Origin of the sequence: Pseudomonas sp. P97.38, assembly GCF_001269745.1 — a bacterium.
Classification (GTDB): domain Bacteria; phylum Pseudomonadota; class Gammaproteobacteria; order Pseudomonadales; family Pseudomonadaceae; genus Aquipseudomonas; species Aquipseudomonas chlororaphis_E.
In genome coordinates this window covers 1-54024 of the sequence record NZ_LHVJ01000009.1, presented here as the reverse complement: position 1 = coordinate 54024, position 54024 = coordinate 1, and the positions used below count along the sequence as shown (strand labels likewise).

Annotated in this window: 65 protein-coding genes and 3 tRNA genes (1 of these 68 only partly in view); 15 read left to right on the top strand and 53 right to left on the bottom strand. The window is 61.1% G+C overall.

Annotated features, from left to right (window positions below; translation table 11 throughout):
* From thiL to nrdR, 7 genes are all read right to left on the bottom strand, one after another.
* Positions 1-28, bottom strand: the beginning of a protein-coding gene (gene thiL / locus AD664_RS02240) for a thiamine-phosphate kinase (protein WP_053144093.1). The gene continues 938 nt to the left of window position 1, outside the view; 28 of the gene's 966 nt are visible here — the first part of the coding sequence; its start codon is at positions 26-28; its stop codon lies off the left edge, out of view.
* Positions 29-46: 18 nt separating this feature from the next.
* Positions 47-547 carry a transcription antitermination factor NusB gene (nusB, locus tag AD664_RS02235; protein WP_042729444.1) on the bottom strand — a complete coding sequence of 167 codons (501 nt, stop codon included), beginning with the start codon at positions 545-547 and terminating at the stop codon, positions 47-49.
* Positions 544-1020, bottom strand: coding sequence for a 6,7-dimethyl-8-ribityllumazine synthase (ribE, locus tag AD664_RS02230; RefSeq protein WP_003206025.1), 477 nt, complete (start codon positions 1018-1020; stop codon positions 544-546). The genes nusB and ribE overlap by 4 nt, the downstream gene beginning before the upstream one ends.
* A 216-nt stretch (positions 1021-1236) precedes the next feature.
* A complete protein-coding gene (gene ribBA, locus AD664_RS02225; RefSeq protein WP_053144092.1) occupies positions 1237-2328 on the bottom strand; it encodes a bifunctional 3,4-dihydroxy-2-butanone-4-phosphate synthase/GTP cyclohydrolase II in 1092 nt (363 codons plus the stop codon).
* A gap of 16 nt (positions 2329-2344) precedes the next feature.
* Complete coding sequence (locus AD664_RS02220; protein ID WP_053144091.1) at positions 2345-3010, bottom strand: riboflavin synthase; 666 nt, start codon at positions 3008-3010, stop codon at positions 2345-2347.
* 46 nt (positions 3011-3056) lie between these two features.
* Positions 3057-4190 carry a bifunctional diaminohydroxyphosphoribosylaminopyrimidine deaminase/5-amino-6-(5-phosphoribosylamino)uracil reductase RibD gene (gene ribD, locus AD664_RS02215; protein ID WP_053144089.1) on the bottom strand — a complete coding sequence of 378 codons (1134 nt, stop codon included), beginning with the start codon at positions 4188-4190 and terminating at the stop codon, positions 3057-3059.
* Positions 4187-4651: a transcriptional regulator NrdR gene (nrdR, locus tag AD664_RS02210; RefSeq protein WP_013694316.1), complete on the bottom strand. Its 465-nt coding sequence runs from the start codon at positions 4649-4651 to the stop codon at positions 4187-4189. The genes ribD and nrdR overlap by 4 nt, the downstream gene beginning before the upstream one ends.
* Before the next feature lie 127 nt (positions 4652-4778).
* Between nrdR and AD664_RS02205 the strand changes: the two genes are divergently transcribed.
* The 3 genes from AD664_RS02205 to trxA all read left to right on the top strand — a co-directional run bounded on the left by AD664_RS02205 (position 4779) and on the right by trxA (position 6950).
* Positions 4779-5243 carry a YbaY family lipoprotein gene (locus AD664_RS02205; RefSeq protein ID WP_042729448.1) on the top strand — a complete coding sequence of 155 codons (465 nt, stop codon included), beginning with the start codon at positions 4779-4781 and terminating at the stop codon, positions 5241-5243.
* Entirely contained in the window at positions 5240-5899 is a 660-nt protein-coding gene (locus tag AD664_RS02200) for a methyltransferase (RefSeq protein WP_053144087.1), read from the top strand. Before AD664_RS02205 ends, AD664_RS02200 begins: the two co-directional genes overlap by 4 nt.
* A gap of 178 nt (positions 5900-6077) precedes the next feature.
* Entirely contained in the window at positions 6078-6950 is an 873-nt protein-coding gene (trxA, locus tag AD664_RS02195) for a thioredoxin (RefSeq protein WP_053144085.1), read from the top strand.
* A 41-nt stretch (positions 6951-6991) separates the two neighbouring features.
* Here the strand turns inward: trxA and AD664_RS02190 are convergent, their stop codons facing one another.
* Positions 6992-7351 (bottom strand): hypothetical protein, encoded by a 360-nt coding sequence (locus AD664_RS02190; RefSeq protein WP_053144083.1) that lies wholly within the window; start codon positions 7349-7351, stop codon positions 6992-6994.
* A gap of 126 nt (positions 7352-7477) precedes the next feature.
* Here AD664_RS02190 and AD664_RS02185 point away from each other — a divergent pair, with 126 nt between their 5' ends.
* The 5 genes from AD664_RS02185 to AD664_RS02165 all read left to right on the top strand — a co-directional run bounded on the left by AD664_RS02185 (position 7478) and on the right by AD664_RS02165 (position 11633).
* Entirely contained in the window at positions 7478-8065 is a 588-nt protein-coding gene (locus tag AD664_RS02185) for a DUF2796 domain-containing protein (protein WP_042729452.1), read from the top strand.
* Between the two features lie 139 nt (positions 8066-8204).
* Positions 8205-8915, top strand: a complete 711-nt coding sequence (locus AD664_RS02180; RefSeq protein WP_053144081.1) for an ABC transporter ATP-binding protein — start codon at positions 8205-8207, stop codon at positions 8913-8915.
* A gap of 1 nt (position 8916) precedes the next feature.
* On the top strand, positions 8917-10182 hold the full coding sequence (locus AD664_RS02175; protein ID WP_053144079.1) for an ABC transporter permease: 1266 nt from the start codon (positions 8917-8919) through the stop codon (positions 10180-10182).
* Positions 10183-10193: 11 nt separating this feature from the next.
* The gene (locus AD664_RS02170; protein WP_042729455.1) at positions 10194-10712 is read left to right on the top strand and encodes a DUF3299 domain-containing protein; all 519 of its coding nucleotides are present in this window, start codon (positions 10194-10196) and stop codon (positions 10710-10712) included.
* 222 nt (positions 10713-10934) lie between these two features.
* Positions 10935-11633: an OmpW family protein gene (locus tag AD664_RS02165; protein WP_042729456.1), complete on the top strand. Its 699-nt coding sequence runs from the start codon at positions 10935-10937 to the stop codon at positions 11631-11633.
* A gap of 135 nt (positions 11634-11768) precedes the next feature.
* On the opposite strand, the gene AD664_RS02160 is transcribed toward AD664_RS02165, so the two are convergent.
* Complete coding sequence (locus AD664_RS02160) at positions 11769-12698, bottom strand: NAD-dependent epimerase/dehydratase family protein (protein ID WP_053144077.1); 930 nt, start codon at positions 12696-12698, stop codon at positions 11769-11771.
* Positions 12691-13575: a sugar nucleotide-binding protein gene (locus AD664_RS02155; RefSeq protein ID WP_042729460.1), complete on the bottom strand. Its 885-nt coding sequence runs from the start codon at positions 13573-13575 to the stop codon at positions 12691-12693. The genes AD664_RS02160 and AD664_RS02155 overlap by 8 nt, the downstream gene beginning before the upstream one ends.
* Positions 13576-13889: 314 nt before the next feature.
* On the opposite strand from AD664_RS02155, the gene AD664_RS02150 reads away from it, so the two are divergent.
* Positions 13890-18203: a DEAD/DEAH box helicase gene (locus tag AD664_RS02150; protein WP_053144075.1), complete on the top strand. Its 4314-nt coding sequence runs from the start codon at positions 13890-13892 to the stop codon at positions 18201-18203.
* A gap of 209 nt (positions 18204-18412) precedes the next feature.
* Here the strand turns inward: AD664_RS02150 and AD664_RS02145 are convergent, their stop codons facing one another.
* Positions 18413-20500 (bottom strand): mechanosensitive ion channel family protein, encoded by a 2088-nt coding sequence (locus tag AD664_RS02145; RefSeq protein WP_053144700.1) that lies wholly within the window; start codon positions 20498-20500, stop codon positions 18413-18415.
* A gap of 200 nt (positions 20501-20700) precedes the next feature.
* On the opposite strand from AD664_RS02145, the gene AD664_RS02140 reads away from it, so the two are divergent.
* The 4 genes from AD664_RS02140 to AD664_RS02125 are packed head-to-tail and all read left to right on the top strand — an operon-like array spanning position 20701 to position 24722.
* Positions 20701-21627 carry a DUF72 domain-containing protein gene (locus tag AD664_RS02140; RefSeq protein ID WP_053144073.1) on the top strand — a complete coding sequence of 309 codons (927 nt, stop codon included), beginning with the start codon at positions 20701-20703 and terminating at the stop codon, positions 21625-21627.
* A complete protein-coding gene (locus AD664_RS02135; protein ID WP_053144071.1) occupies positions 21624-22436 on the top strand; it encodes an endonuclease/exonuclease/phosphatase family protein in 813 nt (270 codons plus the stop codon). Before AD664_RS02140 ends, AD664_RS02135 begins: the two co-directional genes overlap by 4 nt.
* Positions 22433-23731 (top strand): cardiolipin synthase ClsB, encoded by a 1299-nt coding sequence (clsB, locus tag AD664_RS02130; RefSeq protein ID WP_053144069.1) that lies wholly within the window; start codon positions 22433-22435, stop codon positions 23729-23731. Before AD664_RS02135 ends, clsB begins: the two co-directional genes overlap by 4 nt.
* Positions 23718-24722, top strand: a complete 1005-nt coding sequence (locus tag AD664_RS02125; RefSeq protein WP_053144067.1) for a lysylphosphatidylglycerol synthase domain-containing protein — start codon at positions 23718-23720, stop codon at positions 24720-24722. Before clsB ends, AD664_RS02125 begins: the two co-directional genes overlap by 14 nt.
* A gap of 129 nt (positions 24723-24851) precedes the next feature.
* On the opposite strand, the gene AD664_RS02120 is transcribed toward AD664_RS02125, so the two are convergent.
* The 3 genes from AD664_RS02120 to AD664_RS02110 all read right to left on the bottom strand — a co-directional run bounded on the left by AD664_RS02120 (position 24852) and on the right by AD664_RS02110 (position 28013).
* Positions 24852-25610: a S9 family peptidase gene (locus AD664_RS02120; protein ID WP_053144065.1), complete on the bottom strand. Its 759-nt coding sequence runs from the start codon at positions 25608-25610 to the stop codon at positions 24852-24854.
* Positions 25600-26709 carry a DUF3182 family protein gene (locus tag AD664_RS02115; protein ID WP_053144063.1) on the bottom strand — a complete coding sequence of 370 codons (1110 nt, stop codon included), beginning with the start codon at positions 26707-26709 and terminating at the stop codon, positions 25600-25602. The genes AD664_RS02120 and AD664_RS02115 overlap by 11 nt, the downstream gene beginning before the upstream one ends.
* Positions 26710-27023: 314 nt before the next feature.
* Positions 27024-28013 (bottom strand): GlxA family transcriptional regulator, encoded by a 990-nt coding sequence (locus AD664_RS02110; RefSeq protein ID WP_053144061.1) that lies wholly within the window; start codon positions 28011-28013, stop codon positions 27024-27026.
* Between the two features lie 97 nt (positions 28014-28110).
* Here AD664_RS02110 and AD664_RS02105 point away from each other — a divergent pair, with 97 nt between their 5' ends.
* Positions 28111-28668, top strand: coding sequence for a cysteine hydrolase family protein (locus tag AD664_RS02105; protein WP_053144059.1), 558 nt, complete (start codon positions 28111-28113; stop codon positions 28666-28668).
* A 71-nt stretch (positions 28669-28739) separates the two neighbouring features.
* Here AD664_RS02105 and AD664_RS02100 read toward each other — a convergent pair whose 3' ends face one another.
* On the bottom strand, positions 28740-29252 hold the full coding sequence (locus AD664_RS02100) for a single-stranded DNA-binding protein (protein ID WP_042729629.1): 513 nt from the start codon (positions 29250-29252) through the stop codon (positions 28740-28742).
* 9 nt (positions 29253-29261) lie between these two features.
* Complete coding sequence (locus tag AD664_RS02095) at positions 29262-30659, bottom strand: MFS transporter (RefSeq protein ID WP_053144057.1); 1398 nt, start codon at positions 30657-30659, stop codon at positions 29262-29264.
* A 179-nt stretch (positions 30660-30838) separates the two neighbouring features.
* Here AD664_RS02095 and uvrA point away from each other — a divergent pair, with 179 nt between their 5' ends.
* Positions 30839-33673: an excinuclease ABC subunit UvrA gene (gene uvrA / locus AD664_RS02090; protein WP_042729627.1), complete on the top strand. Its 2835-nt coding sequence runs from the start codon at positions 30839-30841 to the stop codon at positions 33671-33673.
* A gap of 108 nt (positions 33674-33781) precedes the next feature.
* Here the strand turns inward: uvrA and bfr are convergent, their stop codons facing one another.
* From bfr to birA, 37 genes are all read right to left on the bottom strand, one after another.
* On the bottom strand, positions 33782-34246 hold the full coding sequence (gene bfr / locus AD664_RS02085; protein WP_003176400.1) for a bacterioferritin: 465 nt from the start codon (positions 34244-34246) through the stop codon (positions 33782-33784).
* A gap of 152 nt (positions 34247-34398) precedes the next feature.
* Positions 34399-35853 (bottom strand): catalase, encoded by a 1455-nt coding sequence (locus tag AD664_RS02080; protein ID WP_053144055.1) that lies wholly within the window; start codon positions 35851-35853, stop codon positions 34399-34401.
* A gap of 223 nt (positions 35854-36076) precedes the next feature.
* Entirely contained in the window at positions 36077-36463 is a 387-nt protein-coding gene (rplQ, locus tag AD664_RS02075) for a 50S ribosomal protein L17 (protein WP_003186009.1), read from the bottom strand.
* A 42-nt stretch (positions 36464-36505) separates the two neighbouring features.
* Positions 36506-37507, bottom strand: coding sequence for a DNA-directed RNA polymerase subunit alpha (gene rpoA, locus AD664_RS02070; protein ID WP_003186012.1), 1002 nt, complete (start codon positions 37505-37507; stop codon positions 36506-36508).
* Positions 37508-37529: 22 nt separating this feature from the next.
* Positions 37530-38150 carry a 30S ribosomal protein S4 gene (rpsD, locus tag AD664_RS02065; protein WP_042729625.1) on the bottom strand — a complete coding sequence of 207 codons (621 nt, stop codon included), beginning with the start codon at positions 38148-38150 and terminating at the stop codon, positions 37530-37532.
* 18 nt (positions 38151-38168) lie between these two features.
* Positions 38169-38558 (bottom strand): 30S ribosomal protein S11, encoded by a 390-nt coding sequence (rpsK, locus tag AD664_RS02060; RefSeq protein ID WP_002555466.1) that lies wholly within the window; start codon positions 38556-38558, stop codon positions 38169-38171.
* Positions 38559-38588: 30 nt separating this feature from the next.
* Positions 38589-38945 carry a 30S ribosomal protein S13 gene (gene rpsM, locus AD664_RS02055; protein WP_042729624.1) on the bottom strand — a complete coding sequence of 119 codons (357 nt, stop codon included), beginning with the start codon at positions 38943-38945 and terminating at the stop codon, positions 38589-38591.
* 130 nt (positions 38946-39075) lie between these two features.
* Positions 39076-39192 (bottom strand): 50S ribosomal protein L36, encoded by a 117-nt coding sequence (gene rpmJ, locus AD664_RS26755; protein WP_002555468.1) that lies wholly within the window; start codon positions 39190-39192, stop codon positions 39076-39078.
* Positions 39193-39222: 30 nt separating this feature from the next.
* On the bottom strand, positions 39223-40551 hold the full coding sequence (gene secY, locus AD664_RS02050) for a preprotein translocase subunit SecY (RefSeq protein WP_003186029.1): 1329 nt from the start codon (positions 40549-40551) through the stop codon (positions 39223-39225).
* A complete protein-coding gene (gene rplO, locus AD664_RS02045; RefSeq protein WP_042729623.1) occupies positions 40552-40989 on the bottom strand; it encodes a 50S ribosomal protein L15 in 438 nt (145 codons plus the stop codon).
* A gap of 3 nt (positions 40990-40992) precedes the next feature.
* Positions 40993-41169, bottom strand: coding sequence for a 50S ribosomal protein L30 (gene rpmD / locus AD664_RS02040; protein ID WP_003186033.1), 177 nt, complete (start codon positions 41167-41169; stop codon positions 40993-40995).
* Positions 41170-41171: 2 nt separating this feature from the next.
* A complete protein-coding gene (gene rpsE, locus AD664_RS02035; protein WP_003186035.1) occupies positions 41172-41672 on the bottom strand; it encodes a 30S ribosomal protein S5 in 501 nt (166 codons plus the stop codon).
* A gap of 3 nt (positions 41673-41675) precedes the next feature.
* Positions 41676-42026: a 50S ribosomal protein L18 gene (rplR, locus tag AD664_RS02030; RefSeq protein ID WP_003186037.1), complete on the bottom strand. Its 351-nt coding sequence runs from the start codon at positions 42024-42026 to the stop codon at positions 41676-41678.
* 10 nt (positions 42027-42036) lie between these two features.
* Positions 42037-42570, bottom strand: a complete 534-nt coding sequence (rplF, locus tag AD664_RS02025) for a 50S ribosomal protein L6 (protein WP_024077677.1) — start codon at positions 42568-42570, stop codon at positions 42037-42039.
* 12 nt (positions 42571-42582) lie between these two features.
* The gene (rpsH, locus tag AD664_RS02020; protein ID WP_017848802.1) at positions 42583-42975 is read right to left on the bottom strand and encodes a 30S ribosomal protein S8; all 393 of its coding nucleotides are present in this window, start codon (positions 42973-42975) and stop codon (positions 42583-42585) included.
* 209 nt (positions 42976-43184) lie between these two features.
* Positions 43185-43490: a 30S ribosomal protein S14 gene (rpsN, locus tag AD664_RS02015; protein WP_003186042.1), complete on the bottom strand. Its 306-nt coding sequence runs from the start codon at positions 43488-43490 to the stop codon at positions 43185-43187.
* Between the two features lie 13 nt (positions 43491-43503).
* Positions 43504-44043, bottom strand: coding sequence for a 50S ribosomal protein L5 (gene rplE / locus AD664_RS02010; RefSeq protein ID WP_003186044.1), 540 nt, complete (start codon positions 44041-44043; stop codon positions 43504-43506).
* A gap of 20 nt (positions 44044-44063) precedes the next feature.
* The gene (gene rplX / locus AD664_RS02005) at positions 44064-44378 is read right to left on the bottom strand and encodes a 50S ribosomal protein L24 (RefSeq protein WP_003186046.1); all 315 of its coding nucleotides are present in this window, start codon (positions 44376-44378) and stop codon (positions 44064-44066) included.
* 11 nt (positions 44379-44389) lie between these two features.
* Positions 44390-44758, bottom strand: coding sequence for a 50S ribosomal protein L14 (gene rplN, locus AD664_RS02000; protein WP_008089810.1), 369 nt, complete (start codon positions 44756-44758; stop codon positions 44390-44392).
* A gap of 23 nt (positions 44759-44781) precedes the next feature.
* Positions 44782-45048 carry a 30S ribosomal protein S17 gene (rpsQ, locus tag AD664_RS01995; protein WP_003194644.1) on the bottom strand — a complete coding sequence of 89 codons (267 nt, stop codon included), beginning with the start codon at positions 45046-45048 and terminating at the stop codon, positions 44782-44784.
* Positions 45049-45050: 2 nt separating this feature from the next.
* Positions 45051-45242 (bottom strand): 50S ribosomal protein L29, encoded by a 192-nt coding sequence (gene rpmC / locus AD664_RS01990; protein WP_002555481.1) that lies wholly within the window; start codon positions 45240-45242, stop codon positions 45051-45053.
* Positions 45242-45655, bottom strand: coding sequence for a 50S ribosomal protein L16 (gene rplP, locus AD664_RS01985; protein ID WP_003186052.1), 414 nt, complete (start codon positions 45653-45655; stop codon positions 45242-45244). Before rplP ends, rpmC begins: the two co-directional genes overlap by 1 nt.
* A gap of 12 nt (positions 45656-45667) precedes the next feature.
* On the bottom strand, positions 45668-46354 hold the full coding sequence (gene rpsC, locus AD664_RS01980; protein ID WP_003176422.1) for a 30S ribosomal protein S3: 687 nt from the start codon (positions 46352-46354) through the stop codon (positions 45668-45670).
* Between the two features lie 13 nt (positions 46355-46367).
* Positions 46368-46700 (bottom strand): 50S ribosomal protein L22, encoded by a 333-nt coding sequence (gene rplV, locus AD664_RS01975; RefSeq protein ID WP_003103908.1) that lies wholly within the window; start codon positions 46698-46700, stop codon positions 46368-46370.
* A gap of 11 nt (positions 46701-46711) precedes the next feature.
* Entirely contained in the window at positions 46712-46987 is a 276-nt protein-coding gene (gene rpsS / locus AD664_RS01970; protein ID WP_002555486.1) for a 30S ribosomal protein S19, read from the bottom strand.
* A gap of 16 nt (positions 46988-47003) precedes the next feature.
* Positions 47004-47828, bottom strand: a complete 825-nt coding sequence (rplB, locus tag AD664_RS01965) for a 50S ribosomal protein L2 (protein WP_007924198.1) — start codon at positions 47826-47828, stop codon at positions 47004-47006.
* Positions 47829-47842: 14 nt separating this feature from the next.
* Positions 47843-48142: a 50S ribosomal protein L23 gene (rplW, locus tag AD664_RS01960; protein WP_002555488.1), complete on the bottom strand. Its 300-nt coding sequence runs from the start codon at positions 48140-48142 to the stop codon at positions 47843-47845.
* Positions 48139-48741, bottom strand: a complete 603-nt coding sequence (rplD, locus tag AD664_RS01955) for a 50S ribosomal protein L4 (protein WP_003186057.1) — start codon at positions 48739-48741, stop codon at positions 48139-48141. Before rplD ends, rplW begins: the two co-directional genes overlap by 4 nt.
* 12 nt (positions 48742-48753) lie before the next feature.
* Positions 48754-49389, bottom strand: coding sequence for a 50S ribosomal protein L3 (gene rplC, locus AD664_RS01950; RefSeq protein ID WP_003186059.1), 636 nt, complete (start codon positions 49387-49389; stop codon positions 48754-48756).
* An 80-nt stretch (positions 49390-49469) separates the two neighbouring features.
* Positions 49470-49781: a 30S ribosomal protein S10 gene (gene rpsJ / locus AD664_RS01945; RefSeq protein ID WP_003186070.1), complete on the bottom strand. Its 312-nt coding sequence runs from the start codon at positions 49779-49781 to the stop codon at positions 49470-49472.
* A gap of 157 nt (positions 49782-49938) precedes the next feature.
* Positions 49939-51132, bottom strand: coding sequence for an elongation factor Tu (gene tuf / locus AD664_RS01940; RefSeq protein WP_047736380.1), 1194 nt, complete (start codon positions 51130-51132; stop codon positions 49939-49941).
* An 85-nt stretch (positions 51133-51217) separates the two neighbouring features.
* Positions 51218-51293, bottom strand: a tRNA-Thr gene (locus tag AD664_RS01935).
* Between the two features lie 26 nt (positions 51294-51319).
* Positions 51320-51393: transfer RNA gene (locus tag AD664_RS01930), tRNA-Gly, on the bottom strand.
* A gap of 25 nt (positions 51394-51418) precedes the next feature.
* A tRNA-Tyr gene (locus tag AD664_RS01925) sits at positions 51419-51503 on the bottom strand.
* Positions 51504-51645: 142 nt separating this feature from the next.
* Positions 51646-52101 (bottom strand): hypothetical protein, encoded by a 456-nt coding sequence (locus AD664_RS01920; protein WP_053144053.1) that lies wholly within the window; start codon positions 52099-52101, stop codon positions 51646-51648.
* A gap of 7 nt (positions 52102-52108) precedes the next feature.
* Positions 52109-52858: a pantothenate kinase gene (locus AD664_RS01915; RefSeq protein WP_053144051.1), complete on the bottom strand. Its 750-nt coding sequence runs from the start codon at positions 52856-52858 to the stop codon at positions 52109-52111.
* Positions 52848-53804: a bifunctional biotin--[acetyl-CoA-carboxylase] ligase/biotin operon repressor BirA gene (gene birA / locus AD664_RS01910; protein ID WP_053144049.1), complete on the bottom strand. Its 957-nt coding sequence runs from the start codon at positions 53802-53804 to the stop codon at positions 52848-52850. Before birA ends, AD664_RS01915 begins: the two co-directional genes overlap by 11 nt.
* Positions 53805-54024 lie beyond the last annotated feature (220 nt).

The window sequence follows — 54024 nt, the reverse complement described above, 5'->3', positions numbered from 1 at the left end:
AATTACGGATCAGCTCAAATTCGCCCATAGCCGCCGCAAGCGCCGTTCAGCGCTTGAACGCCTTCACTTCAGCTTCACGCAGGCGAGGGGCCAGCTTGTCGAGGACACCGTTGACGAACTTGTGGCCGTCGGTGGAACCGAAGACCTTCGCCAGCTCGATACCCTCGTTGATCACCACGCGGTACGGAACGTCGACGCGCTTGAGCAGTTCCCAGGTGGACAGGCGCAAGACCGCCAGTTCAACCGGGTCCAGCTCTTCGATGGTCAGGTCCAGGCACGGCGCAAGCGCGGTGTCGATTTCGGTCTTGAACTGCGGAACCCCGTGAAGGATTTCGCGGAAGTAGGCGCCGTCGACATCACTGAAATCGTTGTCGACCCGGAACTGCGCTTCGATCTCGTTCAACGATTGCTTGGCCATGTGCCATTGATAAAGTGCCTGGGTCGCGAGCTGACGGGCTTCGCGGCGCTTGGCGCTTTTCGACGGTTTGCCGGCATCGGCGGGCTTGGGATCGCGCGGGTTGAAACGATCGCTTTCGTCGCTAATCACTTGGCCTCCAACTGCGCCAGCAGGCTGACCATTTCCAGGGCGGACAGGGCCGCTTCGGCACCTTTGTTACCGGCCTTGGTGCCGGAACGCTCGATGGCTTGCTCGATGGAATCAACGGTCAGCACGCCGAAGGCGACGGGTACGCCGAACTCCATGGACACCTGGGCCAGGCCCTTGGTGCACTCGCCGGCCACGTATTCGAAGTGCGGGGTACCGCCACGAATGACCGCGCCCAGGGCGATGATCGCCGCGTATTCGCCTTTTTGCGCGACTTTCTGCGCAACCAGCGGAATTTCGAAGGCGCCAGGCGCACGGATGATGGTGATGTCGCTTTCGCTCACGCCATGGCGAACCAGGGCATCGACCGCACCGCCAACCAGGCTCTCGACCACGAAACTGTTGAAACGGCCGACTACCAGAGCATAGCGGCCTTTAGGGGCGATGAAGGTACCTTCGATGGTCTTCAGGGTCATTCGTCAGATCTCTTAAAGAGCCAGAGCGCGTTCTTTACGCGCTCTTTCAGTGATATTAGCCACGAATACAAAGCCTCAACGCAGCGAAGTGTAAACCTTTGTGGGAGCGGGCTTGCCCGCGAAAGCGATGGAACCTTCAACATTGATGTCGACTGACACATCGCCTTCGCGGGCAAGCCCGCTCCCACAAGGGCCCCCTTCACTGAACAAGGGCCATTATTCGGAGGGCACGTATTCTACAACTTCCAGATCGAAACCGGATATCGCATTAAATTTCATCGGTGCGCTCATCAGGCGCATTTTACGCACGCCCAGGTCGCGAAGGATCTGCGAACCGGCGCCGACGATGCTGTAGGTGGTCGGCTTTTTCACCGCCGCCTGGTCGCCGGTCTCGCGGATGTGCGCCAGCAACACATCGCCATCGAGCGGATGCCCGAGCAGCAGGACCACGCCACTGCCGGCCTCGGCCACCGCCGCCATCGCGGCCCGCAGGCTCCAGCGGCCGGGCTGCTTGACCATCAGCAGGTCGCGCAGCGGGTCCATGTTATGCACCCGCACCAGGGTCGGTTCCTCGGCGCACACGGTGCCCAGGGTCAGCGCCATGTGCACGTCGCCTTCCACCGAATCACGGTAGGTCACCAGGTTGAACTGGCCCAGCTCGCTGTCCAGGGGCTGCTCGGCAATCCGCTGAACGGTACGTTCGTGGATCATCCGGTAGTGGATCAGGTCGGCGATGGTGCCGATCTTGATGCCGTGTTCGGCGGCGAACGCTTCCAGCTCCGCGCGACGGGACATGGTGCCGTCATCGTTCATCACTTCGCAGATCACACCGCTGGGCTCGAAACCGGCCATGCGCGCCAGGTCGCAAGCCGCCTCGGTGTGACCGGCGCGGGCCAGGGTGCCACCGGCCTGGGCCATCAGCGGGAAGATGTGGCCAGGGCTGACGATGTCTTCGGCCTTGGCGTCTCTCGCGGCGGCCGCCTGCACGGTGCGCGCCCGGTCCGCGGCGGAGATACCGGTGGTCACGCCCTCGGCGGCCTCGATGGACACGGTGAACTTGGTGCCGAAGCCGGAACCGTTGCGCGGCGCCATCAGCGGCAGCTTCAGCAATTCGCAGCGCTCGCGGGTCATTGGCATGCAGATCAGGCCGCGGGCGTGCTTGGCCATGAAGTTGATGTGCTCGGCCTTGCAGCACTCGGCGGCCATGATCAGGTCGCCTTCGTTCTCGCGGTCTTCGTCATCCATGAGGATGACCATCTTGCCTTGGCGGATGTCTTCGACCAGTTCTTCGATGCTATTGAGCGCCACGCGGCACCCCCTTGGGTCAGGATTTGAGGTAGCCGTTGGCGGCCAGGAAACTTTCGGTGATATTGCCGCCGGATGCAGGCTCCGCGGCCTTGTCACCGAGCAGCAGGCGCTCCAGGTAACGGGCCAGCAGGTCGACCTCCAGGTTGACCCGGCGACCCGGCCGATACGAGGCCATGATGGTTTCGCTCAAGGTGTGCGGAATGATCGTCAGCAGGAACTCGGCACCGTCCACGGCATTGACCGTCAGGCTGGTGCCATCGACGGTGATCGAGCCTTTATGGGCGATGTACTTGGCCAGTTCCTTCGGCGCGCGGATACGAAACTCCACGGCCCGTGCATTATCGGTACGCGAAACCACCTCGCCGACGCCGTCCACGTGGCCGCTGACCAAGTGGCCGCCCAGGCGGGTGGTGGGAGTCAGGGCTTTTTCCAGGTTGACCGGGCTGCCGCTCTTGAGGTCGTTCATCGCGGTGCAGTCGAGGGTTTCGCGGCTGACGTCTGCCAAAAAGCCATTGCCCGGCAGCTCGACGGCCGTCAGGCACACGCCATTGACCGCAATGCTGTCGCCCAGCTTGACGTCGCTCAGGTCGAGCTTGCCGGTTTCGACGTGGACCCGCACATCCCCGCCCTTGGGAGTGAGTGCACGGATACTGCCGATGGATTCGATGATGCCGGTAAACATGGAGTCCTCCTCGAGAACAGGCCGCCGCTTGCGCGAAAGCCGGGAATTATACGCTGGCCGGGGACACGGGAACGGCGATGACTCGCCAGTCATCGCCCACGGCGCGGATTTCGGTGATTTTCAGTTCCGGGGCGTCTTTCATCCGCGCCAGCGGCCAGTCCAGCAACGGACGCGCCGAGGAGCCGAGGAACTTGCCGGCGATGAACAACTGGAATTCGTCCACCAACCCTTGCCGAGCGAACGCCCCCGCCAGGCGCGGACCGGCTTCCACCAGCACCTCGTTGACGCCGCGGGCGGCCAGCGCCACCAGCAATTGATGCAGATCGACCTGCCCGTCATCCCCCGGCACCCGCAGGCATTCGGGGCCATTGGCGTATTGTTCCTCCACCGCCATGCAGGTCGCGACCAGCGCCGGGCCGGCCTTGAAGAACGCCGCGTCCAGCGGGACCCGCAGGCGACCGTCCACCAGTACCCGCAGCGGCGGGCGGCTCATGGCCAGGGCGGTCTGCTGCGCGTCGAGCCCGAGTTCATCGGCGCGCACGGTCAAGCGGGCATTGTCCGCCAGCACCGTATCGGCGCCGGTCAGCACCACGCTGGCCTGGGCCCGCAGGCGTTGCACCGCCGAACGTGCGGCCGGGCCGGTGATCCACTGGCTCTCGCCGCTTTCCATGGCCGTGCGGCCATCGAGGCTCATCGCCAGCTTGACCCGCACGAACGGTAGGCCATGCTCCATGCGCTTGAGAAAGCCCGGGTTGAGGGCCCGCGCCTCGCCTTCGAGCACACCGCTCTCGCAAGCGATGCCGGCCTGGGCCAGCCGTTGCAGGCCGCGACCGGCGACTTCCGGGTTCGGATCCTGCATCGCCGCGACCACCCGGGCCACGCCGGCGTTCACCAACGCATCGGCGCACGGGGGCGTGCGCCCGTGGTGGCTGCACGGTTCGAGGGTCACATAGGCGGTGGCGCCCCGGGCCAGCTCACCGGCGGCGCGCAAAGCATGGACTTCGGCATGGGGTTCGCCGGCGCGCACGTGCCAGCCCTCGCCGACCACCTGCCCGTCACGCACGATCACGCAACCGACCCGGGGATTGGGGTGGGTGGTGTAGCGACCGCGCCGCGCCAGCTCCAGCGCACGGGCCATGTAGTGGGCGTCAAGGACTGCCTGCTGCGACGCGCCGGTCATTCTTTCACCGGTTCACGGGCCAGGCGGTCGATTTCCTCGCGGAACTCGTTCAGGTCCTGGAAGCGTCGGTACACCGAGGCGAAACGGATGTAGGCGACTTCGTCGAGCTTCTGCAACTCGGCCATCACCAGCTCACCGACCACCAGGGACTTGACCTCGCGCTCGCCGGTAGCCCGCAGCTTGTGCTTGATGTGCACCAGCGCCGCTTCCAGGCGCTCGACGCTCACCGGACGCTTTTCCAGGGCGCGCTGCATACCGGCGCGCAGTTTTTCTTCGTCGAACGGCTGGCGGCTTCCGTCGGTTTTGATCAGGCGCGGCAACACCAGTTCAGCGGTCTCGAACGTGGTGAAGCGTTCGCCGCAGGCCAGGCATTCACGCCGGCGGCGGACCTGTTCGCCCTCGGCGACCAGTCGCGAGTCGATGACCTTGGTGTCGTTGGCACCGCAGAAGGGACAGTGCATGGTGGCAGGCAACAAAAAAAGGGAGGGCCATGGTAGCGCATCCCACTGGCAAGACAAGCCATAGGGTTTACGGTATACAGACGGGCTTACCGTCTGATTCATGGAAATTACCTTGCTGGAGCCACACATGCCGCTACGATCGCTCGTTTTGCTCAGTCTTTTCAGCCTGCTGATGGCGTGCAGCAGCGATGCGCCCAAGCCCGCTGCACCCGCACCGGCACCCGCACCGAAACAGGCCCAGGAAAAAGCCCGCCAGGCCGCCGAGCTGGGCCCGCTGCCCGCCTACCAGCGCGAATTGAGCGGCACCTTGCAAGGCGTGCCGGCCGGGGCCGAAGTCGAACTGGCGCTGCTGGTGATCGATGACAAGGACCGTCCGCAACAGCTGCTTGCCAGTTCCAGCCTGATCGGCACCAACCAGGCCCTGCCCTTCCACCTGCGGTTCAACCCGGAAGCGTTTCCGGTCGGCGCCCGCGTGGAACTGCGTGGACGGGCCAGCCAGTCGGGCCAGTTGATCCTGCACCTGCCGGAACAGCGCATCACCCAACCGACCACCCAGGCCCTGGGCGCCCTGCAATTCGTCAAGGCGCCATGAACGCCCCGCACGACCTGCAAGAGGCCTTGGGCCAATTGCTGGGAGACGCGCGCCTGGTGGCCTGCCCGCTGCCCGACACCGACCTGAAGCTGTGGCTGATCGACGGCGACAACATGGACCGCGCCTTCAGCCCGGAAGAAACCCGGCGCATCCTTCACGAACCGCCCTACTGGAGTTTCTGCTGGGCCAGCGGCCTGGCCATGGCCCGCTACCTGGTCGAACAACCGCAGTGGGTCGAGGGCAAGCGCGTGCTGGACTTCGGCGCCGGCTCCGGCGTGGCCGGTATCGCCGCGCTCAAGGCTGGGGCGCTGGAAGTGGTGGCCTGCGACCTCGATCCGCTGGCGATCGCGGCGTGCCGCGCCAATGCCGCGCTCAACGGCGTGGATCTGGGGTATTCGGCGGACTTTTTCGCCGAGGCCGACCGCTTCGACCTGATCCTGGTGGCCGACGTGCTCTACGACCGGACCAACCTGCCGTTGCTCGATCAATTCCTCAGCCGTGGCCGCGAGGCCTTGGTGGCCGATTCAAGGGTGCGGGATTTCCAGCATCCGCTGTACCGGCGCATCGAAAGGCTGCAAGCGATGACCTTGCCGGACCTGGCTGAGCCTGAGGAGTTTCGGCACGTGAGCCTGTATCACGCGCGGCGCGAGAGTTAAAAGCTTCGCGAGCAAGCCCGCGCCCGCAAGGGATCTCAAGTGTTCGCGCGCGCCCTGTGGGAGCGGGCTCGCTCGCGAAGGCGGCCTACCCGATACCACGGGACGAAAGACCTCCCCGCTTTCAGCTACCCCCACCAAGCCGTATAGTTGCCCCATTCAAGCGTTCTACGAGATTCCCATGAGCCAGGACACGCCTTACATCTTCGACGCCACCACCGCCGACTTCGACCAGTCGGTGATCGCGAACTCCTTCCACAAACCGGTGCTGGTGGATTTCTGGGCCGAGTGGTGCGCGCCGTGCAAGGCCCTGATGCCGATGCTGCAAAGCATCGCCGAGAGTTATCAGGGTGAACTGCTGCTGGCCAAGGTCAACTGCGACATCGAACAGGACATCGTCGCCCGCTTCGGCATCCGCAGCCTGCCAACCGTGGTGCTGTTCAAGGACGGCCAGCCCGTCGATGGCTTCGCCGGGGCCCAACCGGAATCCGCGGTGCGGGCAATGCTCGAGCCGCACGTGCAGATGCCGCCGCCAGCCGCCGCCGACCCGTTCGAGCAGGCCCAGGCGCTGTTCGACGACGGCCGTTTCGCCGACGCCGAAGCCCTGCTCACGGTGTTGCTGGGCGAAGACAACACCAACGCCAAGGCGCTGATCCTGTATGCCCGTTGCCTGACTGAACGGGGTGAACTGAGTGAAGCCCAGACGGTGCTCGATGCGGTGAAAAGCGACGAACACAAGGCCGCCCTGGCCGGTGCCAAGGCGCAGATCCAGTTCCTTGACCTGGCGAAAAACCTGCCGGACGCCGCCGACCTCAAGGCCCGCCTGGCCAAAGACCCGCAGGATGACGAAGCGGTGTACCAGCTGGCGATCCAGCAACTGGCGCGCCAGCAGTACGAACCGGCCCTCGAAGCCCTGCTCAAGTTGTTCATGCGCAACCGCAGCTACAGCGAAGGCCTGCCGCACAAGACGCTGCTGCAAGTGTTCGAGCTGCTGGGCAACGACCATCCACTGGTGACGACCTACCGCCGCAAGCTGTTTGCCGCGTTGTACTAAAAAGCAGTGGCGAGCGACGAGCCTCAAGCGGCAAGACGGTTCTAGCTTGCAGCTTGCCCTCCGGCCCAGCTATAGAGCGGCGTGTCGCCGCCGCTCAATACCTTGACCTCGGCACTGTGTCGCAACCGCACCAGCAAGCGTTTGCCCGCCGAGGCGCTGCCCGTCAATCCTTCCAGTTGCTCCAGCAGGTCCGGACCACTGAGTTGTCCGGCCTTGCGCAGCAGCTCCGTGGCGATCTGCCACAGCGCATCGTCCTGATTGGCCGGTCTGGCCGCAGGTGCCGCCGCCTCGGCGGGCTTGATCACCTGCAACTGCGCACCCAGCTGCGCCCAATCGCCCTCGTCCATGTCGATCGACAAGTCCACCGGCCAATCGCCGACCGTTCCGCGTATCCGCAACATCACCGTGCTCCTGAATATTTCATGTACGCATGCTCCCATGGCCCTTGCGCGACGCCAAGCAGGCGGTCAAACTCTGTTCACGTTATAAGATTACATAACAGATCATCGACCTCTCGGAGACCCGTCATGCGCCGTTTGCTTCTCGCCCTGCCGTTCGCCCTGCTGCCCCTGGCCGTCGCTCACGCGGCGGTCGAGCACGACCATGACCACGAGCATGAACACGGCAGCCTGGGTGCCCACGAACACGGCGTCGGCCGGCTCAACGCCTCGCTCGACGGCCAGACCCTGGAACTGGAGCTGGACAGCCCGGCGATGAACCTGGTGGGTTTCGAACACCCCGCCACCAGCGACGCCGACAAAGCCAAGGTTGCCGCTGTGCGGGCGAAGCTGGAGAAACCGGCAACGCTGGTCAACCTGGCCGATGCCAAATGCACCCTGGAGCAGCAGGAACTGGAAAGCCCGCTGTTCGGCGATGAGCCGGACCACGAGGACCATGACGAAGAGGCCGATGGCGACGAGCATCACCACGAGCACAGCGAAATCCACGCCCGCTACCAGTTCCGTTGCGTCGCACCCAGCGCCTTGACGCACCTGGACCTGGCGTCGCTGTTCAAGGTCTTCCCGGCCACCCGGAAGATCCTGGTGCAGATGATCGGCCCGAACGGCCAGCAAGGCGCGGAACTGACGCCCGAAGCACCGGCCCTTAAATTTTAAGTATTGCGCATCACCCCTGTGGGAGCGGGCTTGCCCGCGAAGAGGCCGGCACATCCAATACAGATGCAGCCTGACACACCGCTTTCGCGAGCAAGCCCGCTCCCACAGGGGCTACTCCACAATCCTGACGTTGGCCACCATGACCCAAGCACTCATCGAACTGTCCGACCTGGGCTTCAGTTGGCCCGGGCATCCGCTGCTGCTGGACATCCCGGCGTTTCGCCTGGAAAGCGGCGAGACGGTGTTTCTCAAAGGCCCGAGCGGCAGCGGCAAGACCACCCTGCTGGGATTGCTCGGCGGCGTGCAGACACCGGACCGGGGCAGCATCCGCCTGCTTGGCCAGGACCTCAGCAAACTGGGCGCGGGCAGCCGGGACCGGTTTCGCGTGGACCACACCGGCTACATCTTCCAGCAATTCAACCTGCTGCCGTTTCTCTCGGTACGCGAGAACGTCGAGCTGCCCTGCCACTTTTCCAGGCTGCGGGCGCAACGGGCCAGGCACCGTCACGGCAGTGTCGACCAGGCCGCGGGCACGCTGCTGGCCCATCTGGGGCTGACCGACCCCAGTTTGTTGGAACGCCGGGCCGATTCGCTGTCCATCGGCCAGCAGCAACGGGTCGCCGCTGCCCGGGCGTTGATCGGCCAGCCGGAGCTGGTGATCGCCGACGAGCCAACCTCGGCCCTGGATTATGACGCCCGGGAAAACTTCCTGCGGCTGCTGTTCGCCGAATGCCGCGAGGCCGGCGCCAGCCTCTTGTTCGTCAGCCACGACCAGAGCCTGGCGCCGCTGTTCGACCGCAACCTCTCGCTGGCCGATCTCAATCGCGCCGCCACGCCTGTCGAGGTCTGAGATGTATTTGTTCCGTCTTGCCATGGCCAGCCTGGCGAACCGTCGTTTCACCGCGATCCTCACCGTGTTCGCCATCGCCCTGTCCGTCTGCCTGCTGCTGGCGGTGGAGCGGGTGCGCACCGAGGCGCGGGCCAGTTTTGCCAGCACCATCAGCGGCACCGACCTGATCGTCGGCGCCCGTTCCGGCTCGGTGAACCTGCTGCTGTATTCGGTGTTTCGCATCGGCAACGCCACCAACAACATCCGCTGGGACAGCTTCGAACACTTCGCCAGCAACCCGAAAGTGAAGTGGGCGATTCCCATGTCCCTCGGCGACTCCCATCGCGGTTACCGGGTGATGGGCACCACCGAGGCCTATTTCGAGCATTACCAGTATGGCCGCCAGCAACACCTGGAACTGGCCGATGGCCGGGCCTTCGCCACCGACCCTTTCGAAGTGGTGCTCGGCGCCGAAGTGGCCGAGGCGCTGCACTACAAGCTCGGTGACAAACTGGTGCTGGCCCATGGAGTCGCGGCGATCAGCCTGGTCAAGCACGACGACAAGCCCTTCACCGTGGTGGGCATTCTCAAGCGCACCGGCACCCCGGTGGACCGCACACTGCACATCAGCCTCGGCGGCATGGAAGCGATCCACATCGATTGGAAAAACGGCGTGCCTGCCCAGGGCAACGGTCGCATCAGCGCCGACCAGGCGCGCAACATGGACCTCACGCCGCAAGCCATCACCGCGTTCATGCTAGGCCTCAACAGCAAGATTTCCACCTTTGCCTTGCAGCGCGAGATCAATGAGTTCCGTGGCGAACCGCTCTTGGCGATCCTGCCCGGCGTGGCCCTGCAGGAATTGTGGAGCCTGATGGGCACGGCGGAAAAAGCCTTGTTCGTGATCTCGCTGTTCGTGGTCCTGACCGGTTTGATCGGCATGCTCACGGCGATTCTCACCAGCCTCAACGAGCGGCGTCGGGAAATGGCCATCCTGCGGTCGGTGGGCGCGCGACCGTGGCACATCGCGAGCCTGCTGGTGCTCGAAGCCTTCGCCCTGGCGCTGGCCGGGGTGGTCGCCGGGCTGGCCCTGCTGTACATCGGCATCGGTGCCGCCCAGGGTTATGTACAGTCGGCCTATGGCCTGTATCTGCCGCTGGGTTGGCCGAGCGAATATGAATGGACGCTCATGGCTGGCATCCTGATCGCCGCCCTGCTGATGGGCAGCGTGCCGGCCTGGCGCGCCTATCGCCAATCGTTGGCCGATGGCTTGTCGATCCGTTTATGAGGACAGTGAAGATGCCCCGCGCCCTGTTTGCGCTGTTGATGATGGTCGCCCTGCCCCTCTGGGCGGCCGAGCCGAGGGACCTGGCCTGGACCGAAATGATCCCGGCGGGCGCACCGCCGGAAGTACCGAACATGACCCCGCTGCACGACCTGTCGCAGATGGGCAACGCCCTGGCCGCCGAGTCCGCCCCCGCGGCCAGGCAGGACCTGCCCAACGCACCGGTGGTCAAGGAACTCGACGGCCAGCGGATTCGCTTGCCGGGCTACATCGTGCCGCTGGAAGTCAGCGAGGAAGGTCGCACCACGGACTTCCTGCTGGTGCCGTACTTCGGCGCCTGCATCCATGTACCGCCACCGCCCTCCAACCAGATCGTGCATGTGAAGAGCGAAGTCGGGGTCAAACTCGACGAGTTGTACCAGCCCTACTGGGTTGAAGGGCCGATGCAGGTCAAGCCATCCACCAGCGAACTGGCCGATGCCGGGTATCAGATGGAGGCCGAAAAGATCTATGTGTATGAACTGCCGGAGTGAGTCTGACGGTTGTTTTTTGGTGGTGAGATAGCTTTCGCGAGCAAGCCCGCTCCCACAGTCGATCGCACGCTTTCTAAACAAACTCCATCCACTGTGGGAGCGGGCTTGCTCGCGAAAGGGCCCTAAAGCATTCATCACACTTTCATTGAGCTGAGTCAAAAGACCCACCCAGAGCGCTCCGTACCATGGGACATCCCTTTTGAAATGTCCTCTGGAGCCCCCATGCACAAGTCCTTGCTCAGCGCTTCCCTCTTTGCCCTCGCGCTCGCAGCCCCACTCGCCCAGGCCCACACCGCCGGCGATATCATCGTTCGCGCCGGTGCCATTACCGTCAATCCAGAGGCCGACAGCGGCAGCGTCAAGGTCGACCGCGGTCCGCTGGCCGGTGCCGACCTGGGCGGCAAGGCGACCATGAGCAGCGACACGCAACTGGGCCTGAACTTCGCCTACATGATCACCGACAACCTGGGTATCGAATTGCTGGCGGCCTCGCCGTTCGAGCACGACGTGAAGATCAAGGGCACCGCCCTGGGCGCTGCCAACAACAAGCTCGGCACGCTCAAGCACCTGCCGCCGACCTTGAGCCTGGTCTACTACCCGCTTGACGCCAAGTCGGCTTTCCAACCTTATGTCGGCGCCGGCATCAACTACACCTGGATCTATGACGAACACGTCGGCAGCGAAGCCAGCGCCAACGGCTTCAGCAACTTTCGCGCGAGCAACAGCTGGGGCATGGCGTGGCAAGTGGGCGCCGACTACATGCTGACCGACAACATCATGATCAACGGCCAGGTGCGCTACATCGACATCGACACCACGGCGTATGTCGACAACAACGCCGTGGCCGGAGGCACCCGGGCCAAGGTGAATGTCGACGTGGATCCATGGATCTACATGGTGGGGTTGGGCTACAAGTTCTAAGCCAAACTCGATAGCGACACAAACAATGTGGGAGCGGGCTTGCTCGCGAAGGCGGAGGGTCAGTCACTTGAATGTGACTGACGGAACGCCTTCGCGAGCAAGCCCGCTCCCACAGTTGTTTCTATTGGCCGCAGATCAGCGGCCCAACAGCCGCGCCAGGCCCACGCTCATCGGCGTCTGCGGTGGGAAACTGAAACGCTGCAACAACCGCTGGTTGTCGGCCCGCGAGTGGCGAATGTCACCGGAGCGCACTGGGCCGTAGCTGACCGGCGGCAAGTCGCCGATCACCGCCGCCAACGCCTGGAGCAACTGCTTGAGGGTCGTCGCCTGGTTCCAGCCGACGTTCACCGCGCCCACTTCCACGTCCGGTTTCTCGATGGCTTGCACCAGCAAGTCCACCAGGTCTTCGACGTAGACAAAATCCCGGGTCTGCTCGCCGTCGCCGAACACGGTGATCGGCAGGCCTTTCTGCGCCCGTTCGCTGAAAATGCTGATGACCCCGGAATACGGCGAGGACGGATCCTGGCGCGGGCCATAGATGTTGAAGAAGCGGAACACCACCGGCTCCAGCGCGTGCTGGCGACGATAGAAATCGAAGTAGAACTCGCTGGCCAGTTTGTCCGAGGCATACGGCGTCAGCGGCGCCTTGGGCGTGTCCTCGTCGATGGACTGGCCTTCGCCGTTGTTGCCATAGACCGCCGCGCTGGAAGCGAACAGCACCCGCTTCACGCCGGCCTGGCGCATGGCTTCACAGACATTCAGCGTGCCGATGAAATTGCTCTGGTGCGTACGCACCGGGTCGTCCACCGAGGCTTGCACCGAGGCCACCGCGGCCAGGTGCGCCACGGCGCTGCAACCGACCATGGCCCGCGCGACCAGGGCGGCATCGGCGACGTCGCCTTCGATCAGCTCGACGGCCGGGTTGTCAAGCGGCAGGTTGCTGCGCTTGCCGGTGGACAGGTCATCGAGGATGCGCACCGAATGTCCCTTGGCGAGCAAGGCGTCGGTCAGGTGCGAGCCAATGAAACCCGCACCGCCGGTGATTAAAACAGGGCCGTCAGCCATGGCGATAGAACCTATCCAGTAAGCCCGGGAGCGCCGCGCGCCAGGCGCGGGGCTTGATCCCGAAGGTGTGCAGAATTTTCTTGCAGGCCAGCACCGCGTGTTGCGGTTCTTGCGCCGCGTCCGGGCGTGCAGCGTGGGCCTGGGCCGTCGGTGATTCGATCGCCAGCGGATGCAGGGCCCGGGCTTCGGTCAGGATCGCCTGGCCCAGCGCCAGCGGCGTGGTCGCCTCATGCCCGGCGTAATGATAGGTGCCCCACAGCGGCGCTGCGCAATCGAGTTGCTTGAGCACCGAAATGATCACCCGCGCCGCATCGTCCACCGGCGTCGGATTGCCCCGACGGTCGTCGGCCAGCAACAGTTCTTCCGGCTGTTCGGCCCGGGCCAGGAAGCGTCCGAGGATGCCGTCGGCGCTGTCGTCCAGCAACCAGCCGAATCGCAGCAGCACGTGTTGCGGGCAGGTGGCGCGCACGCTTTGTTCGATCCGCCACAACGCCTGGCCGCGCAGGCCCAGGGGTACCGGCTCGTCCTTTTCGCTGTAGGCCGTTGCGCGGGAACCGTCGAACACCCGATAGCTCGACGGTTGCAGCAAGATGATGTTGTGGTGCTGGCACAGTTCGGCCAGGCGCTCGACGGCGCGCTCCTGGCTGGTCAGGCGCTGCTCGCTGACTGCCTCGGCCTGGAACCAGTCGAAGTAGTACGCCAGGTTGATCAAGGCGTCCGGCCGGGTGTCGTCGAGCAACTGCGTCAGGCTCGCGGCATCCCAACCGTCTTCAGGTGGGCGGGGGGCAAGAAAACCGATGTCTTCTTCTGCACCGAGGCGAATCAGCGCCTGCCCAAGGGCATTTCCGCCGCCCAGTAACATAAGGCGCATTCGCATAAAGTCAGCAGGCCCAGTCTGTTGGCACAAGAATTTGATCGACAACGCCCGCAGGCGTTGTCGGAATCGTTGCATTTTGCGGGTTTAGTGCGCAACCGTCATCCGTAATGTGCAGATCCTGGAGGTGGGCTGTCCTTCAGGGCCTCTTCGTCGGGTCGCCGCCCGGGCAAGCCCGCTCCTACAGTCGACCGCATTTTGTCTGACGAAACCCGATTAATTGTGGGAGCGGGCTTGCCCGCGAAAGGGCCCTATCTGTCGACAGAGATCTCAGCCGGTACTTGCATCTTCCCCACCCCACCCGCATAACTGCTCCTATGAATCTGCCCCTTGCAGCCGACCACGCCATGGCGGGCTTTCACCCCGCCGTCCGCGCCTGGTTCAGCCAGACATTCCCGGCGGTCACGGCCGCCCAGGCCCAGGCGTGGCCGTTGATCAGCCAGCGTCGCTCGACCCTGGTGGCCGCGCCCACCGGTTCGGGCAAGACCCTGACGGCGTTTCTCGCGGTGCTCGACGACCTGGTGCACCGCGGCCTCGAACAGGGTGGCTTGCCGGACCAGACCCTGGTGGTCTACGTCTCGCCGCTCAAGGCCTTGAGCAACGACATCCAGATCAACCTGCGAAATCCCCTGGCCGGCATCACCGAGCAACTGCGCCAGATGGGCCTGCCGCCCCTGCCCATCACCACCGCCGTGCGCACCGGCGACACGCCGCAGAAAGACCGCACGGCGATGCGCAAGACTGCGCCGCATATCCTGGTGACCACTCCGGAATCGCTCTACGTCCTGCTCGGCTCCGACTCCGGCCGGCAGATGCTCGGCAGCACGCGCACGGTCATTGTCGATGAAATCCACGCCATCGCCGCCAGCAAGCGCGGCAGCCACCTGGCCTTGAGCCTGGAACGCCTGCAAGCCCTGTGCGCCGAACCGCTGGTGCGCATCGGCCTGTCCGCCACGCAAAAACCCATCGAGGCGGTGGCGCGCTTCCTTGTGGGCCACGGGCGCCCCTGCGACATCGTCGACATCGGCCACGCCCGCCCCCGGGACCTGGGCATTGAAGTGCCGCCCGTGCCGCTGTCGGCGGTGATGGCCAACGACGTCTGGGAACTGGTCTACAACCGCCTCGCCGAACTGGCGCGGGCGCACCGCACCACCCTGGTGTTCGTCAATACCCGCCGCCTGGCCGAGCGCCTGAGCCGGCACTTGAGCGAGCGCCTGGGCAAGGACGCCGTGGCGGCCCATCACGGCAGCCTGGCGAAGGAGTTTCGCCTCGACGCCGAGCAACGCCTCAAGCGCGGCGAATTGCAGGTGTTGATCGCCACCGCGTCCCTGGAACTGGGCATCGACATTGGCGACGTCGACCTGGTGTGCCAGATCGCCTCGCCCCGTTCGATCTCGGCGTTCCTGCAACGGGTCGGCCGCTCCGGGCACCACGTCGGCGGCACGCCCAAGGGCCGTCTGTTTGCCACCACCCGCGACGACCTCATCGAATGCGTCGCCCTGCTCGACTGCGTGCGCCGGGGTGAACTGGACATCCTGCACATTCCCGAGGCGCCGCTGGACGTGCTGGCCCAGCAGATCGTCGCCGAGGTCAGTTGCCAGGAATGGCCGGAACAGGCGCTCCTGGACACATTCCGCCGCGCCTCGCCCTACGCCCAGCTGGACGACGAACACTACCAGGCGCTGCTGCACATGCTCGCCGAAGGCCTCAATGGCCGCCAGGGCGTGCGCAGCGCCTACCTGCACCGCGACGCCGTGACCCGGACCCTGCGCGGACGCCGGGGCAGCAAGCTGACCGCCGTGACCAGCGGCGGCACCATCCCTGACAACGCCGACTACAGCGTACTGCTCGAACCCCAGGGGCTGAACATCGGCAGCGTCAACGAAGACTTCGCGGTGGAGAGCATCGCTGGCGACGTGTTCCAGTTGGGCAATACCTCGTACCGCATCATTCGCGTCGAGGCCGGTCGCGTGCGCGTCGAGGACGCCCAGGGCCAGCCGCCGACCATCCCGTTCTGGCTCGGCGAAGCGCCGGGGCGCAGCGCTGAACTGTCCCTGGCCGTGGCTCGCCTGCAAGCTCACCTGGATCAACTGCTCAGCGCGACGCCGGGCAACCTGCAACCGGCCCTCGACTGGCTCACCGACACCTTGGGCCTGAACCTGGCCAGCGCCGAACAACTGCTGGACTATCTGGCTCCGGCGCACCTGGCCTTCGGCGCGCTGCCGTCCCAGGACACCCTGTTGATGGAGCGTTTCTTCGACGAGTCCGGCGGCACGCAGTTGATCATCCACACGCCATTCGGCAGCCGCATCAACCGCGCCTGGGGGCTGGCCCTGCGCAAGCGCTTCTGCCGCACCTTCAACTTCGAACTGCAGGCCGCCGCCAGCGAAGACGCCATCGTGCTGTCGCTGTCCACCAGCCACAGCTTCGAGCTGGACGAGGTCTGGCGCTACCTCAACAGCCACAGCGCCGAGCAGATCCTTGTCCAGGCGGTCCTCGACGCGCCGTTGTTCGGCGTGCGCTGGCGCTGGAACGCCGGCGTGGCCCTGGCCTTGCCGCGCTACACCGGCGGGCGCAAAGTCGCGCCGCAGATCCAGCGAATGAAAAGCGAAGACCTGATCGCCAGCGTCTTCCCCGACCAGATCGCGTGCCTGGAGAACCTGGCCGGTGAGCGGGAAATCCCCCATCACCCGCTGGTGGAACAGACCCTCGACGACTGCCTACACGAAGCCATGGACAGCGAAGGCTGGCTGGCGCTGCTGCGGCGCATGGAGGCCGGTGAAGTGCGGCTGATCAGTCGTGACCTGCCCGCACCTTCGCCCCTGGCGGCAGAAATCCTCAGCGCCCGGCCCTACACCTTTCTCGACGACGCGCCGCTGGAAGAACGGCGCACCCAGGCGGTGATCAACCGGCGCTGGAGCGACCCGCACGCCACCGATGACCTCGGTGCCCTGGACGCCGAGGCCATCGAGTCGGTGCGCGAAGAAGCCTGGCCAACCCCGGCCAATCTCGATGAAATGCACGAAGCGCTGATGAGCCTGGCCGGCATTACCGACAACGAAGCCAGCGCCCATCCGGCCTGGCAGGACTGGTTGCAGACGCTGGCGGAGCGGGGACGCGCCAGCCACGTGCAGATCAGCGCCGAACGCGGCCTGTGGGTGGCCCTGGAGCGGCTGACCTGCGCGCAGGCGGTTTATCCACAGGCCCGCTGGCAACCACCGCTGGCGCCCCTGGCCGGTTTCGATGAGCCTTGGGAGCACGACGATGCCGTGGTGGAGATGCTCCGCGCCCGGCTCAGCGCCTTCGGCCCGCTGCCGCTGACGGCCATCGCCTACCCGCTGGGGCTGTCGACGCCACAGGTCACCCTGGCCCTGGCACACCTGGAACAGCAGGGCTATGTGCTGCGTGGCCGGTTCACGCCAGGGATCGCCCAGGAAGAATGGTGCGAACGGCATCTGCTGGCGCGAATCCATCGCTACACCGTCAAACGCCTGCGCCGGGAAATCGAACCGGTGAGTTTGCAGGACTTCATGCGTTTTCTGTTCGACTGGCAGCACCTGTCGCCCTCGACCCAAGGCCGTGGCAGCGCCGTACTGCCGTCCATCGTCAGCCAGTTCGAAGGTTATCCGGCGGCCGCTGTGGCCTGGGACAGCGACCTGCTGCCCGCGCGCATCAAGGACTATTCAGCGAATTGGCTCGATGAGCTGTGCCGCAGCGGCAAGGTGGTCTGGACACGCTTGAGCGCGCGGCAGAAGCTCGCCGCCAGTGCCCTGCGCAGCACGCCGGTGGTGCTGTTACCGCGCAACCAGGTGGCGCGGTGGAGCAGCCTGGCCGAACAGACGCCCTTCAGCGAGCTGTCGCCCAAGACGCAAAAGGTCTATCAGGCCCTCAGCGCCCACGGTGCCTTGTTTTTCGACGAGTTGCTGCACGAAGCCCACCTGTTGCGCACCGAACTGGAAATGGCCTTGCAGGAACTGGTGGGCGCCGGGTTGGTGAACGCCGACAGCTTCGCCGGCTTGCGCGCGTTGATCACCCCCGCCAGCAAGCGTCAGGCCCGCAGCAGCCGGCGCGGGCGTGGGGCGTTTGTCGGCGGCATGGACGACGCCGGGCGCTGGGCCCTGCTGCGCCGCACACCGCCGGCGCCCGCAGAAGGCAACCGGCCCGCGCCCACACCGCCCGAAACCCTGGAACACATCGCCATGACCCTGCTGCGCCGCTACGGCGTGGTGTTCTGGCGGTTGCTGGAGCGCGAGGCCGACTGGCTGCCGAGCTGGCGTGAGTTGCTGCGCACCTTCCATCGCCTGGAGGCGCGGGGTGAAATCCGCGGAGGACGTTTTGTCAGTGGCCTGGCCGGCGAACAATTCGCCCTGCCCGAGGCGATCCCACTGCTACGCGAAGTGCGCCGCCGTCCGGCCGACAGCAGCGTGATTGCCGTGTGTGGCGTGGACCCGCTGAACCTCGCCGGCACCCTACTGCCGGGGGCGAAGGTGCCGGCGTTGGCGAGCAATCGGCTGGTGTATCGCGATGGTGTGCCGGTCGCGGCTCAGGTGGCCGGGAAGGTGCTGTTCTGGGCGGAACTGGAGGCGCAGGTGATGGCTGATATTCGGAGCAAACTCATTCACAAAGGTTGAGGATCGAACGCGCAGCGTGGGAACGATCAGAAAGGTTGAGGGTGTCTGGGCGGGCCTCTTCGCGGGCAAGCCCGCTCCCACAGTTGAAATGCATTCCCCTGTCAGAATGCATTCCCTTGTCAGATTGCATCCTCCTGTGAAGATGCATTCCCCTGTGGGAGCGGGCTTGCCCGCGAAGAGGCCATCAGCACCACCCCACACCTATGCCACTATCGAGGTCGCTCGGGCAACGCTTCCTCTTCCCCGGGCTCTTGCACCAAGCGCTTCGGCAACATCACCTGCTGTGGATAAGTCTGCGCGAAGTGCACCGCCGGATGGTTATCCACAAGCTTCTTCAAGCGCTGGTTGAACGCCCGGCTCACCGCGTACTGCCCACCGGACACCGTACGGAACTGGGCGGTGAGGACCACGCCGTTGAGGTCCATCCGGTCGACGCCGAACACATCCAGCGGCCCTTGCAGGTTGAACTTGAGGAACGGGTCCTCGGAGATCGAGCGCCCGGCTTCGCGAATCAGCTCGATGGCCTCCTCGACATCGGTGTCATAGGTGAACTGCACGGAGAAAAACGCAAAGGCGAATTGCCGCGATTGATTGGTCACGGCCTTGATCTGGCCGAACGGCACCGAATGCACGAAGCCCTTGCCGTCGCGCAGGCGCAGGGTGCGAATGGTCAGGCCCTCGACGGTGCCGGCGTGACCGGAGTCGAGCACCACCCAGTCGCCGATGGACAGCGTGTCCTCGATGATGATGAACAGGCCGGTGATGACGTCCTGCACCAGTTGCTGTGAACCGAAGCCGATCGCCAGCCCCACGACCCCGGCACCGGCCAGCAACGGCGCGACGTTGATCCCCAGGTTGGCCATGGTGGTGATCGCGCAGATCACCACCAGAATGATTTTCGCCGCGTTGCGCAACAGCGGCAGGATGGTCTTGATCCGCGTGCTGGGCTGGCGGGCGCCACGCTTGTTCAGCGGCGGCTTCAAGGCTTCCTGGATCGCCGTATCGAGCACCACCCACATCAGCCAGGTCACCAGGAAGATCAGGCCGATGCGGCTCAAGGAGTCGCTGATCGCCCGCCCCACGGCATTGCGCGAGGCGAACTCGAACAGCGAGATCCCCCAGATCCGTCCGAGGACTTCAATGAACACCACGGCCAGGACAATCCGCAGCAACGCGTGCAACAGGCTCAGCAGCCGGCCCTTGTAGGCGCTGCTGCGCTGGATGGCCTCGGCCTTAGGCGACTTGAAGACGTGCTGGAACACCGTGCTGAGAAACACCGTCGCAATCAGCAGGATGGTCGTGAACAAGGCACAACGCAGGGCTTTCTGGTTGTCCTCACCGACGCCGATCAGGCTCACCGCCGACACCAGCACCATCAGCAGGATCGGCCAGTACCAGAGCCCGGAAAAAATCCGCAACGACTCCTGCAAGGCCGGTTGCTTCAAGCGCTGGGCCAGGGATCGGTTGCGAATCAGGTGGGCCACCGGGCGCCGCAGGCGAATCACCAGCCAGCCAAAGATCATCGACGCCAGCAGGCCGGTGAACACCGCGACGCTGCTGGTGATGTTGCCGCCCAGTTGCCGGGCGATCTGCGGGCTGGTCAAGGCATCGCTGAGGGCGGCGAGAAAGCCGATCATGAACAGCGGCCGGGGGCTCAGGTGCCGGATGATCGCCACCGCCCGGCGCTTGTGCCCGGCGTTGAACATCACGATGACGCACAGCAACACCGAGGTGGAGAAAATGCCGCTGCTGGTGGCGTAGGCAAAGCACAGGGCCAGGGCCCGGCCGACCGAGACCTGCAGGAAGTGACTGACGTACAGGGTCAACGGCAGGCAAAGCAGTGCCGGGACGGTGTAGGGCAACACGTAGCCGAGCACATCCCGGACCCGCTGGCGCGTGCGCAGCCAGCGACCCCGGCCAAGGCGCCGCACCAGTAGCCGCGAGCCTGACCAGAGCACGGCAAACGCACCGATCCAGACACCCGACAACAACAGGAAATCCCCCGTCACTCGCCAGGACGAACGGGCCGTCTGGTCCACCAGCCGGTCCACCTCATCCGCCGCCCGATCCGCCCGCAGGCGCCAGGCATCCACCAGGCTCTGGTTGAGGTCGAGCTTGTCCTGGACGTCGTCGATGCTCGAACTGATGGCGCCGAGCAGGCCGCCCTGGACCAGGGGTTCGGGCTCTGCGGGGGCTTCATTGGGCGCGGCAGTGCCGGGAATGGCGGCTGCGCCGTAGGCGATGCTGCCGGTCAGCGCCAGCAATACCAACAGCAATACACGGCTCAATCGAGACAACACGCGAGGCTCCTTGATGGGAATCGGTAAGGAACTGATCCCTATCGGGCGAGCAAGTTCGCTCCACGGGTCAATACACAACCCTGTGGCCACAGAAAGCCTTGCCGCGTCCACCGGGCACCTGCCCGAAACTTTCTGCCTCGCCCGACAGTCATCAACAAGACACCAGCGGTACGAGGTCAATGGCACGGGAGGGACACATGACGGCGATCCACATTGGTATTTCCGGTTGGCGCTACACGCCTTGGCGGGGGGACTTCTACCCGAAGGGGCTGACTCAAAAGCGCGAATTGCAATTCGCCTCGCGAGCGGTCAACAGCATCGAAATCAATGGATCGTTCTATGCCCTGCAACGCCCCGAACGCTATGCCCAGTGGTATGCCGAGACGCCGTCCGGGTTCGTGTTCAGCGTCAAGGCGCCGCGCTTCATCACCCACATCAAGCGCTTGCGCGAGGTGCACAAACCGCTGGCCAACTTCCTCGCCTCCGGCGTGCTGGAGCTCAAGGAGAAACTCGGCCCGATCCTCTGGCAGTTTCCACCGAGCTTCAAATTCGACCCCGAACTGTTCGAGGACTTCCTCAAGCAGCTGCCCCACGACACCGAAGGCGCTGCGGCCCTCGCCCGCAAGCACGAACCGCGCCTGGACGGCCACGCCAGCACGACGGCGGATAAAAAACGCCCGTTGCGCCACGCCGTCGAGATCCGCCACGACAGCTTCATCGACCCGTACTTCATCACCCTGCTCCGGCGTTACGACATCGCCCTGGTGATCGCCGACACCGCCGGCAAATGGCCCTATCGCGAGGACGTCACCAGCGACTTCGTCTACCTGCGCCTGCACGGTGCCGAAGAGCTGTACGCCAGCGGCTATACCGACGCGGCGTTGAAGCGCTGGGGCGACCGGATCCAAGCCTGGAGCCACGGCACGCAGCCGGACGACGCGCACCTGATCGACCCGCAGAAGCAACCTCGGGCCCGCAAGAGCCGTGACGTGTTCTGCTACTTCGACAACGACATCAAGGTCCGCGCGCCCTATGACGCGCGCCACTTGCTGGAGCGCTTCGACCTGGACAAGGACCTCGCCACCGCACCCGGCGTACTCCCGGCCGAGGGAGTCCTGGCATGAACATTACCCAGTCCACCGAAGCGACCCGCGAGCCCGACCAGGACACCCGCCGGGACCTGGTCCCGACCCAGCGTTTCACCGTGCTGACGGTCAACACCCACAAAGGCTTCACGGCCCTGAACCGCCGCTTCATCCTGCCGGAACTGCGCGAAGCGGTGCGCAGCGTCTCCGCCGACGTGGTGTTCCTGCAGGAAGTCCACGGCACCCACGAACACCATCCCCAGCGTTTCGCCAACTGGCCGAGCATGCCCCAGTACGAATTCCTGGCCGACAGCCTCTGGCCGCAGTTCGCCTATGGGCGCAATGCGGTGTACCCGGCGGGCGACCACGGCAACGCGCTGCTGTCGAAATTCCAGATCGTGCACCATGAGAACCTCGACGTGTCCATCAGCGGCCATGAAAACCGCGGCATGCTCCACAGCGTGTTGCGCCTGCCCAGCGGCGACGGGCCGCAGATCCATGCCATCTGCGTTCACTTGGGGCTGCGCGAAAGCCATCGGGTCGCGCAGTTGAAGCTGCTTTGCCAGCGCTTGAGCGAACTGCCGCCCGAGGCCCCGGTGATCGTCGCCGGTGACTTCAACGACTGGCGCGGCAAGGCCAGTGACTTGCTCGAACCCGCCGGCCTGCGTGAAGTGTTCACCGAACAATGGGGCAAGCCGGCCCGCAGCTTCCCGGCGCGCTTGCCGCTGTTGCGCCTGGACCGCATCTACGTGCGCAACCTCAAGGCCCGTCACGCCCAGGTGCTGAATGTCAGGCCCTGGTCACACCTTTCAGACCACGCACCGTTGTCGGTGGAGATCGAACTATGAGCGCGACGATGAACAAGGCGACGGTGGAACAGGTCGAGGCCCCGCCCACCGAGCGCAACCCGGCGCTGGTGGACGTCGAATACGGCTGGCACGGCAACAACCGCGTCACTTTGCTGGAGAACGGCGAGGCGTATTTCCCCCGGGTGTTCGAGGCCATCCGCCGGGCCGAGAAGGAAGTGCTTATCGAGACCTTCATCCTGTTCGAGGACAAGGTCGGCAACGAGTTGCGCGACCTGCTAGTGGATGCGGCCCAGCGCGGCGTGCGTGTCACCCTCAGCCTGGACGGCTTCGGCTGCGGCGAGCTGACGCCCAACTTCCTCGCCTCGTTGAGCGATGCCGGCGTGCGCCTGCAAATGTTCGACCCCGCCCCCCTTCACTTGGGCATCCGCACCAACTGGTTCCGCCGTCTGCACCGCAAGGTGGTGGTGATCGACGGGGTGATCGCGTTCATCGGCGGGATCAACTTTTCCGCCGACCACCTGGGCGATTTCGGCCCCGAGGCCAAGCAAGACTATTCGGTGGAAGTCAAAGGCCCGGCGGTGGTCGACATCCATCACTTCGCCCTGATGCAGAGCGGTCGTCCGGCCCGGGCCAAATACTGGTGGCAACGGCGCCGCAGCCGGCGCAACGAGTTGGCCTTCACGGATCACGACGGTCAGGTACGGCTGGTCTATCGCGATAACCATGAGCACCAGACCGACATCGAAGAGGTCTACCTGCAAGTGCTGCGCAGCGCCAAGCGGCGCGTGGTGATCGCCAACGCCTATTTCTTCCCCGGCTACCGGTTGCTGCGCGAGATCCGCAACGCGGCGCGGCGCGGGGTGGACGTGCGGCTGATCCTGCAGGGCCAGCCGGACATGATGATCGCAAAGCTCGCGGCACGGATGCTCTACAGCTACCTGCTCAAGGCCGGCGTGGTGATCTGTGAATATTGCGAGCGACCGCTGCACGGCAAGGTCGCGCTGGTGGACGAGGACTGGAGCACCGTGGGCTCGAGCAACCTCGACCCCTTGAGCCTGTCGCTGAACCTGGAAGCCAATGTGTTGATCCGCGACCGGGCGTTCAACCGCGAGCTGTTCGAGCGCCTCGACTACCTGATCCGCAACCACTGCACGGTCATGCCCAAGGACCACGCCCCACGTGGCCTGCTGTGGCGCATGACCATCGGTTTCATGGTGTTCCACTTCCTGCGCCACTTCCCGTCCTGGGCCGGCTGGCTGCCGGCCCATAAACCGCGTCTGAAACCTTTCTCGCCGCCGACGGCGGTTCGGAGCGAACCCCATGAACCACTCTGAGGCGCACACCGCGCCAGCTGATGCCCAGGTCCGGGACGAGCACAAGCCCGCGTCGCGCTGGAGCCGCTGGAAACGGCCGCTGACCCTGGCGTTCTTCCTGCTGTTGATCGTGCTGTTCACAGCCCTGGCCCGGCGCATCGACTGGTCCGAAGTGTTCGACACCCTGGCCGATTTCAAGGTACGGACGCTGGTTATCGCTGCCGCGTTGACGATCACCAGTTTCATCACCTACGCCTGCTTCGACCTGATCGGACGCACCTACATCCGCCAGAAGCTCGGCTGGCGGCAGATTCTGCCGGTGGGGGTGATCAGCTACGCCTTCAACCTCAACCTCAGCGCCTGGGTCGGCGGCATCGCCATGCGCTATCGGCTGTACTCGCGCCTGGGCGTCAGCACGGGCAACATCGCCAAGATCCTCGGTCTGAGCCTGGCGACGAACTGGTTCGGCTACATGACCCTGGCCGGCGTGGTGTTCAGCAGTGGCCTGGTGACCATGCCGCCTGGCTGGAAGCTGAGCAGCACGGCCTTGCAGGGTGTCGGCGTGCTGTTGCTGCTGGTGAGCGCCGGTTACCTGCTGGCCTGCCAGTTTTCCAAGCGCCGGGCCTGGACGATTCGTGGCATGGAAATCAACCTGCCGTCGCTGCGCATGGCCGTGTTGCAACTGGCGCTGGGCGCGTTGAACTGGTCGTTGATGGCGGCGGTGATCTTCACCCTGTTGCCGAGCAAGCTGGAGTACCCGGTGGTCCTCGGCGTGCTGTTGATCAGCAGCATCGCCGGTGTCATCACCCACATTCCGGCGGGGCTCGGGGTGCTGGAGGCGGTGTTCATCGCGCTGCTGCAACATGAAGTGTCGCGGGGCAGCCTGCTGGCGGGCCTGATCGCCTACCGGGCGATCTACTTCATCCTGCCGTTATTGATCACCGTGGTGATGTACCTGGTGATCGAGGCGAAGGCCAAGGCGTTGCGGGTCAAGCCGGGGGTGAAGTCATAAATATCCGAGTAATGGATTACCTAGCCGGGACTCATCGCGAGCAAGCTCGCTCCCACATAGGATCTATTGTGAAGCTGATCCGTGTGGGAGCGAGCTTGCTCGCGATGGGGCCTGGACAGACAAGCAAGCTCACCGCGCCTGGATAATGCTCAACCGCTCTCCCACCACCATTTCCGTGATCCAGTCCACCAGGATCGAGGTGTAGGCCTGTTGTGAGACAGGGTCGCTCAAGGCATGGTCGGCGCCGTCGATGATCCGGTGCGTCAGTGAATGGGTCTGCTGGCACGCCGCCCGGTAACTCATGATGGTGGCGTGGGGAACGTGGTCATCGGTCTCCGACTCCACCAGCAACACATCACCGGTGAACTGCGAGCACGCATGCAAGGCGCGGTTGGTGCTGGCGTGCACCAGGGTGCTGCGATAATCCAGCAGGTCGCTTTTGTCCAGGTCGCGCTTGGGCGTGTGCCATTGCTCGTCGCGGTACAGCGCCGGCACCCGCAAGGCCAGCCAGCGCACCGGTCGCAGCGAGGTCAGGATCGAAGCCAGGTAACCGCCATAGCTGGTGCCCACTACGGCAATCGCCGAGGTATCGAGGGCCGGGTGCGCCAGCAGTCGGTCATAGGCCGCGAGCAAATCCCGCAGGTTATCTTCGCGGGTGACCCGTGAGAGCGGGATTCCCGCCCCGCCGGTATGGCCACGCAAATCGAAGGTCAGGCACACGCAGCCAAGGCCAGCGATGCCCTTGGCCCGCTCCAGGTCGCGCTCCTGGCTCCCGCCCCAGCCGTGCACGAACAGCACGCCGGGGACTTTCGATTTGGGGCTCAGGAACGTCCCGTTCATCCGCTCATCGTCGATTTCGATCTGAATGGTTTCGCTTCTAGCCGTCATAGGATTGAACCGTCACGTATTTGAGAAGGAAGTCGCCATTGTGTGCCGCGCCGCGGTACACCTCCCGGGCGCCCTGTGGCAGCGGCTGGTCGATGTAGGTTTCCACCGAAGACACGTTCACGACGGTGGTCGTGGGGTCGTTGACGAACACCTCCAGCGCCGCCAACTCGGCGCTGCTGGCCCCGCCCATGCGCCAGGACTGCTCCAGCACACCGCCGCGCGGCTGGCCGGCGGCATCGAGGCCCTGGGCGATGTCGTAGTTTCTGCGCGAAGCGAAGAAGTCCGGGTAAGCCTGATTGGCCGCATCGTCAAACACCTGCGCCAGGCGCACCGCTTCGCGCACATCGTCGGGCAACTCCAGCTTGAGCAACTCGATGTAGCCGCCCTGCACCACCAGCAGGTCCGAACCGCCGTACACCTCCAGCCCCTGGCTGTCCTCGGTCAGGTGTTGCACACCGCAATAGCTCAGCACCTTGCCGTTGATGAAGCTCTGGCCGACGCTCTGGGTCTTGACCTCGCTCAGGTTCTGCTCCAGCACCACGCCGTCGCGAAACAACGCCTGGGCCTCGGGGCTGGCGACCACCTCATCGAACTGCGCCAGGCCCTTGATGACCCGTTGATCACGCCCGGCACAGGCATGGATCGGCTTGAGGCGGATCGGCCCGGTGTACAGCAGTTGTTCGGCCGCCGGACGCGCATCCCGGAGGGAAAACACGGTCACACCGTCCAACACGGCGCCTCGGGTCAGCTTGGCGAACAACGGCGACCAGCCTTGCGGCGCCACCGCCTCCTTGTTCAACAGACCGTGGGCAATCGCCTTGGTGCAAATGAAATCATGCTCGACGAAACCGCCCCACAGGTCGTCCGGCCCTTGAACGCCCAGACGCTGCGCGGCGTCGCGACCGATCAGGGTTTGCGTGGGCAACAGGTACAAACCTCGCTGGCCGGGTTGCTGCTCGTCGTAGCTGCCACCGTATTCGACGCCGAGGATCTGCGCCAGCCAGCGGGCCAGCGCGCGATTGGTTTGCACCTCGTGAAGCGGTGCATGAGGATTGACCGACAGGGCCACTACCGTTTTGTTGCGATTGACCGACGTCATGCGTTGCCCTTTTACCTGCGCTCAATGGCTGTGGGTAACAGGGGTGCAGAGATCAGGCCAACCGCTTGGCGCGGGACTGGCGGCAAGAAAAACAGGGGGGTTACGGCTACACTGGTGGCACCTGGCCTGTTTCATTCTGCACGACATGGCATCACGATCCGGCGAATTGCACGACACAACACATTCCCGTGGCGAGGGAGCTTGCTCCCGCTGGGGTGCGAAGCGCCCCCAGACAAACTGACTCCGGACATGACAGGCAAGGTACTCGGGTCTGCTGCGCAGCCCAGCGGGAGCAAGCTCCCTCGCCACGGCCGTTACTTCGAAACGGCCGGCCCCACCCCGAACCGCGCCCGATAATCACTCGGCGCCAACCCGGTGATTTTCTTGAACGTCGCCCGGAAAGCCCCAGGGTCCTGGTAGCCGACAGTCCAGGCAATGTGGTCAATGGTGCCATTGGTGAACTCGAGCATTTCCCGAGCCTTGCCAACCCTCAGGTGCTGGCAGTACTGCGTAGGCTTGAGCCCGGTAGCGTTGCGAAACCGGCGCAGGAACGTGCGTTCTTCCAGCCCGGCCTGTTCCGCCATCGCCGCCAGGGAGACATCCACCGCGCCGCTGCCTTGTAACCAATGCTGGACCTTGAGGATCGCCCCATCGCCATGCCCGAGGATGGGCGCAAAGTTGCTGCCGCACTCGCTGGCGCTGTCGCTGTGTTCGATCACCAGAAACTGCGCCGTATGCGTGGCGATGCTCGGGCCCAGCAAGCGGTTCACCAGGCGCAAACCCAACTCCGACCAGGCCATCAGCCCGGCAGTGGTGATCAGGTCGCCGTCGTCGACGATTGGTTTGTCGGCGTCGAGCCTGATCTTCGGGTAACGCTCGGCGAAGGACTTCGCCGATGTCCAATGGGTGGTGGCGCTGCGTCCATCGAGCAAGCCGCTTTCGGCGAGCAGGATCGAGCCGACACACACACCGCCCAACACCGTGCCACCGGCGTGCTGCGTTCGTAGCCAATCCATCAGCGCCGGGGACACGAGCCCTTCGCTGAAACCGGCAATGGAGGGCGGAATCAGCAACGCGGCCAGCCTATGCGCCGTGCCGCTTTCGCTGGCGAATACCCGCTGCGGTGCCTGGCCGCTCTCCGCCCGCCAATGGCTCACCAACAGCCGTGGCAACTGCGCGCCGCCCTGCTCGGCCGCAATCCGCTGCGCGACGCCGAACAGATCGGTCAAACCGTGCACCGCCGCCAGTTGGGCACCGGGGTAAATCAGCACCCCAAGCTCGGCGACCGCCCTTTCCTGCGTCATTGTCAGTTTTCCCTCGCTTATTGTCGTTGCGGCCAATCCTCGAACCGACGGCAAACGCCAATACTGGCTTCACCCTCATTGATCCAAGGAAGTCCTCATGTCCAAGCAAGCGCTCATCGTAGTCGATATCCAGAACGACTACTTCCCCCAGGGAAAATGGCCATTGGTCGGTGCCGACAGCGCCGCCGACAACGCCGCTCGGCTGATCGAAGCCTTTCGCCAGACCGGGGACCGCGTGGTGCACATCCGCCACGAGTTCACCTCCGAGGAGGCGCCGTTCTTCACCCCGGGCTCCGAAGGCGCTCAACTACACCCCAAGGTACGCAATCGCGGCGATGAACCGGTGGTGCTCAAGCATTTCGTCAACGCGTTTCGCGACACCGAGCTGCAAGCCATCCTCGAACGCGACGGCATCGAACAACTGGTCATCGTCGGCAGCATGAGCCATATGTGCATCGATGGCGCCGCCCGGGCTGCGGCAGACCTGGGCTACGGCGTTACGGTGATCCACGATGCCTGCGCGACCCTGGACCTGGAATTCAACGGCGTCGTCGTTCCCGCCACCCAGGTGCACGCAGCGTTCATGGCCGCGCTGGGTTTTGCCTATGCGAACGTGGTGAGCACCGAGCAATGGCTGACGGGTAGCCAACCCTGAAGACCTGCGGTCAAAAAAAAACCGCGCTTCGGGGAAACCGAAGCGCGGTCTTGTTTTTTGCGGATAGCCGCTTAGAACGGAATATCGTCGTCGAAGCTGTCGAAATCCGGGGCCGGTTGCGGCGCGGCCTGTTGCGGGGCTGGACGCTCGCGTTGTGGCTGTGGTGCCGCCTGCGGGCGAGGTGCCTGCTGACGCGGGGCCGACTGCTGGTAGTTGTTGCCACCTTGCTGGTCACCCTGTGGACGGCCGCCCAGCAGTTGCATGGTGCCTTGCATGTCCACCACGATTTCGGTGGTGTAGCGCTTGATGCCGTCTTTTTCCCACTCGCGGGTCTGCAGCTTGCCTTCGATGTACACCTGCGAACCCTTGCGCAGGTATTCGCCGGCGATCTCCGCCACTTTGCCGAACATCGACACGCGGTGCCATTCGGTCTTCTCGACCTTCTGGCCGGTCTGCTTGTCGGTCCACTGTTCGCTGGTCGCCAGACTCAGGTTGGTCACGGCGTTGCCGTTCGGCAGGTAGCGAACTTCGGGATCCTGGCCGCAAGTACCGACCAATATGACTTTGTTAACCCCACGGGCCATAACGTTCTCCTAGGCTTCGCACGTGGTCGGGGCCGGGTTGTTCACCAGGCGCTCGAGCGTCGCACGATCCAATAATTCGGTGTCCAGTTTGATGTAAACGGCCGCTTCGTCGGCGACCACCACTGCATCGGTTACTCCAACGACGGCCTTGAGGCGCTCGGTCAGGCCTGCTTCGCGGATGGCTTCGGGCGACAACGGCAAGCGCAGGCTCGTCACATACGGAGGTTCGCGCATGGTAACAGCAAAGACCAGCCAAAGTGCAGCCAGCGCGGCACATCCCAGGAAGACAACCGACAAACCGCCGTGCTGGAACAGCCAACCGCCGAGAATCCCGCCCAACGCCGAACCGAGGAACTGGCTGGTGGAATAGACCCCCATGGCCGTGCCTTTGCCACCGGCCGGTGAAACCTTGCTGATCAGCGACGGCAACGACGCTTCCAACAGATTGAATGCGGTGAAGAACACCACCGTACCGATCACCAGCGCCCGCAGGCTGTCGCCGAACTGCCAGAAGAATAGCTCAGTGAGCATCAGCGTCAGGACGGCGCCGAGTAAAACTCGTTTCATTTTGCGTCGCTTCTCGCCGTAGATGATGAACGGAATCATCGCGAAAAACGAAATCAGCAGCGCCGTGAGATAGACCCACCAGTGCTGCTCCTTGGGCAGGCCGGCCTTCTCGACCAACGCCAGCGGCAAGGCCACGAAGCTGGACATCAGCATGGCGTGGAGCACGAAAATACCCAGGTCCAGGCGTAGCAGGTCCGGGTGCTTGAGCGTCGGGATCAGCGCCTGGCGCGCCACCCCGGATTCACGGTGCTGCAGCGGCCCGGTGGTCCGCGGCACCATGAAGGCGACGATCAGGATGCCCACCAACGCCATGCCGCCGGTGGCCAGGAACAGGCCCGACAGGCCAAACGCCCGGGTCAGCAACGGCCCCACGACCATCGCAACGGCGAACGACAGGCCGATCGTCATGCCGATCATGGCCATGGCCTTGGTCCGATGCTGTTCGCGGGTCAGGTCCGACAACAGGGCCATCACGGCCGCCGAAATCGCCCCGGCGCCTTGCAGGATCCGTCCGGCGATCACGCCCCAGATCGAATCGGCGCCGGCCGCCAGCACACTGCCGAGGGCGAAGACGATCAACCCCAGGTAAATCACCGGGCGGCGGCCGATGCGGTCGGAAATGATCCCGAACGGGATCTGGAAAATCGCCTGGGTCAGGCCATAGGCGCCAATCGCCAACCCAATGAGGGCCGGGGTCGCGCCCGCCAGGTCCATGCCATAGGTCGCCAGCACCGGCAACACCATGAACATGCCCAGCATGCGGAAGGCGAACACCAGGGCAAGGCCGCTTGCTGCGCGGGTCTCGCCGCCACTCATGCGTTCGCTGTGGGGATCGTGCATGGAAAAACCTCATGTGAACCGGCGGCGATTCTACCAGTCCCATCGATTGAGGGGGTATATGGCGACGGTTTGCCGCGCAGTCTTCATGTATGGCGTAAAACTCACTTCCGATAGTGTGCATCCATCCAGTATTTGCCCGTATACTCCTACGTTTTCGACGCCCGCCGAGCGAGGCCACTTTGGACAAGATCCTGATTCGTGGGGCCCGTACCCACAACCTGAAGAACATCGACCTGACCCTGCCACGGGACAAGCTGATCGTCATCACCGGCCTGTCCGGATCCGGCAAATCATCCCTGGCCTTCGACACCCTGTACGCCGAAGGCCAGCGACGCTATGTCGAATCCCTGTCGGCCTACGCCCGGCAGTTCCTGTCGATGATGGAAAAACCCGACGTCGACACCATCGAAGGGCTGTCGCCTGCGATTTCCATCGAGCAGAAATCCACCTCCCATAACCCGCGGTCCACGGTCGGCACCATCACCGAGATCTACGACTACCTGCGCCTGCTGTATGCGCGGGTCGGTATCCCTCGGTGCCCGGACCACGACATTCCCCTGGAAGCCCAGACCGTCAGCCAGATGGTCGACCTGGTGCTGGCCCAGCCCGAAGGCAGCAAGCTGATGCTGTTGGCCCCGGTGGTGCGCGAGCGCAAGGGCGAACACCTGCTGGTGTTCGAAGAACTGCGCGCCCAGGGCTTCGTGCGGGCCCGGGTCAACGGCAAGCTGTGCGAACTGGACGAGTTGCCCAAGCTGGACAAACAGAAGAAGCATTCGATCGACGTGGTGGTCGACCGCTTCAAGGTCCGGGCCGACCTGCAACAGCGCCTGGCCGAGTCCTTCGAAACCGCGTTGAAGCTGGCCGACGGAATCGCCCTGGTGGCGCCGATGGACGACGAGCCCGGTGAAGAGATCATCTTCTCCGCGCGCTTCGCCTGCCCGATCTGCGGCCACGCCATCAGCGAGCTGGAACCCAAGCTGTTCTCCTTCAACAACCCGGCCGGCGCTTGCCCGACCTGCGATGGCCTGGGGGTCAAGCAGTTCTTCGACACCAAGCGGCTGGTCAATGGCGAGCTGACCCTGGCCGAAGGGGCGATTCGCGGCTGGGACAGGCGCAACGTCTATTACTTCCAGATGCTCGGCTCGCTGGCGGCCCACTACAAGTTCAGTCTGGACAAGCCGTTCAACGAACTGCCCGCCGACCAGCAAAAGTACATCCTGCACGGCAGCGGCTCGCAAAGCGTGGACTTCAAGTACCTCAACGACCGTGGCGATATCGTCAAGCGCTCCCACCCGTTCGAAGGTATCGTGCCTAACCTGGAGCGGCGCTACCGCGAAACCGAGTCGGCCAGCGTGCGCGAGGAACTGGCCAAGTTCCTCAGCACCCAGCCTTGCCCCGACTGCCGTGGTACCCGCTTGCGGCGCGAGGCGCGGCACGTGTGGGTCGGAGAGAAAACCTTGCCGGCGGTCACCAACCTGCCGATCGGCGATGCCACCGATTACTTCGCCGGCTTGAAGCTCACCGGCCGCCGTGGCGAAATCGCCGACAAGATCCTCAAGGAAATCAGCGAGCGTCTGCAGTTCCTGGTGAACGTGGGGCTGGACTACCTGACCCTCGATCGCAGTGCGGACACCCTGTCCGGCGGCGAAGCCCAGCGTATCCGCCTGGCGAGCCAGATCGGCGCCGGTCTGGTGGGGGTCATGTACATCCTCGACGAGCCGTCCATTGGCCTGCACCAGCGGGACAACGACCGACTGCTCGGCACGCTCAAGCACCTGCGGGACATCGGTAACACGGTGATCGTGGTCGAACACGACGAAGACGCCATTCGCCTGGCCGACTACGTCGTGGACATTGGTCCCGGCGCGGGCGTGCACGGCGGGCATATCGTTGCCCAGGGCACGGCTGCCGAGGTCATGGCGCATCCCGACTCCCTGACCGGCAAGTACCTTTCGGGCCGGGTGAAGATCAAGGTTCCGGCCAAGCGCACGCCACGTAACAAGAAGCTGTCGCTGACCCTCAAGGGCGCGCGCGGCAACAACTTGCGCAACGTCGACCTGGAAATCCCGATTGGCTTGCTGACCTGCGTGACCGGGGTGTCCGGCTCCGGCAAATCGACGCTGATCAACAACACCCTGTTCCCCCTCAGTGCCACGGCGCTGAACGGTGCCACCACCCTCGAAGCCGCGGCCCACGACAGCATCAAGGGGCTGGAGCATCTGGACAAGGTCGTCGACATCGACCAGAGCCCCATCGGTCGTACGCCACGCTCCAACCCGGCGACCTACACGGGCTTGTTCACGCCCATTCGCGAGCTGTTCGCCGGTGTGCCGGAGTCCCGTTCGCGGGGTTATGGCCCGGGGCGGTTCTCGTTCAACGTCAAGGGTGGACGCTGCGAAGCCTGCCAGGGCGATGGCCTGATCAAGGTGGAGATGCACTTCCTGCCGGACATCTACGTGCCTTGCGACGTGTGCAAGAGCAAGCGCTACAACCGCGAAACCCTGGAGATCAAATACAAGGGCAAGAACATCCACGAAACCCTCGAAATGACCATCGAGGAAGCCCGGGCGTTCTTCGACGCGGTGCCGGCACTGGCGCGCAAGCTCCAGACGCTGATGGACGTCGGCCTCTCATACATCAAGCTCGGGCAGTCGGCGACGACCCTGTCCGGCGGTGAAGCCCAACGGGTCAAGCTGTCTCGCGAGCTGTCCAAGCGCGACACCGGCAAGACCCTGTACATCCTCGACGAACCGACCACGGGCCTGCACTTCGCCGATATCCAGCAACTGCTCGACGTGCTGCATCGACTCCGCGACCACGGCAACACCGTGGTGGTGATCGAGCACAACCTGGACGTGATCAAGACGGCGGACTGGTTGGTAGACCTCGGGCCGGAGGGCGGCTCCAAGGGCGGTCAGATCATCGCGGTGGGTACGCCTGAACAAGTGGCCGAGATGAAGCAGTCCCACACTGGCTACTACCTCAAGCCCCTGCTGGAACGTGATCGGGAGTGATCAAAGCTCGGGCATGAAAAAGCCCCTGTCATCTCACCGATGACAGGGGCTTTTTAATGCTCCGCGTGGGAATGCATCCAGTGACGCTCTGCCTCCGGTACCCGGCAATCAGAACTGCGACTGCAGGTAATTCTCCAAACCGATCAACTTGATCAAACCCAACTGCTTCTCAAGCCAGTAGGTATGGTCTTCCTCGGTGTCGTTGAGCTGGACACGCAGGATCTCGCGGGTCACGTAGTCGTTGTGCTGCTCGCACAGCTCGATGCCCTTGCACAGCGCCGCACGAACCTTGTATTCAAGCCGCAGGTCGGCTGCGAGCATGTCGGGCACCGTGGTGCCAACGTCCAGATCGTCCGGACGCATGCGCGGCGTGCCTTCGAGCATCAGGATCCGACGCATCAGTGCATCGGCGTGCTGGGCTTCTTCTTCCATTTCATGGTTGATACGTTCGTAGAGCTCGGTAAAACCCCAATCCTCGTACATCCGCGAATGGATGAAATATTGATCACGGGCTGCCAGTTCACCTGTCAGCAGCGTGTTGAGGTAATCGATTACGTCCGGGTGACCTTGCATCGCCCTACATCTCCACAAGCTTTGAAAGGCTGTAGTTTGAACCAACCTGACCCTCAGGTCACGGCTCTATCGCAATAAAAGCGAAGAAAATCCGAGAAAACCGGGCTAAATAACGCAAAAACCGCCCTAATGCGGGCGGTTCTGCTTCTCGTTTAGACTTCGTTAAGCTGTACACCCAACGCTTTTGCGATACCTTCTCCATAAGCGGCATCCGCCTTGAAGAAATGTTGCAGTTGGCGATCGACCACATCTGCCGACACACCCGCCATGGCACCGGCGATATTGCTGATCAACAGGGCTTTCTGCTCATCGTTCATCAAGCGGAACAACGCCCCGGCGTGGCTGTAGTAATCGGTGTCTTCGCGATGATCATAACGATCGGCCGCGCCACTGAGGGCCAGTGCCGGCTCGGCATAGCGCGGCGCCTGCTTCGGCGCATCCACGTAGCTGTTGGGCTCGTAGTTCGGTGCCGCGCCACCATTGCTGCCAAACGCCATGGCGCCATCGCGCTGGTAAGTATTGACCGGACTGCGCGGCGCATTCACCGGCAGTTGCTGGTGATTGGTCCCTACGCGGTAGCGGTGCGCATCGGCATAGGCAAACACACGACCTTGCAGCATGCGATCCGGCGACAGGCCTACGCCTGGCACCATATTGCTTGGCCCGAACGCCGCTTGCTCGACTTCAGCAAAGTAGTTCAGCGGGTTGCGATTGAGCTCAAGCTCCCCCACTTCGAGCAATGGGAACTCTTTTTGCGACCAGGTCTTGGTCACGTCGAACGGGTTCTCGTAATGGGCCGCTGCCTGGGCCTCGGTCATGATCTGGATGCAGACACTCCATTTCGGGAAGTCACCGCGCTCAATCGCCTCGAACAGGTCACGCTGAGCGTAATCCGGGTCGGTGCCCGCCAGGCGTGCCGCTTCGGCCGGCGCGAGGTTCTTGATGCCCTGTTTAGTCTTGTAGTGCCACTTGACCCAGTGGCGCTCGCCTTGGGCATTGATCAGGCTGTAAGTATGGCTACCGAAACCGTGCATGTGCCGGTAGCCATCCGGAATGCCACGGTCCGAAAACAGAATGGTGACCTGGTGCAGCGCCTCAGGCGAGTGCGACCAGAAATCCCACATTGCCTGCGCGCTTTTCAGGTTGCTTTGCGGCAAACGTTTCTGGGTGTGGATGAAATCCGGAAATTTCAGCGGATCACGAATGAAGAATACCGGCGTGTTGTTGCCCACGATGTCCCAGTTACCTTCTTCGGTATAGAACTTCAGGGCGAAGCCGCGTGGGTCGCGTTCGGTGTCAGCCGAACCCCGCTCACCGCCTACGGTAGAAAAGCGCAGGAAGGTGGGCGTTTGCTTGCCTACCGACTCAAACAGCTTGGCGCTGGTGTACTGGGTAATGTCGCGGGTCACGGTGAAGGTGCCGTAGGCGCCCGACCCTTTGGCGTGCACGCGGCGCTCAGGGATGTTTTCGCGGTTGAAGTGAGCGAGCTTCTCGATCAGGTGAAAGTCGTCGAGCAGCAGCGGGCCACGGGGGCCGGCGGAACGGGAGTTCTGGTTATCGGCGACAGGAGCGCCGCTGGCGGTCGTAAGCGTTTTGATCTGGCTCATGCTCAATCTTCCTAGGTCGGTCTTCGAACTGCCGGCTAATCGGCTGGAAAGGAGTATTGATCATGTTAGTGACAGTATCCAAATTCATTAAATCATGGGCAACGATAGTTATTATCTAACGCCGCCACCTTGCCCATAGCGAAGCCAGTCGAAGCGGTGCTTCAGCTTTTCATCAGGCAACAAAAAACCGGGCACAAGGCCCGGTTTTTTGTATGTTGCCGTCTTACTCAGCGGATACAGCTTCGCCGCTGGTAGCACGATCAACCAACTCGACGTACGCCATAGGCGCGTTGTCGCCAGCGCGGAAACCGCACTTGAGGATGCGCAGGTAGCCACCCTCACGGGTAGCGTAACGCTTGCCCAGGTCGTTGAAGAGCTTACCAACGATAGCTTTCGAACGAGTACGGTCGAAAGCCAGGCGGCGGTTAGCCAGGCTATCTGTCTTGGCCAGAGTGATCAGCGGCTCAGCAACGCGGCGCAGTTCTTTGGCTTTCGGCAGTGTAGTTTTGATCAGCTCGTGCTCGAACAGCGACACCGCCATGTTTTGGAACATGGCCTTGCGGTGCGAGCTGGTGCGGCTCAGGTGACGACCACTTTTACGATGACGCATGGTTCATTCCTTACCAAACACAACGTTCGGTGATTACGACGATCAGGCAGTCGCCTTGTCGTCCTTCTTAAGACTTGCAGGCGGCCAGTTGTCGAGGCGCATGCCGAGGGACAGACCGCGGGAGGCCAGAACGTCCTTGATTTCAGTCAAGGATTTCTTGCCCAGGTTCGGAGTCTTCAACAGCTCTACTTCGGTACGCTGAATCAGGTCGCCGATGTAGTAGATGTTTTCCGCCTTAAGGCAGTTAGCCGAACGTACAGTCAGTTCCAGATCGTCAACCGGGCGAAGCAGGATCGGATCGATCTCGTCTTCCTGCTCGACAACCACTGGCTCACTGTCACCCTTGAGGTCGACGAACGCAGCCAACTGCTGTTGCAGGATGGTTGCAGCGCGGCGAATGGCCTCTTCAGGATCCAGGGTACCGTTGGTTTCCAGATCAATAACCAGCTTGTCCAGGTTGGTACGCTGTTCGACACGGGCGTTTTCCACCACGTAGGCGATACGGCGAACCGGGCTGAACGAAGAGTCAAGCTGCAAGCGACCAATGCTGCGGCTTTCGTCTTCATCGCTCTGACGCGAGTCGGCCGGTTCATAACCACGACCACGAGCTACGGTGAGCTTCATGTTCAGGGCGCCGTTAGACGCCAGGTTAGCGATTACGTGATCGGGGTTAACGATCTCGACATCATGATCCAGCTGAATATCGGCAGCGGTAACCACCCCCGAACCCTTCTTCGACAAGGTCAGCGTAACTTCGTCACGACCGTGCAGCTTGATAGCCAGACCTTTAAGGTTCAACAGGATTTCAATTACGTCTTCCTGTACACCTTCGATGGCGCTGTACTCGTGGAGCACACCGTCAATCTCGGCCTCGACTACTGCACAGCCGGGCATTGAGGACAACAGGATGCGGCGCAGCGCGTTGCCCAGGGTGTGGCCGAAACCACGCTCGAGAGGCTCGAGCGTGATCTTGGCGCGGGTTGGACTGACAACCTGCACATCAATATGGCGGGGTGTCAGGAACTCATTTACCGAAATCTGCATGGATGCACCTATTTTCTAGCCCTTACTTGGAGTAGAGCTCGACAATCAGGCTTTCGTTGATGTCGGCGGACAGATCACTGCGAGCAGGAACGTTCTTGAAAACGCCCGACTTCTTCTCAGTGTCTACTTCTACCCATTCTACGCGGCCACGTTGGGCACACAGATCGAGAGCTTGGACAATGCGAAGTTGGTTCTTTGCTTTCTCGCGAACAGCAACCACGTCACCAGCACGAACCTGGTAGGACGGAACGTTTACGGTGTTGCCGTTAACGCTGATCGACTTGTGCGATACCAGCTGACGGGATTCGGCACGAGTAGAACCGAAGCCCATACGGTATACGACGTTGTCCAGACGGCATTCGAGCAGTTGCAACAGGTTTTCGCCGGTTGCGCCTTTCTTGCCAGCAGCTTCTTTGTAGTAGCCGCTGAATTGACGCTCGAGAACGCCGTAGATACGACGGACCTTCTGCTTTTCACGCAGTTGGGTGCCGTAGTCGGACTGGCGACCGCGGCGTTGGCCGTGGATACCAGGTGCTGCTTCAATGTTGCACTTCGATTCGATCGCGCGCACGCCGCTCTTCAGAAAAAGATCGGTGCCTTCGCGACGAGCGAGTTTGCATTTTGGACCAATGTAACGAGCCATTCTTTACAATCTCCTGGATTACACGCGGCGCTTCTTCGGCGGACGGCACCCGTTGTGCGGGATTGGCGTCACGTCGGTGATGCTGGCGATCTTGTAGCCACAGCCGTTCAAAGCGCGGACTGCGGATTCACGACCTGGACCTGGACCCTTGACGTTGACGTCGAGGTTTTTCAGGCCGTATTCCAGCGCAGCTTGACCAGCACGCTCAGCAGCTACTTGAGCAGCGAACGGGGTGGACTTGCGGGAACCGCGGAAACCCGAACCACCGGAGGTAGCCCAGGAAAGAGCGTTACCTTGACGGTCGGTAATGGTCACGATGGTGTTGTTAAAAGAAGCATGGATGTGGGCGATGCCATCAACCACTGTCTTTTTAACTTTTTTACGAGGACGAGCAGCAGGTTTTGCCATGATTAAATTCCTGTCGATTCGCTGGGGCGATTACTTGCGGATCGGCTTACGCGGACCTTTACGGGTACGCGCGTTGGTCTTGGTACGCTGACCGCGTACTGGCAGACCACGACGATGACGCAGACCGCGATAGCAACCGAGGTCCATCAAGCGCTTGATTTTCATGTTGATTTCGCGACGCAGGTCACCTTCAGTGGTGAACTTCGCCACTTCGCCACGCAGCTGTTCAATTTGCTCGTCGCTCAGATCCTTGATCTTTGCAGCTGGGTTGACCCCAGCGTCTGCACAAATTTTCTGTGCAGTAGTGCGACCAACACCATAGATGTAGGTCAGCGAGATAACAGTATGCTTGTTATCTGGAATGTTGACGCCTGCAATACGGGCCATTCAGTGGGACTCCAATTGACAGCTACCTACGCCCCGGAAGCCAAGAAATAGGGCGCGAGATAATATCGCTGTAATAACAAATAATCAACCCGGCAGCGCACTAGCTGCCGGGCTTAAAGCACAATCACACTCAGCCTTGGCGCTGTTTGTGACGCGGTTCCGCGCTGCAAATTACCCGAACAACACCTTCGCGGCGAATAATCTTGCAGTTACGGCACAGCTTTTTCACCGATGCACGAACTTTCATCACCAACTCCTCGAACCTTATGGACGCTACTCAGCGCAACATGCCGCTGCCGTAGCCCTTCAGGTTGGCTTTCTTCATCAGGGATTCGTACTGGTGCGAAACGAGGTGCGATTGTACTTGGGACATGAAGTCCATCACAACCACGACCACGATCAGCAACGAGGTCCCGCCAAGGTAGAACGGTACGTTTGCCGCCACCACCAAAAACTGGGGCAGGAGGCAGACGGCCGTCATGTAAAGAGCACCGAACATGGTCAAGCGAGTCAGAACGCCATCAATGTAGCGCGCAGACTGCTCACCTGGACGGATGCCCGGAATAAAGGCACCGGACTTCTTCAGGTTTTCCGCTACGTCTTTCGGATTGAACATCAACGCCGTATAGAAGAAGCAGAAGAAAATAATCCCTGCACTAAACAGCAGAATATTCAACGGCTGACCAGGAGCGATCGACTGCGAGATGTCCTGCAACCAGCCCATACCTTCAGACTGGCCGAACCAGGCACCCAACGAAGCAGGGAACAGCAGGATGCTGCTCGCGAAAATAGCCGGAATTACGCCGGCCATGTTCACCTTCAACGGCAAGTGGCTGGTCTGCGCAGCAAACACCTTGCGGCCTTGCTGACGCTTGGCGTAGTGAACAGCAATGCGACGCTGACCACGCTCAATGAACACCACGAAACCGATAATCGCTACTGCCAGCAGACCGATGGCAACCAGGGCAAAAATGTTGATATCACCCTGACGCGCAGACTCGAAAGACTGCCCGATCGCTCTCGGAAGACCGGCGACGATACCTGCGAAAATCAACATCGAGATACCGTTGCCAACACCACGCTCAGTAATCTGCTCACCCAGCCACATCATGAACATCGCGCCTGCCACGAAAGTGGTTACCGCAACGAAATGAAAGCTGAAGTCAGCAGTGAACGAAACGCCCTGCCCCGCCAGGCCGATGGACATGCCAATGGCTTGAACGAGAGCGAGGACGACAGTGCCGTAGCGGGTGTACTGGCTGATCTTGCGACGGCCAGCTTCACCTTCCTTCTTCAACTGCTCCAGCTGCGGGCTGACGGCGCTCATCAACTGCATGATGATCGATGCTGAAATGTACGGCATGATCCCCAGTGCAAAGATGCTCATCCGCTCCAGCGCGCCGCCGGAAAACATGTTGAACAAGCTAAGAATGGTCCCCTCATTCTGTCGAAACAGGTCCGCGAGTCGGTCCGGGTTGATACCTGGAACCGGGATGTGTGCGCCTATTCGGTAGACGATAATCGCCAGGAACAGAAAACGCAGACGAGCCCAGAGTTCAGACATACCGCCTTTGCCGAGCGCAGAGAGAGCACCTTGCTTAGCCATTTATTCCTCGAACTTGCCGCCAGCTGCTTCGATAGCCGCACGCGCACCTTTGGTGGCGCCGATTCCCTTTCCGATGGTGACAGCACGAGCAACTTCGCCCGACAGCATGATTTTCACACGCTGTACGTTCTGGTTGATCACGTTGGCATCCTTCAGGGACTGCACGGTGACGACGTCGCCGTCCACTTTGGCCAGTTCGGACAGACGCACTTCAGCGCGGTCCATGGCTTTCAGGGAAACGAAACCGAACTTCGGCAGGCGACGATGCAGCGGCTGTTGACCGCCTTCAAAGCCTGGAGCAATGGTGCCACCGGAGCGGGAGGTTTGACCTTTGTGGCCACGGCCACCGGTCTTGCCCAAACCACTACCGATACCACGGCCCGGACGATGCTTTTCGCGACGGGAACCCGGCGCTGGACTCAGATCATTGAGTTTCATCGATTAACCCTCGACACGCAGCATGTAGTAGGCCTTGTTGATCATCCCGCGATTCTCGGGAGTATCCAGGACTTCTACAGTGTGACCGATGCGACGCAGACCCAGACCCTTAACACACAGTTTGTGGTTAGGGATGCGGCCGGTCATGCTTTTGATCAGCGTAACTTTTACGGTAGCCATGATCAGAAGATCTCCTTGACGCTTTTGCCACGCTTGGCGGCAATGGATTCAGGAGACTGCATAGCCTTCAGACCCTTGAAAGTGGCGTGAACCACGTTTACTGGGTTGGTCGAGCCGTAGCACTTGGCCAGAACGTTCTGAACGCCAGCAACTTCGAGGACAGCACGCATAGCGCCGCCAGCGATGATACCGGTACCTTCAGAAGCAGGCTGCATGTACACCTTCGAAGCGCCATGGGCAGACTTCATTGCGTACTGCAGGGTGGTGCCGTTCAGATCAACCTGGATCATGTTGCGGCGAGCAGCTTCCATTGCCTTCTGGATCGCAGCAGGCACTTCACGCGACTTGCCACGGCCGAAGCCAACACGGCCCTTACCATCACCTACCACGGTCAACGCGGTGAAGGTGAAGATACGGCCGCCTTTAACGGTTTTGGCTACGCGGTTAACTTGAACCAGCTTCTCGATGTAGCCTTCGTCGCGCTTTTGGTCGTTATTTGACATAACTTAGAACTCCAGCCCAGCTTCACGAGCAGCATCAGCCAGCGCCTTGACGCGGCCGTGGTACTTGAAGCCAGAGCGGTCGAAAGCCACCTGCGAGACGCCAGCGGCTTTAGCACGCGTAGCGACCAGCTGGCCAACCTTAGTGGCCGCGTCGATGTTGCCAGTGGCGCCATCACGCAGTTCTTTATCCAAAGTCGAGGCACTTGCCAGGACCTTGTTGCCGTCGGCCGAAATGACCTGGGCGTAGATGTGCTGCGAAGAGCGGAACACGCAGAGACGCACGACTTCGAGTTCGTGCATTTTCAGGCGTGCTTTGCGAGCGCGACGCAGTCGAGTAACTTTTTTGTCGGTCATTTGCTATGCCCTACTTCTTCTTGGCTTCTTTACGACGGACGACTTCGTCCGCGTAGCGCACACCTTTGCCTTTGTACGGCTCTGGTGGACGGAAGTCGCGGATCTCGGCGGCCACTTGACCTACCAGCTGCTTGTCGATGCCCTTGATCAGGATATCGGTCTGGCTAGGAGTCTCAGCGGTGATGCCTTCCGGCAGTTCGTAATCCACTGGGTGCGAGAAGCCAAGAGCCAGGTTCAGAACCGAGCCTTTTGCTTGCGCTTTGTAACCAACACCGACCAGCTGGAGCTTGCGCTCGAAGCCTTGGCTTACGCCTTGGACCATGTTGTTTACCAACGCACGAGTGGTACCAGCCATTGCGCGAGTCTGTTGATCGCCATTGCGAGCAGCGAAACGCAGCTCACCAGCTTCTTCAACGATCTCAACGGACGAATGGATGTTCAGTTCAAGAGTGCCCTTGGCACCCTTCACCGAAAGCTGTTGGCCTGCGAATTTGACTTCGACACCGGCTGGCAGCTTAACGGGGTTCTTAGCGACGCGAGACATGCTTATCCCCCCTTAGAACACAGTGCAAAGAACTTCGCCGCCGACACCGGCAGCGCGCGCAGCACGATCAGTCATCACACCCTTGTTGGTGGAGACGATAGACACGCCCAGGCCGCCGCGAACTTTCGGCAGATCCTCAACGGACTTGTACTGACGCAGGCCTGGACGGCTAACGCGCTTCACTTCCTCGATGACCGGACGGCCTTCGAAGTATTTCAGCTCGATGGACAGCAGAGGCTTGATTTCGCTGCTGATCTGATAACCCGCGATGTAACCTTCGTCCTTCAGGACTTTTGCTACAGCCACCTTCAACGTGGAAGACGGCATGCTGACGACGGACTTTTCAGCCATCTGGGCATTACGGATTCGAGTTAGCATGTCCGCTAACGGGTCCTGCATACTCATGGGCTAGACGCTCCTAATGCAAAAAAATTAGCCTTGCGGCTACTACTTGTCGCCGAGAAACTCCGGGCATGAAAAACACGGGCTCAGGCGAGCCGGGTATTCTAGACACACCCCAGAAATGAATCAAGCCCCAAAAGGGGCTTGATCCAGATTCAAGGCCACCGGCGGTCAGGATCCTGAGACCCCGAACACCGAGACTTTGACAGTGCTTACCAGCTGGCTTTAACCAGACCTGGAACGTCACCACGCATTGCAGCTTGACGCAGCATGTTACGGCCGAGGCCGAACTTGCGGTACACGCCGTGCGGACGACCAGTCAGGCGGCAGCGGTTACGCATGCGCGAGGCGCTGGCGTCACGTGGCTGCTTCTGCAGGGCTACGGTAGCTTCCCAACGCGCTTCTGGACTTGCGTTCAGATCAACGATGATTGCTTTCAGCGCTGCACGCTTGGTGGCGTACTTGGCAACGGTGAGCTGACGCTTCAGCTCACGGTTCTTCATGCTCTTCTTGGCCATTTTCCTACTCCAATCAGTTGCGGAACGGGAATTTGAAAGCGCGCAGCAGTGCGCGACCTTCGTCATCCGTCCGAGCAGTGGTGGTCAGGGTAATGTCCAGACCGCGGAGAGCGTCGATCTTGTCGTAATCGATTTCCGGGAAAATGATCTGCTCTTTTACGCCCATGCTGTAGTTACCACGACCGTCGAAGGACTTGGCATTCAGGCCGCGGAAGTCGCGAACCCGAGGCAGGGAGATCGACAGCAGACGATCCAGGAACTCGTACATACGCTCACGGCGCAGGGTCACTTTGACGCCGATCGGCCAACCTTCACGGACTTTGAAGCCAGCGATGGATTTCCGAGCGTAAGTCACAACGACTTTCTGACCGGTGATCTTTTCCAGGTCAGCAACAGCGTGCTCGATGACTTTTTTGTCGCCGATCGCTTCGCCCAGACCCATGTTCAGGGTGATTTTGGTAACGCGCGGAACTTCCATCACGTTCGAAAGCTTAAGTTCTTCCTTAAGTTTCGGTGCGATTTCCTTCCGGTAAATCTCTTTTAGTCGTGCCATGGTCTTCTACCTAGCAGTGTTCAAGCATCAACCGCTTTTTGGGTCGACTTGAAGACACGAATTTTCTTACCGTCTTCTACTTTGAAACCAACGCGGTCAGCCTTGTTGGTTTCGCCGTTGAAGATGGCGACGTTGGAAGCGTGCAGTGGCGCTTCTTTCTCGACGATACCGCCCTGTACGCCCGACATCGGGTTAGGCTTGGTATGACGCTTGACCAGGTTCAGACCACCTACAACCAGACGGTTGTCAGCAAGAACCTTCAGCACCTTACCGCGCTTACCTTTGTCTTTGCCGGCGATCACGATGATCTCGTCGTCACGACGAATCTTTTGCATGTCGGATCTCCTTACAGCACTTCTGGGGCGAGCGAGACGATCTTCATGAACTTCTCAGTACGAAGTTCACGGGTCACTGGCCCAAAGATACGGGTGCCGATCGGCTCTTGCTTGGTGTTCAACAGAACAGCAGCGTTGCCATCAAAGCGGATGATGGAGCCGTCAGCACGACGAACGCCATGGCGAGTGCGGACTACGACAGCAGTCATCACTTGGCCTTTCTTCACCTTACCGCGAGGAATTGCTTCCTTGACGGTCACTTTGATGATGTCACCGATACCAGCGTAACGACGATGGGAGCCACCCAGCACCTTGATGCACATAACGCGGCGAGCGCCGCTGTTATCGGCCACATCGAGCATGGATTGAGTCTGAATCATATAATTTCTCCGACCCCTAGCCCTTAGACTTCCACAGCGCGTTCAAGAACATCAACCAGCGCCCAAGACTTGGTCTTGGCCATCGGACGAGTTTCACGAATAGTGACCTTGTCGCCGATGTGGCACTGATTGGTTTCGTCGTGCGCGTGCAGCTTAGTCGAACGCTTAACGTATTTACCGTAGATCGGGTGCTTCACGCGACGCTCGATCAGAACGGTGATGGTTTTGTCCATCTTGTCGCTGACAACACGGCCAGTCAGCGTACGGACAGTTTTTTCGGCTTCAGCCATGATCACTTACCTGCCTGCTGGTTGAGCACAGTTTTCACGCGAGCGATGTCACGCTTAACTTGCGAGAGCAGATGAGACTGCCCCAACTGGCCAGTTGCTTTCTGCATACGCAGATTGAACTGGTCGCGCAGCAGGCCGAGCAGTTGCTCGTTCAGCTGCTGTGCGGATTTTTCACGAAGTTCATTCGCTTTCATCACATCACCGTCCGTTTAACAAAGGAGGTGGCGAGCGGCAGCTTTGCAGCAGCCAGGGCGAAAGCCTCACGCGCCAGCTCTTCAGAAACACCCTCGATTTCATACAGGACTTTGCCTGGCTGAATCTGGGCAACCCAGTATTCCACGTTACCCTTACCTTTACCCATCCGAACTTCGAGTGGTTTCTTGGTGACAGGCTTGTCCGGGAACACACGGATCCAGATCTTGCCGCCACGTTTTACGTGACGGGTCAGAGCACGACGCGCTGACTCGATCTGACGAGCGGTGAGACGACCACGAGCAACAGACTTCAGCGCGAACTCGCCGAAGCTGACTTTGCTACCGCGCAATGCCAGGCCACGGTTGTGACCGGTCATTTGCTTGCGGAACTTCGTACGCTTTGGTTGCAACATTTGGCGTACCCCTTACTTAGCAGCTTTTTTACGAGGCGCTGGTGCTTGTGGCTTCAGTTCTTCTTGGCGACCACCGATTACTTCGCCTTTGAAGATCCAAACCTTTACACCGATCACACCGTAGGTGGTGTGAGCTTCGTAGTTGGCATAGTCGATGTCGGCACGCAGGGTGTGCAGTGGCACACGACCTTCGCGATACCATTCAGTACGTGCGATTTCAGCACCGCCGAGACGACCGCTCACTTGGATTTTGATGCCTTTGGCACCAATGCGCATGGCGTTCTGTACAGCGCGCTTCATAGCGCGACGGAACATGACGCGACGCTCCAGCTGCTGAGCTACGCTCTGCGCAACCAGCATACCGTCGAGCTCCGGCTTGCGGATCTCTTCGATATTGATGTGCACAGGCACACCCATTTGCTTGGTCAGGTCCTGACGCAGTTTCTCAACATCTTCACCTTTCTTCCCGATAACGATACCTGGGCGAGCGGTGTGGATGGTGATACGTGCAGTCTGAGCCGGACGATGGATATCGATACGGCTTACGGACGCGCTTTTTAGTTTGTCTTGGAGATACTCACGCACCTTCAGATCAGCGAACAAGTAGTCCGCATAAGTCCGACCGTCTGCGTACCAGACGGAGGTGTGCTCCTTGACGATTCCCAGGCGAATGCCAATGGGATGTACTTTCTGACCCATCTCTTCGACTCCGTTACTTGTCAGCAACCTTGACAGTGATATGGCAAGACCGCTTGACGATGCGATCAGCACGGCCTTTGGCACGTGGCATGATGCGCTTCAGCGAACGCCCTTCGTTGACGAAAACGGTGCTGACCTTCAGGTCATCAACGTCTGCGCCTTCGTTATGCTCGGCGTTGGCTACGGCCGACTCCAGCACTTTTTTCATGATCTCGGCGGCTTTCTTACTGCTGAAAGCCAACAGGTTGAGCGCTTCGCCCACCTTCTTCCCGCGGATCTGGTCGGCGACCAAGCGGGCTTTCTGGGCGGAGATTCGAGCGCCCGACAACTTAGCGGCTACTTCCATTTCCTTACCCCTTAACGCTTGGCTTTCTTGTCAGCCACGTGCCCACGGTATGTGCGGGTACCGGCGAACTCGCCCAGTTTGTGGCCGACCATGTCTTCGTTCACGAGAACTGGGACGTGCTGGCGACCGTTGTGTACAGCGATGGTCAGACCGACCATTTGTGGCAGGATCATCGAGCGACGCGACCAGGTCTTAACTGGTTTGCGATCGTTCTTTTCCGCCGCCACTTCGATCTTCTTCAGTAGGTGAAGATCAATAAAAGGACCTTTTTTCAGAGAACGTGGCACTGTCGTATCCCTCTATTTACTTGCGACGACGGACGATCATTTTGTCGGTACGCTTATTACCACGAGTCTTCGCGCCCTTAGTCGGGAAGCCCCATGGCGATACCGGATGACGACCACCAGAGGTACGACCTTCACCACCACCATGTGGGTGGTCAACCGGGTTCATGGCAACACCACGAACGGTTGGGCGAACGCCACGCCAGCGCTTGGCACCAGCTTTACCCAGCGAACGCAGGCTGTGCTCGGAGTTCGAGACTTCGCCCAGGGTCGCACGGCATTCAGCCAGGACTTTACGCATCTCACCAGAACGCAGACGCAGGGTCACGTAGACACCTTCACGAGCGATCAGCTGAGCCGAAGCACCAGCGGAACGAGCGATTTGCGCGCCTTTACCTGGCTTCAATTCGATGCCGTGTACGGTGCTACCAACTGGAATGTTGCGCAGTTGCAGAGCGTTGCCCGGCTTGATCGGCGCCAGGGCACCTGCGATCAGCTGGTCGCCAGCGCTCACGCCTTTAGGGGCGATGATGTAGCGACGCTCGCCATCTGCGTACAGCAGCAGAGCGATGTGAGCAGTACGGTTTGGATCGTATTCGATGCGCTCGACGGTGGCAGCGATGCCATCCTTGTCGTTGCGACGGAAGTCGACCAGACGATAATGCTGCTTATGACCACCACCCACGTGACGTGTAGTGATGCGGCCATTGTTGTTACGACCACCAGACTTCGATTTTTTCTCGAGCAGCGGTGCGTGAGGAGCGCCTTTATGCAGCTCCTGGTTGACCACCTTGACCACAAAACGGCGGCCAGGGGAAGTCGGTTTGCATTTAACGATTGCCATGATGCACCCCTTCCTTACTCAGCACTGCTGCTGAAATCGAGATCTTGGCCTGGCTGAAGGGAGATAACTGCCTTCTTCCAGTCATTACGCTTGCCCAGACCGCGAGCAGTGCGCTTGCTCTTACCCAGAACATTCAGGGTAGTCACGCGCTCTACTTTCACGCTGAACAGGCTTTCGACGGCCTTCTTGATTTCCAGCTTGGTTGCGTCGGTAGCAACCTTGAAAACGAACTGGCCTTTCTTGTCTGCCAGAACCGTAGCCTTCTCGGAAACGTGCGGGCCAAGCAGAACTTTAAATACGCGTTCCTGGTTCATCCCAGCAGCTCCTCGAATTTCTTCACGGCCGACACGGTGATCAACACCTTGTCGTATGCGATCAGACTGACCGGATCGGAACCTTGGACGTCACGAACATCGACGTGCGGAAGGTTGCGAGCAGCCAGGTACAGGTTCTGATCAACAGCGTCAGACACGATCAGGACGTCAGTCAGGCCCATGCCGTTCAGCTTGTTCAGCAGATCTTTGGTTTTCGGTGCTTCAACAGCGAAGTCCTGAACCACGACCAGACGATCAGTACGCACCAGCTCAGCAAGGATGGAACGCATTGCTGCGCGATACATCTTCTTGTTCAGCTTCTGGGAGTGATCCTGAGGACGAGCTGCGAAAGTGGTACCGCCGCCACGCCAGATTGGGCTACGGATAGTACCGGCACGAGCACGGCCAGTGCCTTTCTGACGCCATGGGCGCTTGCCGCCACCGGAAACGTCGGAACGGGTCTTTTGCTGCTTGCTACCTTGACGGCCGCCAGCCATGTAGGCCACGACTGCTTGGTGAACCAGCGTCTCGTTGAATTCGCCGCCAAATGTCAGTTCGGAAACTTCGATCGCTTGAGCGTCATTTACATTTAATTGCATGTCAGCTTCCCCTTAACCGCGAGCCTTGGCTGCTGGACGTACAACCAAGTTGCCGCCAGTAGCGCCAGGAACAGCGCCCTTGACCAACAACAGATTGCGTTCAGCGTCCACGCGCACTACTTCGAGGGACTGCACGGTCACGCGCTCGGCGCCCATATGACCGGACATTTTCTTGCCCTTGAATACACGACCAGGAGTCTGGCACTGGCCGATAGAGCCTGGAACGCGGTGGGATACGGAGTTACCGTGGGTGTTATCTTGCCCGCGGAAGTTCCAACGCTTGATCGTACCCTGGAAGCCTTTACCTTTGGACTGACCGGTTACATCAACCAGTTGACCAGCAGCGAAGATTTCAGCGTTGATCAGATCGCCGGCCTGGTACTCGCCTTCTTCAAGGCGGAATTCCATTACGGTACGACCAGCGGCAACGTTCGCCTTGGCGAAGTGGCCAGCTTGAGCAGCTGTTACACGCGAAGCACGACGCTCGCCGACAGTGACTTGCACTGCACGATAGCCATCGGTCTCTTCAGTTTTGAACTGGGTGACGCGATTCGGCTCGATCTCAATGACCGTGACCGGAATGGAGACACCTTCTTCGGTGAAAATACGGGTCATACCGCATTTACGACCGACTACACCAATAGTCATGTTGTAAACCTCATGAGTGTACGGGGCTTTCACCCGCTATGGCCGCCCATTTCAGAGCGTTACACGACCAAGACCGAGTCTTAGCCGAGGCTGATCTGCACTTCCACACCGGCCGCAAGATCAAGCTTCATAAGTGCATCAACGGTTTTATCCGTTGGCTGGACGATGTCCAGTACGCGCTTATGAGTACGGATCTCGTACTGGTCACGCGCGTCTTTGTTGACGTGCGGGGAGACCAGAACGGTGAACCGCTCTTTACGGGTAGGCAGTGGAATTGGACCACGCACTTGAGCACCAGTACGTTTCGCGGTTTCCACGATTTCCTGGGTGGATTGGTCGATCAGGCGATGGTCAAAAGCCTTCAACCTGATACGGATTTGCTGATTTTGCATTGGATTTCAGACTCCGGCTGCTATTCCCACCGGGCGCAATACGCCCGTTAAAAGGAGGCGCAATTCTATAGACGCCCCTGATAGGTGTCAACCCAATAAAAAAGCCCCCGCTAAGCGGGGGCCTTTTCACTCATCGAGTCGACTCTATAAAAGAGACTTATTCGATGACTTTGGCTACGACGCCAGCGCCGACGGTACGACCGCCTTCACGGATAGCGAAACGCAGACCGTCTTCCATCGCGATGGTCTTGATCAGAGTGACAGTCATCTGGATGTTGTCACCTGGCATTACCATTTCAACGCCTTCTGGCAGCTCGCAGTTACCAGTCACGTCAGTTGTACGGAAGTAGAACTGTGGACGGTAGCCTTTGAAGAACGGAGTGTGACGACCGCCTTCTTCCTTGCTCAGAACGTAAACTTCTGCGGTGAACTTGGTGTGCGGCTTGACGGTGCCTGGCTTGACCAGAACCTGGCCACGCTCAACGTCGTCACGCTTGGTGCCGCGCAGCAGTACGCCGCAGTTCTCGCCAGCACGACCTTCGTCGAGCAGCTTGCGGAACATTTCAACGCCGGTGCAGGTAGTTTTCTGAGTGTCGCGCAGACCGACGATCTCAACTTCTTCCTGGATACGGACGATGCCACGCTCAACACGACCAGTCACAACAGTACCGCGACCGGAGATCGAGAAGACGTCTTCGATTGGCATCAGGAACGGCTTGTCGATAGCACGCTCTGGCTCTGGAATGTAGCTGTCCAGGGTTTCAACCAGCTTCTTCACAGCGCTGGTGCCCATTTCGTTGTCGTCCTGGCCGTTCAGGGCCATCAGAGCCGAACCGATGATGATTGGAGTGTCATCACCTGGGAAGTCGTAAGTGCTCAGCAGGTCGCGCACTTCCATCTCAACCAGTTCCAGCAGCTCAGCGTCGTCAACCATGTCAGCCTTGTTCAGGAAGACAACGATGTACGGAACGCCTACCTGACGGGACAGCAGGATGTGCTCACGGGTTTGTGGCATCGGACCATCGGCGGCCGAGCAAACCAGGATCGCGCCGTCCATCTGGGCAGCACCGGTGATCATGTTTTTTACGTAGTCGGCGTGACCTGGGCAGTCAACGTGTGCGTAGTGACGCACGGACGAATCGTATTCAACGTGAGCGGTGTTGATGGTGATACCGCGAGCTTTCTCTTCCGGGGCGCTGTCGATCTTGTCGAAGTCAACCTTGGCCGAACCGAAAACTTCGGAGCAGACACGAGTCAGAGCAGCGGTCAGAGTGGTTTTACCGTGGTCGACGTGACCAATGGTACCCACGTTGACGTGCGGCTTATTACGTTCGAACTTTTCCTTAGCCATCGAAATCACCCCTAGGAGAAGAAATTTAGCGAGTCACACAAGCCATTAAAACAAAGGCAGATATTTTCATATCTGCCTTGTTATATGGAGCTCTTGAGCGGATTTGAACCGCTGACCTCACCCTTACCAAGGGTGTGCTCTACCAACTGAGCTACAAGAGCGAAACACTTTGCACGACCTGCAAGTTTGGAGCGGGTAGCGGGAATCGAACCCGCATCATCAGCTTGGAAGGCTGAGGTTCTACCACTAAACTATACCCGCGGAGCCTGCAGCTCACGCTAGAAACTGGTGGAGGGGGAAGGATTCGAACCTTCGAAGTCGTAGACGTCAGATTTACAGTCTGATCCCTTTGGCCGCTCGGGAACCCCTCCTAAGCGAGCCGGCATTCTATATCATGCCAGCCTTCTGTCAAGCATTTTCTCATTAAAAACCTGAGGTTAGCTGCGTTGACTACGCTTCGATGTGCCAACCGGTAAAGGTCTTCACTGCGAAGCGGGCGCCATTCTATGCAAACTACCCAGCGGGTGCAACCCCCTCACAAGGCATTATTTTATGTTTTAACTCATTGAATTCTTTAGAAAGGTTTTGAACCAGGGTTTCATTCACCTTCGCACCGCTGTCTGGCGAAACCTGAACCCAGAAACCGGCATTCTCAGCTGAGTTTTGCGCGCCCAATGTCACGGGGCGAGCTACGACAGCCGATGCAGCCAGTCGCAGCTCCAACTGCCTGGCCATTTCCGGACGCGCCAAACCACCCAAGTACACGCACGAAGTTTTTTGCGCCTCAGTGCTTGTAGAGTCGCGCCGAGCAAGCGCATCTGCGGTTTCGCTCAAGAGATGAATATCTTGCTGGGAGCCACGATACAAACTCAGCGGAGTGACATCCTTGGCGCGGAGGGGCGCTTCCTGCTGGTGCCAGACGTAATAGAAGACATTCAAAACCAGCAATAACAGAAACAGCCAGCGCATAAAAACCTCAAGATAAAGGACAGGCCATCGCCAGCCCGACAAAAACCAAGTCAGGCACCACTCGGGCATCAGGGACAACGCCGGAAACAAGATTGGCATCTCCTCCGGTGAGGAACACCACGAAGTCCTGCCCCCAATATTGCCGCGCCAGCTCAAGCTGAGTCAGGACGAAGCCCCTGAGCATCAGCAAACAACCACGCTCCACGGCCTCGACGGTCGCGCGACCAGGAGCGAGGCTTTCGTGGGCTCGCTCAGCGGCAGTATCGTCGTAGCGAATTCGCCGAGTATGGGTGCGCAATTGGTTACGCATCAACGGCATACCAGGACAGATAAACCCTCCGAGGTGCTCACCATCTGCCGCCACGAAATCGGCGGTGATCGCAGTACCGAAATCAAGCACCAGGCATGCACCTGCAGCAAGATGGTATCCGCCAAGAAGGGCCAGCCATCGATCCAGACCCAACCGTTCAAAGTCTTCATAGCCGTTTCGCACGCCCGCCATCTCGCGAGTGGGTACGGCACGAACCACGGACACGCCAAATGCATTAACCAACATGGCAACCAGCGAGTCAGTTTCTTCCGGCGTCCGGACACTCACCAGCCGACACTTCTTCAACTGGAATTTTTCGGCATCCTTCAGGCTCACCAACAGATCGCCATCAGAGCTGACAACACCTCCGTCAATAGGCGTTACCGCATCGGAGCGAAGTACACGCCACTTGATAAAGCTATTGCCGCAATCGAGCTCAAGAATCATCACGCAACCTCAAGCTGAGCTCACCGCCGCTAAATGTTTTTTCCACACCATCCACCTTCAAACGCAGCGCACCTTGGTGATCGATCCCCATGACAACGCCGTCGATTCGATTGACTCCAGCGATTAGCGACACAGCGCGCCCCTGCCACAAGTGAAACGTCTCCCACTCCGACTGGATCGCAGCAAACCCTGCCTCGTGATGAAGCGCCAGATATTGCTGAAGCTTCGCACCCAAGCGAGCCACAAGCTCATTGCGATCAAAATCTCGACCCGACTCAAGACTCATGGATGTCCACTGCTGATCGACCTCGTCAGTCGAGCGCATATTCACGTTAATGCCTACACCCAGAACCACATGACAAACATCCGCTGGATCTCCCACCAACTCAAGCAGGATGCCAGCGATCTTCTTGTCACCCACCAGGACGTCGTTGGGCCATTTCAATGCCGCTTCCGCAATTCCCATATCGCGCAGCGCATGCATGACAGCAAGCCCTACAACGAGGCTCAGCCCTTCTATCTGGCGCATGCCACCCTCAATGCGCAACACCAGGCTGTGATAGAGATTGTCAGCGAACGGACTGACCCACTTGCGACCGCGACGACCGCGCCCGGCTACCTGCCTCTCGGCCAGGACCAGAAACGGCGCCTCGACACCACGCTCGATGGAACGTAGCGCCTCGGCGTTGGTGGAGTCGATGGAATCGAATACATGAACAGGCCACTCACAGAGGCCTTTTGCGCGGATTTGCGCCGCATCCAGAAGCAACAGCGGCTTGGCCAACTGGTACCCCTTACCTCGGACCTTATGAACCGATAGACCCAAGTCTGCCTCCAGGTGCTGTAGTTGCTTCCAGACAGCACTACGACTGATACCCAGCGCAGCACCCAGCGCCTGACCCGAATGAAAGCGACCGTCCTTCAGAAGTTTTAGCAACGTGAGCATGCAGACTGCGCCCTGACAATGAGGCCCGCATGATAGCCATGCGCAAGACGGTTGCATAGAAACACAAAATGACTTTCCTGCGAGCAAAACAAAACCCCAACTGCTTTCGCAATTGGGGTTTCGGAATTCAATCTTGACGATGACCTACTCTCACATGGGGAAACCCCACACTACCATCGGCGATGCATCGTTTCACTTCTGAGTTGGCACATTCAGCATC

What these genes read in the sequence shown, in the direction of transcription:
- ribE (WP_003206025.1), bottom strand. Translation starts at nt 1,020, where the DNA reads ATGACCCTGAAGACCATCGAAGGTACCTTCATCGCCCCTAAAGGCCGC.
- AD664_RS02220 (WP_053144091.1), bottom strand. Translation starts at nt 3,010, where the DNA reads ATGTTTACCGGCATCATCGAATCCATCGGCAGTATCCGTGCACTCACT.
- ribD (WP_053144089.1), bottom strand. Translation starts at nt 4,190, where the DNA reads ATGACCGGCGCGTCGCAGCAGGCAGTCCTTGACGCCCACTACATGGCC.
- nrdR (WP_013694316.1), bottom strand. Translation starts at nt 4,651, where the DNA reads ATGCACTGTCCCTTCTGCGGTGCCAACGACACCAAGGTCATCGACTCG.
- AD664_RS02205 (WP_042729448.1), top strand. Translation starts at nt 4,779, where the DNA reads ATGCCGCTACGATCGCTCGTTTTGCTCAGTCTTTTCAGCCTGCTGATG.
- AD664_RS02200 (WP_053144087.1), top strand. Translation starts at nt 5,240, where the DNA reads ATGAACGCCCCGCACGACCTGCAAGAGGCCTTGGGCCAATTGCTGGGA.
- trxA (WP_053144085.1), top strand. Translation starts at nt 6,078, where the DNA reads ATGAGCCAGGACACGCCTTACATCTTCGACGCCACCACCGCCGACTTC.
- AD664_RS02190 (WP_053144083.1), bottom strand. Translation starts at nt 7,351, where the DNA reads ATGTTGCGGATACGCGGAACGGTCGGCGATTGGCCGGTGGACTTGTCG.
- AD664_RS02185 (WP_042729452.1), top strand. Translation starts at nt 7,478, where the DNA reads ATGCGCCGTTTGCTTCTCGCCCTGCCGTTCGCCCTGCTGCCCCTGGCC.
- AD664_RS02180 (WP_053144081.1), top strand. Translation starts at nt 8,205, where the DNA reads ATGACCCAAGCACTCATCGAACTGTCCGACCTGGGCTTCAGTTGGCCC.
- AD664_RS02175 (WP_053144079.1), top strand. Translation starts at nt 8,917, where the DNA reads ATGTATTTGTTCCGTCTTGCCATGGCCAGCCTGGCGAACCGTCGTTTC.
- AD664_RS02170 (WP_042729455.1), top strand. Translation starts at nt 10,194, where the DNA reads ATGCCCCGCGCCCTGTTTGCGCTGTTGATGATGGTCGCCCTGCCCCTC.
- AD664_RS02165 (WP_042729456.1), top strand. Translation starts at nt 10,935, where the DNA reads ATGCACAAGTCCTTGCTCAGCGCTTCCCTCTTTGCCCTCGCGCTCGCA.
- AD664_RS02160 (WP_053144077.1), bottom strand. Translation starts at nt 12,698, where the DNA reads ATGGCTGACGGCCCTGTTTTAATCACCGGCGGTGCGGGTTTCATTGGC.
- AD664_RS02155 (WP_042729460.1), bottom strand. Translation starts at nt 13,575, where the DNA reads ATGCGAATGCGCCTTATGTTACTGGGCGGCGGAAATGCCCTTGGGCAG.
- AD664_RS02150 (WP_053144075.1), top strand. Translation starts at nt 13,890, where the DNA reads ATGAATCTGCCCCTTGCAGCCGACCACGCCATGGCGGGCTTTCACCCC.
- AD664_RS02140 (WP_053144073.1), top strand. Translation starts at nt 20,701, where the DNA reads ATGACGGCGATCCACATTGGTATTTCCGGTTGGCGCTACACGCCTTGG.
- AD664_RS02135 (WP_053144071.1), top strand. Translation starts at nt 21,624, where the DNA reads ATGAACATTACCCAGTCCACCGAAGCGACCCGCGAGCCCGACCAGGAC.
- clsB (WP_053144069.1), top strand. Translation starts at nt 22,433, where the DNA reads ATGAGCGCGACGATGAACAAGGCGACGGTGGAACAGGTCGAGGCCCCG.
- AD664_RS02125 (WP_053144067.1), top strand. Translation starts at nt 23,718, where the DNA reads ATGAACCACTCTGAGGCGCACACCGCGCCAGCTGATGCCCAGGTCCGG.
- AD664_RS02120 (WP_053144065.1), bottom strand. Translation starts at nt 25,610, where the DNA reads ATGACGGCTAGAAGCGAAACCATTCAGATCGAAATCGACGATGAGCGG.
- AD664_RS02115 (WP_053144063.1), bottom strand. Translation starts at nt 26,709, where the DNA reads ATGACGTCGGTCAATCGCAACAAAACGGTAGTGGCCCTGTCGGTCAAT.
- AD664_RS02110 (WP_053144061.1), bottom strand. Translation starts at nt 28,013, where the DNA reads ATGACGCAGGAAAGGGCGGTCGCCGAGCTTGGGGTGCTGATTTACCCC.
- AD664_RS02105 (WP_053144059.1), top strand. Translation starts at nt 28,111, where the DNA reads ATGTCCAAGCAAGCGCTCATCGTAGTCGATATCCAGAACGACTACTTC.
- AD664_RS02100 (WP_042729629.1), bottom strand. Translation starts at nt 29,252, where the DNA reads ATGGCCCGTGGGGTTAACAAAGTCATATTGGTCGGTACTTGCGGCCAG.
- AD664_RS02095 (WP_053144057.1), bottom strand. Translation starts at nt 30,659, where the DNA reads ATGCACGATCCCCACAGCGAACGCATGAGTGGCGGCGAGACCCGCGCA.
- bfr (WP_003176400.1), bottom strand. Translation starts at nt 34,246, where the DNA reads ATGCAAGGTCACCCGGACGTAATCGATTACCTCAACACGCTGCTGACA.
- AD664_RS02080 (WP_053144055.1), bottom strand. Translation starts at nt 35,853, where the DNA reads ATGAGCCAGATCAAAACGCTTACGACCGCCAGCGGCGCTCCTGTCGCC.
- rplQ (WP_003186009.1), bottom strand. Translation starts at nt 36,463, where the DNA reads ATGCGTCATCGTAAAAGTGGTCGTCACCTGAGCCGCACCAGCTCGCAC.
- rpoA (WP_003186012.1), bottom strand. Translation starts at nt 37,507, where the DNA reads ATGCAGATTTCGGTAAATGAGTTCCTGACACCCCGCCATATTGATGTG.
- rpsD (WP_042729625.1), bottom strand. Translation starts at nt 38,150, where the DNA reads ATGGCTCGTTACATTGGTCCAAAATGCAAACTCGCTCGTCGCGAAGGC.
- rpsK (WP_002555466.1), bottom strand. Translation starts at nt 38,558, where the DNA reads ATGGCAAAACCTGCTGCTCGTCCTCGTAAAAAAGTTAAAAAGACAGTG.
- rpsM (WP_042729624.1), bottom strand. Translation starts at nt 38,945, where the DNA reads ATGGCCCGTATTGCAGGCGTCAACATTCCAGATAACAAGCATACTGTT.
- rpmJ (WP_002555468.1), bottom strand. Translation starts at nt 39,192, where the DNA reads ATGAAAGTTCGTGCATCGGTGAAAAAGCTGTGCCGTAACTGCAAGATT.
- secY (WP_003186029.1), bottom strand. Translation starts at nt 40,551, where the DNA reads ATGGCTAAGCAAGGTGCTCTCTCTGCGCTCGGCAAAGGCGGTATGTCT.
- rplO (WP_042729623.1), bottom strand. Translation starts at nt 40,989, where the DNA reads ATGAAACTCAATGATCTGAGTCCAGCGCCGGGTTCCCGTCGCGAAAAG.
- rpmD (WP_003186033.1), bottom strand. Translation starts at nt 41,169, where the DNA reads ATGGCTACCGTAAAAGTTACGCTGATCAAAAGCATGACCGGCCGCATC.
- rpsE (WP_003186035.1), bottom strand. Translation starts at nt 41,672, where the DNA reads ATGTCAAATAACGACCAAAAGCGCGACGAAGGCTACATCGAGAAGCTG.
- rplR (WP_003186037.1), bottom strand. Translation starts at nt 42,026, where the DNA reads ATGACCGACAAAAAAGTTACTCGACTGCGTCGCGCTCGCAAAGCACGC.
- rplF (WP_024077677.1), bottom strand. Translation starts at nt 42,570, where the DNA reads ATGTCTCGCGTCGCTAAGAACCCCGTTAAGCTGCCAGCCGGTGTCGAA.
- rpsH (WP_017848802.1), bottom strand. Translation starts at nt 42,975, where the DNA reads ATGAGTATGCAGGACCCGTTAGCGGACATGCTAACTCGAATCCGTAAT.
- rpsN (WP_003186042.1), bottom strand. Translation starts at nt 43,490, where the DNA reads ATGGCCAAGAAGAGCATGAAGAACCGTGAGCTGAAGCGTCAGCTCACC.
- rplE (WP_003186044.1), bottom strand. Translation starts at nt 44,043, where the DNA reads ATGGCACGACTAAAAGAGATTTACCGGAAGGAAATCGCACCGAAACTT.
- rplX (WP_003186046.1), bottom strand. Translation starts at nt 44,378, where the DNA reads ATGCAAAAGATTCGTCGTGACGACGAGATCATCGTGATCGCCGGCAAA.
- rplN (WP_008089810.1), bottom strand. Translation starts at nt 44,758, where the DNA reads ATGATTCAGACTCAATCCATGCTCGATGTGGCCGATAACAGCGGCGCT.
- rpsQ (WP_003194644.1), bottom strand. Translation starts at nt 45,048, where the DNA reads ATGGCTGAAGCCGAAAAAACTGTCCGTACGCTGACTGGCCGTGTTGTC.
- rpmC (WP_002555481.1), bottom strand. Translation starts at nt 45,242, where the DNA reads ATGAAAGCGAATGAACTTCGTGAAAAATCCGCACAGCAGCTGAACGAG.
- rplP (WP_003186052.1), bottom strand. Translation starts at nt 45,655, where the DNA reads ATGTTGCAACCAAAGCGTACGAAGTTCCGCAAGCAAATGACCGGTCAC.
- rpsC (WP_003176422.1), bottom strand. Translation starts at nt 46,354, where the DNA reads ATGGGTCAGAAAGTACATCCCATTGGCATTCGCCTGGGAATCGTCAAG.
- rplV (WP_003103908.1), bottom strand. Translation starts at nt 46,700, where the DNA reads ATGGAAGTAGCCGCTAAGTTGTCGGGCGCTCGAATCTCCGCCCAGAAA.
- rplB (WP_007924198.1), bottom strand. Translation starts at nt 47,828, where the DNA reads ATGGCAATCGTTAAATGCAAACCGACTTCCCCTGGCCGCCGTTTTGTG.
- rplW (WP_002555488.1), bottom strand. Translation starts at nt 48,142, where the DNA reads ATGAACCAGGAACGCGTATTTAAAGTTCTGCTTGGCCCGCACGTTTCC.
- rplD (WP_003186057.1), bottom strand. Translation starts at nt 48,741, where the DNA reads ATGCAATTAAATGTAAATGACGCTCAAGCGATCGAAGTTTCCGAACTG.
- rplC (WP_003186059.1), bottom strand. Translation starts at nt 49,389, where the DNA reads ATGACTATTGGTGTAGTCGGTCGTAAATGCGGTATGACCCGTATTTTC.
- rpsJ (WP_003186070.1), bottom strand. Translation starts at nt 49,781, where the DNA reads ATGCAAAATCAGCAAATCCGTATCAGGTTGAAGGCTTTTGACCATCGC.
- tuf (WP_047736380.1), bottom strand. Translation starts at nt 51,132, where the DNA reads ATGGCTAAGGAAAAGTTCGAACGTAATAAGCCGCACGTCAACGTGGGT.
- AD664_RS01920 (WP_053144053.1), bottom strand. Translation starts at nt 52,101, where the DNA reads ATGCGCTGGCTGTTTCTGTTATTGCTGGTTTTGAATGTCTTCTATTAC.
- AD664_RS01915 (WP_053144051.1), bottom strand. Translation starts at nt 52,858, where the DNA reads ATGATTCTTGAGCTCGATTGCGGCAATAGCTTTATCAAGTGGCGTGTA.
- birA (WP_053144049.1), bottom strand. Translation starts at nt 53,804, where the DNA reads ATGCTCACGTTGCTAAAACTTCTGAAGGACGGTCGCTTTCATTCGGGT.